The organism is Streptomyces sp. SP17BM10, from assembly GCF_036322405.1.
GTDB lineage: Bacteria > Actinomycetota > Actinomycetes > Streptomycetales > Streptomycetaceae > Kitasatospora.
This window is the reverse complement of the sequence record NZ_JAQYXB010000619.1, coordinates 1-57,398: the sequence shown is the minus strand read 5'-3', so window position 1 is coordinate 57,398 and position 57,398 is coordinate 1. Positions and strand designations below refer to the sequence as shown.

The 57,398-nt window shown below is 74.7% G+C and carries 42 protein-coding genes, 3 tRNA genes and 3 pseudogenes (1 of these 48 running past the window's edge); 21 read left to right on the top strand and 27 right to left on the bottom strand.

Features of this window, described 5'->3' with window-relative positions:
- Positions 1–418, bottom strand: a pseudogene (locus PUR71_RS23620) (LysR family transcriptional regulator); its annotated part reaches 458 nt to the left of the window's first position; the annotation flags it as partial.
- A gap of 206 nt (positions 419–624) precedes the next feature.
- On the opposite strand from PUR71_RS23620, the gene snpA (PUR71_RS23615) reads away from it, so the two are divergent.
- The 4 genes from snpA (PUR71_RS23615) to PUR71_RS23600 all read left to right on the top strand — a co-directional run bounded on the left by snpA (PUR71_RS23615) (position 625) and on the right by PUR71_RS23600 (position 5,296).
- Complete coding sequence (gene snpA / locus PUR71_RS23615) at positions 625–1,287, top strand: snapalysin (RefSeq protein ID WP_329929089.1); 663 nt, start codon at positions 625–627, stop codon at positions 1,285–1,287.
- Positions 1,288–1,586: 299 nt separating this feature from the next.
- Positions 1,587–2,222, top strand: coding sequence for a snapalysin (snpA, locus tag PUR71_RS23610; RefSeq protein ID WP_329929088.1), 636 nt, complete (start codon positions 1,587–1,589; stop codon positions 2,220–2,222).
- 120 nt (positions 2,223–2,342) lie between these two features.
- Complete coding sequence (locus PUR71_RS23605) at positions 2,343–3,020, top strand: pentapeptide repeat-containing protein (RefSeq protein WP_329929087.1); 678 nt, start codon at positions 2,343–2,345, stop codon at positions 3,018–3,020.
- Positions 3,021–3,229: 209 nt separating this feature from the next.
- Positions 3,230–5,296, top strand: a complete 2,067-nt coding sequence (locus tag PUR71_RS23600) for a phosphocholine-specific phospholipase C (RefSeq protein WP_329929086.1) — start codon at positions 3,230–3,232, stop codon at positions 5,294–5,296.
- Here the strand turns inward: PUR71_RS23600 and PUR71_RS23595 are convergent.
- Positions 5,286–6,077, bottom strand: coding sequence for a phosphoribosyl-dephospho-CoA transferase MdcG domain-containing protein (locus PUR71_RS23595; RefSeq protein ID WP_329929085.1), 792 nt, complete (start codon positions 6,075–6,077; stop codon positions 5,286–5,288). The genes PUR71_RS23600 and PUR71_RS23595 overlap by 11 nt on opposite strands.
- A 207-nt stretch (positions 6,078–6,284) precedes the next feature.
- Between PUR71_RS23595 and PUR71_RS23590 the strand changes: the two genes are divergently transcribed.
- Positions 6,285–6,509: a hypothetical protein gene (locus PUR71_RS23590; protein WP_329929084.1), complete on the top strand. Its 225-nt coding sequence runs from the start codon at positions 6,285–6,287 to the stop codon at positions 6,507–6,509.
- 25 nt (positions 6,510–6,534) lie between these two features.
- Here PUR71_RS23590 and PUR71_RS23585 read toward each other — a convergent pair whose 3' ends face one another.
- Positions 6,535–9,849, bottom strand: coding sequence for a S41 family peptidase (locus PUR71_RS23585; RefSeq protein WP_443077544.1), 3,315 nt, complete (start codon positions 9,847–9,849; stop codon positions 6,535–6,537).
- Between the two features lie 238 nt (positions 9,850–10,087).
- On the opposite strand from PUR71_RS23585, the gene PUR71_RS23580 reads away from it, so the two are divergent.
- Positions 10,088–11,659, top strand: a complete 1,572-nt coding sequence (locus tag PUR71_RS23580; RefSeq protein ID WP_329929215.1) for a chitinase — start codon at positions 10,088–10,090, stop codon at positions 11,657–11,659.
- A gap of 74 nt (positions 11,660–11,733) precedes the next feature.
- The gene (locus PUR71_RS23575; protein WP_443077537.1) at positions 11,734–12,933 is read left to right on the top strand and encodes an MFS transporter; all 1,200 of its coding nucleotides are present in this window, start codon (positions 11,734–11,736) and stop codon (positions 12,931–12,933) included.
- A 13-nt stretch (positions 12,934–12,946) separates the two neighbouring features.
- On the opposite strand, the gene PUR71_RS23570 is transcribed toward PUR71_RS23575, so the two are convergent.
- From PUR71_RS23570 to PUR71_RS23555, 4 genes are all read right to left on the bottom strand, one after another.
- Positions 12,947–13,582: a DJ-1/PfpI family protein gene (locus PUR71_RS23570; RefSeq protein WP_329929081.1), complete on the bottom strand. Its 636-nt coding sequence runs from the start codon at positions 13,580–13,582 to the stop codon at positions 12,947–12,949.
- The gene (locus PUR71_RS23565) at positions 13,582–14,559 is read right to left on the bottom strand and encodes a GlxA family transcriptional regulator (protein ID WP_329929080.1); all 978 of its coding nucleotides are present in this window, start codon (positions 14,557–14,559) and stop codon (positions 13,582–13,584) included. The genes PUR71_RS23570 and PUR71_RS23565 overlap by 1 nt, the downstream gene beginning before the upstream one ends.
- Positions 14,560–14,698: 139 nt before the next feature.
- Positions 14,699–14,772 (bottom strand) — tRNA-Lys (locus PUR71_RS23560).
- A 74-nt stretch (positions 14,773–14,846) separates the two neighbouring features.
- A complete protein-coding gene (locus tag PUR71_RS23555; RefSeq protein WP_329929079.1) occupies positions 14,847–15,755 on the bottom strand; it encodes an NADP-dependent oxidoreductase in 909 nt (302 codons plus the stop codon).
- 225 nt (positions 15,756–15,980) lie between these two features.
- Between PUR71_RS23555 and PUR71_RS23550 the strand changes: the two genes are divergently transcribed.
- Positions 15,981–17,564, top strand: a complete 1,584-nt coding sequence (locus PUR71_RS23550; protein WP_329929078.1) for a Na+/H+ antiporter — start codon at positions 15,981–15,983, stop codon at positions 17,562–17,564.
- A gap of 282 nt (positions 17,565–17,846) precedes the next feature.
- Positions 17,847–19,508, top strand: a complete 1,662-nt coding sequence (gene pgi, locus PUR71_RS23545; protein ID WP_329929077.1) for a glucose-6-phosphate isomerase — start codon at positions 17,847–17,849, stop codon at positions 19,506–19,508.
- 156 nt (positions 19,509–19,664) lie between these two features.
- Here pgi and PUR71_RS23540 read toward each other — a convergent pair.
- The 3 genes from PUR71_RS23540 to PUR71_RS23530 all read right to left on the bottom strand — a co-directional run bounded on the left by PUR71_RS23540 (position 19,665) and on the right by PUR71_RS23530 (position 20,899).
- Positions 19,665–19,738: transfer RNA gene (locus PUR71_RS23540), tRNA-Lys, on the bottom strand.
- 68 nt (positions 19,739–19,806) lie between these two features.
- Positions 19,807–20,364, bottom strand: coding sequence for a bifunctional DNA primase/polymerase (locus PUR71_RS23535; RefSeq protein WP_329929076.1), 558 nt, complete (start codon positions 20,362–20,364; stop codon positions 19,807–19,809).
- A 160-nt stretch (positions 20,365–20,524) separates the two neighbouring features.
- Entirely contained in the window at positions 20,525–20,899 is a 375-nt protein-coding gene (locus tag PUR71_RS23530; RefSeq protein ID WP_329929075.1) for a hypothetical protein, read from the bottom strand.
- A 243-nt stretch (positions 20,900–21,142) separates the two neighbouring features.
- Here PUR71_RS23530 and PUR71_RS23525 point away from each other — a divergent pair, with 243 nt between their 5' ends.
- On the top strand, positions 21,143–21,454 hold the full coding sequence (locus tag PUR71_RS23525) for a hypothetical protein (RefSeq protein WP_329929074.1): 312 nt from the start codon (positions 21,143–21,145) through the stop codon (positions 21,452–21,454).
- A 13-nt stretch (positions 21,455–21,467) separates the two neighbouring features.
- On the opposite strand, the gene PUR71_RS23520 is transcribed toward PUR71_RS23525, so the two are convergent.
- From PUR71_RS23520 to PUR71_RS23510, 3 genes are all read right to left on the bottom strand, one after another.
- Positions 21,468–22,832, bottom strand: a complete 1,365-nt coding sequence (locus PUR71_RS23520; protein WP_329929073.1) for an AAA family ATPase — start codon at positions 22,830–22,832, stop codon at positions 21,468–21,470.
- Between the two features lie 8 nt (positions 22,833–22,840).
- Positions 22,841–24,469 carry a hypothetical protein gene (locus tag PUR71_RS23515; RefSeq protein WP_329929072.1) on the bottom strand — a complete coding sequence of 543 codons (1,629 nt, stop codon included), beginning with the start codon at positions 24,467–24,469 and terminating at the stop codon, positions 22,841–22,843.
- Between the two features lie 111 nt (positions 24,470–24,580).
- The gene (locus PUR71_RS23510; RefSeq protein WP_329929071.1) at positions 24,581–25,759 is read right to left on the bottom strand and encodes a hypothetical protein; all 1,179 of its coding nucleotides are present in this window, start codon (positions 25,757–25,759) and stop codon (positions 24,581–24,583) included.
- A gap of 221 nt (positions 25,760–25,980) precedes the next feature.
- Between PUR71_RS23510 and PUR71_RS23505 the strand changes: the two genes are divergently transcribed.
- On the top strand, positions 25,981–26,637 hold the full coding sequence (locus PUR71_RS23505; protein WP_329929070.1) for a histidine phosphatase family protein: 657 nt from the start codon (positions 25,981–25,983) through the stop codon (positions 26,635–26,637).
- Between the two features lie 74 nt (positions 26,638–26,711).
- On the opposite strand, the gene PUR71_RS23500 is transcribed toward PUR71_RS23505, so the two are convergent.
- A complete protein-coding gene (locus PUR71_RS23500) occupies positions 26,712–28,247 on the bottom strand; it encodes a tetratricopeptide repeat protein (protein WP_329929069.1) in 1,536 nt (511 codons plus the stop codon).
- 348 nt (positions 28,248–28,595) lie between these two features.
- Between PUR71_RS23500 and PUR71_RS23495 the strand changes: the two genes are divergently transcribed.
- Positions 28,596–29,111 (top strand): hypothetical protein, encoded by a 516-nt coding sequence (locus tag PUR71_RS23495; RefSeq protein ID WP_329929068.1) that lies wholly within the window; start codon positions 28,596–28,598, stop codon positions 29,109–29,111.
- A 122-nt stretch (positions 29,112–29,233) separates the two neighbouring features.
- Entirely contained in the window at positions 29,234–30,163 is a 930-nt protein-coding gene (locus PUR71_RS23490) for a spermidine synthase (RefSeq protein WP_329929067.1), read from the top strand.
- A gap of 157 nt (positions 30,164–30,320) precedes the next feature.
- Here PUR71_RS23490 and PUR71_RS23485 read toward each other — a convergent pair whose 3' ends face one another.
- From PUR71_RS23485 to PUR71_RS23465, 5 genes and pseudogenes are all read right to left on the bottom strand, one after another.
- Positions 30,321–31,187: a hypothetical protein gene (locus PUR71_RS23485; RefSeq protein ID WP_329929066.1), complete on the bottom strand. Its 867-nt coding sequence runs from the start codon at positions 31,185–31,187 to the stop codon at positions 30,321–30,323.
- A gap of 109 nt (positions 31,188–31,296) precedes the next feature.
- Positions 31,297–31,743, bottom strand: coding sequence for a DUF4442 domain-containing protein (locus PUR71_RS23480; protein WP_329929065.1), 447 nt, complete (start codon positions 31,741–31,743; stop codon positions 31,297–31,299).
- 132 nt (positions 31,744–31,875) lie between these two features.
- Positions 31,876–31,951, bottom strand: a tRNA-His gene (locus PUR71_RS23475).
- A 164-nt stretch (positions 31,952–32,115) separates the two neighbouring features.
- Positions 32,116–32,718: an oligoribonuclease gene (gene orn / locus PUR71_RS23470; protein WP_329929064.1), complete on the bottom strand. Its 603-nt coding sequence runs from the start codon at positions 32,716–32,718 to the stop codon at positions 32,116–32,118.
- Positions 32,719–33,491: 773 nt separating this feature from the next.
- Positions 33,492–34,631, bottom strand: a pseudogene (locus tag PUR71_RS23465) (helix-turn-helix domain-containing protein); the annotation flags it as partial.
- A 1,011-nt stretch (positions 34,632–35,642) separates the two neighbouring features.
- Here PUR71_RS23465 and PUR71_RS23460 point away from each other — a divergent pair.
- Positions 35,643–36,455, top strand: a complete 813-nt coding sequence (locus tag PUR71_RS23460) for a GNAT family N-acetyltransferase (RefSeq protein ID WP_329929063.1) — start codon at positions 35,643–35,645, stop codon at positions 36,453–36,455.
- Between the two features lie 66 nt (positions 36,456–36,521).
- Here PUR71_RS23460 and PUR71_RS23455 read toward each other — a convergent pair whose 3' ends face one another.
- The gene (locus tag PUR71_RS23455) at positions 36,522–37,601 is read right to left on the bottom strand and encodes an HAD-IA family hydrolase (protein WP_329929062.1); all 1,080 of its coding nucleotides are present in this window, start codon (positions 37,599–37,601) and stop codon (positions 36,522–36,524) included.
- 969 nt (positions 37,602–38,570) lie between these two features.
- Between PUR71_RS23455 and PUR71_RS23450 the strand changes: the two genes are divergently transcribed.
- Entirely contained in the window at positions 38,571–39,026 is a 456-nt protein-coding gene (locus PUR71_RS23450; RefSeq protein ID WP_443077543.1) for a universal stress protein, read from the top strand.
- 157 nt (positions 39,027–39,183) lie between these two features.
- Here PUR71_RS23450 and PUR71_RS23445 read toward each other — a convergent pair whose 3' ends face one another.
- From PUR71_RS23445 to PUR71_RS23430, 4 genes are all read right to left on the bottom strand, one after another.
- On the bottom strand, positions 39,184–40,374 hold the full coding sequence (locus PUR71_RS23445; RefSeq protein WP_329929061.1) for an acyl-CoA dehydrogenase family protein: 1,191 nt from the start codon (positions 40,372–40,374) through the stop codon (positions 39,184–39,186).
- Positions 40,375–40,525: 151 nt separating this feature from the next.
- Entirely contained in the window at positions 40,526–41,518 is a 993-nt protein-coding gene (locus PUR71_RS23440; protein ID WP_329929060.1) for a hydroxymethylglutaryl-CoA lyase, read from the bottom strand.
- Positions 41,515–43,824, bottom strand: coding sequence for an acetyl/propionyl/methylcrotonyl-CoA carboxylase subunit alpha (locus PUR71_RS23435; RefSeq protein ID WP_329929059.1), 2,310 nt, complete (start codon positions 43,822–43,824; stop codon positions 41,515–41,517). The genes PUR71_RS23440 and PUR71_RS23435 overlap by 4 nt, the downstream gene beginning before the upstream one ends.
- 182 nt (positions 43,825–44,006) lie before the next feature.
- Positions 44,007–45,701 (bottom strand): carboxyl transferase domain-containing protein, encoded by a 1,695-nt coding sequence (locus tag PUR71_RS23430; RefSeq protein ID WP_329929058.1) that lies wholly within the window; start codon positions 45,699–45,701, stop codon positions 44,007–44,009.
- Positions 45,702–45,840: 139 nt separating this feature from the next.
- Here PUR71_RS23430 and PUR71_RS23425 point away from each other — a divergent pair, with 139 nt between their 5' ends.
- Positions 45,841–46,491, top strand: coding sequence for a TetR/AcrR family transcriptional regulator (locus PUR71_RS23425; RefSeq protein ID WP_329929057.1), 651 nt, complete (start codon positions 45,841–45,843; stop codon positions 46,489–46,491).
- 330 nt (positions 46,492–46,821) lie between these two features.
- A complete protein-coding gene (locus PUR71_RS23420; protein WP_329929056.1) occupies positions 46,822–50,997 on the top strand; it encodes an ABC transporter ATP-binding protein in 4,176 nt (1,391 codons plus the stop codon).
- Between the two features lie 84 nt (positions 50,998–51,081).
- On the opposite strand, the gene PUR71_RS23415 is transcribed toward PUR71_RS23420, so the two are convergent.
- Complete coding sequence (locus PUR71_RS23415; protein ID WP_329929055.1) at positions 51,082–52,026, bottom strand: ATP-grasp domain-containing protein; 945 nt, start codon at positions 52,024–52,026, stop codon at positions 51,082–51,084.
- 111 nt (positions 52,027–52,137) lie between these two features.
- Here PUR71_RS23415 and PUR71_RS23410 point away from each other — a divergent pair, with 111 nt between their 5' ends.
- Positions 52,138–52,710 (top strand): NUDIX hydrolase, encoded by a 573-nt coding sequence (locus PUR71_RS23410; protein ID WP_329929054.1) that lies wholly within the window; start codon positions 52,138–52,140, stop codon positions 52,708–52,710.
- Between the two features lie 32 nt (positions 52,711–52,742).
- Here the strand turns inward: PUR71_RS23410 and PUR71_RS23405 are convergent, their stop codons facing one another.
- Together PUR71_RS23405 and PUR71_RS23400 are read right to left on the bottom strand one after the other, a co-directional pair.
- The gene (locus tag PUR71_RS23405; protein ID WP_329929053.1) at positions 52,743–53,876 is read right to left on the bottom strand and encodes a hypothetical protein; all 1,134 of its coding nucleotides are present in this window, start codon (positions 53,874–53,876) and stop codon (positions 52,743–52,745) included.
- 140 nt (positions 53,877–54,016) lie between these two features.
- Positions 54,017–54,154: pseudogene (locus tag PUR71_RS23400) on the bottom strand (ABC transporter substrate-binding protein); the annotation flags it as partial.
- Positions 54,155–54,401: 247 nt separating this feature from the next.
- On the opposite strand from PUR71_RS23400, the gene trpS reads away from it, so the two are divergent.
- The 3 genes from trpS to PUR71_RS23385 all read left to right on the top strand — a co-directional run bounded on the left by trpS (position 54,402) and on the right by PUR71_RS23385 (position 57,251).
- Complete coding sequence (gene trpS / locus PUR71_RS23395; protein WP_329929052.1) at positions 54,402–55,445, top strand: tryptophan--tRNA ligase; 1,044 nt, start codon at positions 54,402–54,404, stop codon at positions 55,443–55,445.
- Between the two features lie 97 nt (positions 55,446–55,542).
- Positions 55,543–56,499, top strand: coding sequence for a S66 peptidase family protein (locus PUR71_RS23390; protein WP_329929051.1), 957 nt, complete (start codon positions 55,543–55,545; stop codon positions 56,497–56,499).
- Positions 56,500–56,576: 77 nt separating this feature from the next.
- A complete protein-coding gene (locus PUR71_RS23385; RefSeq protein WP_329929050.1) occupies positions 56,577–57,251 on the top strand; it encodes a nucleoside/nucleotide kinase family protein in 675 nt (224 codons plus the stop codon).
- Positions 57,252–57,398 lie beyond the last annotated feature (147 nt).

Here is a 57,398-nt window from a genome sequence, read left to right as displayed (position 1 = left end):
TGTCCGTGTCCGGCAGCCGCTCGTGGACGCGGCGCAGCCAGGCCGCCACCGCCCGGCTGCCGACGCTGCCGATGCGCAGCCGCCGCCGGCTGCCGGGACCGGCCGACTCCCGGGCCTCCTGGCGCGCGGCGGCGACCAGCGCCGCCATCTCGGTGATCACCGGCCGGGCCCGGGACAGCACGGAGTGGCCGAGCGCGGTGGGCCGGCTGCCGGTCTGCTCGCGGGTGAACAGGGTGCCGCCGATGGCCCGTTCGATCCGGTGCAGCTGGGTGGTGAGGGAGGGCTGGGTCATGCCGAGCCGGAGCGCCGCCTTGCGGAGGCTGCCGGTGTCGGCGATCGCGCACAGCACCCGCAGGTGTCTCACGTCGAGCTCCACGTCGGGAGCATAGACGCCCACGACCCATCTCGCCAAGGACATGACACGAATCAACACGGCGGGCGCCCACCGGTATTCACCGGCGTTATCGCCGGTTGACATCATCCGCGACGGCCGTGCCCGGGGGGAATCTGGGGCAGCGATTCCCGCCTCCGGCCGCACGCCGGGGGCGCCCCCACATTCCGCCCGCCGCCGCCGGCCCCCAACCGGCACCGGCGGTCGGGCGTTTCGCGATTCGGAGCCCCCACATGTCTCGATCCGTGCTGTCCGCAGCCCTCGGCGCCGTGCTCGCCGCGGGCCTCGCCGCCCTGCCCGGGACGGCCGTCGCCGCACCCGCCGCACCCGCCGCACCCGCCGCACCCGCCGCGAGCGTCGCGGGCTACCTGCCCACGGCCGGTTCGGCGTACGCCGGTTCGGCCGCCGAGGCCGCCGACAACCAGGCGTTCTTCCAGGCCGTCATGGCCTCCGCCAAGGCCAAGCACGCCGCCAACCCGTGGCTGCTGACCGTCACCGTCACCTACGACACGGGCAACGCACCGTCCTTCACCGGTCAGATATCCCAGGCCGCACAGATCTGGAACGGCTCGGTGCACAACGTCCAGCTCCAGGAGAGCAACGGCCAGGGCGACTTCTCCTACTACGAGGGCAACGACCCGCGCGGCTCGTACGCCAGCACCGACGGCCACGGCCACGGGTACGTCTTCCTCGACTACCAGCAGAACCAGCAGTACAGCTCCCTGCGCGTCACCGCGCACGAGACCGGGCACGTGCTCGGCCTGCCCGACCACTACTCGGGCCCGTGCAGCGAGCTGATGTCCGGCGGCGGGCCCGGCCCGTCCTGCACCAACCCCTACCCGGACGGCAGCGAGAGCGGCCAGGTCGACGCGCTGTGGGCCAACGGCGCGGAGTAGCACCCGAGCGGGGTGCGGCGGGCCGTCCGGCCGGAAACGGGCGGCCCGCCGCTCGGTTGCTTCCCTGGGCGGAGCCTAATCGCCGGGGGAGCGGAATGCCAGGGGACCGAAGAGGTCAAGTCGAGCCAAAGGTGATTCAAAAGCCGGGAAAACACGGGGTATTGGACGGAGCTATCGCGGGTTGACATCATCCGCCCCGCCGCCGTGCTGTCCGAAGCTCGGTGGACATCACCCGTTCACCAGGTGCCCCCCACGGCCGGCCCCCACCGGCCACGCACCGCAGGAATCGGAGCCCCCACATGTCTCGATCCGTGCTGTCCGCAGCCCTCGGCCTGGCGCTCGCCGCGGGCCTCGCCGCCCTGCCCGGGACGGCCGTCGCCGCGCCCGCCGCCCAGGCGGCCTCCGGCTACACCGCCTCCGCGTCCGCCGGCTCGGCGTACGCCGGTTCGGCCGCCGAAGCGGCCGACAACCAGGCGTTCTTCCAGGCCGTCATGGCCTCCGCCAAGGCCAAGCAGGCCGCCGACCCGAGCCTCGCGACCGTCGTCGTCACCTACGACGCCAGCAGCGCCCCGTCGTTCCGCACCCAGATATCCCAGGCCGCCCAGATCTGGAACGGCTCGGTGGGCAACGTCCAGCTGCGCGCCGGCTCGGCCGCCGACTTCCGCTACTACGAGGGCAACGACCCGCGCGGCTCGTACGCCAGCACCGACGGCCACGGGCGCGGGTACGTCTTCCTCGACTACCAGCAGAACCGGCAGTACAACTCGCTGCGGGTGACGGCCCACGAGACCGGGCACGTGCTCGGCCTGCCCGACCACTACTCGGGCCCGTGCAGCGAGCTGATGTCCGGCGGCGGGCCGGGCACGTCCTGCACCAACCCCTACCCGAACGGCGCCGAGCGCAGCCGGGTCAACTCCCTCTGGGCGCGCGGCTGACCGCCCCCCGGGAGTGCCCGGCCGCCGTGGGCTGCGGCCGGGCGCTCCCGGGTCCTGTCGGTGGCGCGTGCGAGCATGCGGACGAGACGCCGTCCGCCCGACCCGCGAGGTGCCACCCCCGTGCCGAACACCGCCCCCAACGTGCCCGACTTCCCCGACCGCCTCGCCGACCTGCGCTTCGCCGGCCTGCTCCGCCCGCACGCCGGGCCACTGCGTGCCGACGAGCGCTACGACACCGTGCACTTCGACGGCGGCGAGTACACCGACCAGTCGGCCGCCGGGGCGACGTTCCTGGAGTGCGCGCTCACCGGCGTGGCGTTCAGCGGCGTCAAGCTGCGCCAGGCCCGGTTCACCGACGTCTGGGCGCAGTCCGGCCGCTGGGTGGCCTGCGACCTGAGCGACGGCGAGTGGCAGGACAGCGCGTTCGTCGGCGGGGTGCTGGCCGGGATCGCCGCGCACGGCTCGGCGCTGCGCCGGGTGGTGTTCCGCGGCTGCAAGCTGGAGGCGGTCAACCTGCGGGCGGCCGTCCTGCGGGACGTCGTCTTCGAGGACTGCCTGCTGCGCGACGTGGACTTCGCCGACGCGAAGCTCACCCAGGTGTCCTTCCCCGGCTCGACGCTGGAGGAGGTCCGCCTGCGCGGGGCCGCGCTGACCGGGACGGACCTGCGCGGCGCCGCCCGCCTCGGCCTGCCCGACGGCCACCTGGGGTTGCGCGGCGCGATCATCAACTCGCACCAACTGCTGGAGCTGGCACCGCAGTTCGCCCACGCCCTGGGCATCACCGTCCAGGACCGCTGAGCCACCCCGATCCCTTCCCGGCCGGTCCTCCGGACGTTCAGCCCCGCGTCGCTCGGTGACGCCCTGCCGAACAGTCAGCCAAACCTGTCGCGCGCATCTGGTGGGCCGCTCCGAGCGCGGTGGAGACTGCTCCGCGATCGATGAGCCCCGACTTGTGCCCGGTCCGAACAGACAGGGCGACATCGCCAGTGAAGGGACGGGCCGGGCTGATGGCCGAGTTGAGTCGTAGGAAGTTCGTGACGCTGTCCGGAGCGGCCGCGGCCGGTCTCGCGGCGGCCGGTGCCGGAGCCGGTGCCGCGGGGGCCACCCCGGGCGCCGCCTCCACCACCACGCTCACCACCACGGGCACCATCACCGACGTCCGGCACGTGGTGATCCTGATGCAGGAGAACCGCAGCTTCGACCACTACTTCGGCACCCTCAAGGGCGTCCGCGGCTTCGGCGACAAGGCCGCCATCCAGATCTCCGGCGGCTACAGCGTCTTCAACCAGCCCAACGGCCTGTTCGCCCGGCAGTACCCGTGGGCCTTCAACCCCTCGGGCGCCACCGGCAACCCGGAGACCCTGGCCCAGTGCAACGGCGACCTGTCGCACGCCTGGTCCGACCAGCACAAGGCGTGGAACGGCGGCAAGATGGACGCCTGGGTGTCCGCCAAGGGCACCGTCCGCACCCTCGGGTACCTGCAGCGCGCCGACATCCCGTTCCACTACGCGCTCGCCGACAACTGGACCATCTGCGACGCCTACCACTGCTCGGTCCTGAGCGCGACCGGCCCCAACCGCACCTACCACTGGTCGGGCTGGATCGACCCGTCCGGCACCGCCGGCGGCCCGGCCTACGACGGCGGCTCCGAGTCCAACCTGCGCTGGCAGACCTACGCCGAGGCGCTGGAGAGCGCCGGCGTCAGCTGGAAGGTCTACCAGAACGCCAACGACAACTTCGGCGACAACGCCCTGGCCTACTTCAGCCAGTTCACCGGTGCCGCGGCCGGCAGCCCGCTCGCCGTCAAGGGCATGGGCTCGGTCCCCGCCGTCACCGGCAGGACCCCGGACGACATCGCGCTCGCCATCAAGAGCGACGTGCTGGCCGGCACCCTCCCCCAGGTCTCCTGGATCGTCGCCGACCAGCAGTCCTCCGAGCACCCCTATGCCACCCCCGAGGACGGCGCGCACTTCGTCCACATGGTGATGGACGCCCTGAACGCGGACCCCGACGTGTTCGACTCCACCGTCCTCCTGCTCAACTACGACGAGAACGACGGCTTCTTCGACCACGTCCCGCCGCCGGCCGCGCCCTCCGGCAGCACCGACGAGTTCTACAACTCCACCAACATCGGCCTCGGCTTCCGCGTCCCGCTGATCGCCATCTCCCCCTGGAGCCGCGGCGGCTGGGTCAACTCGGAGACCTTCGACCACACCTCGGTGCTGCGCTTCCTGGAGGTGTGGACCGCCGCCCTCGGCAAGGCCGCCAGATGCCCCAACATCAGCACGTGGCGCCGCACGATCTGTGGCGACCTCACCTCGGTCTTCGACTTCGCCAACCCCGTGTACGGCATGCCGACGCTGCCCGACACCTCGCAGACCATCGGCCTGGCGACCTGCGGCCCGCTGGCCAACCCCTCGCCCAGCGGCAACGCGCTGCCCGCGCAGGAGGCCGGCACCCGCCCGGCCCGCGCCCTGCCGTACCAGCCCAACGGCAACCTCGACCACATCGAGTACGGCTCGGGCGGCGTGATCAAGGTCTGGCTGAAGATGGACAACCAGGGCGCCCAGGCGGTCAAGTCCACCCACTTCGCCGCCTACGCCAATGCCTACCGCAGCGGCGGACCCTGGCAGTACGCCGTCGACCCGGCCGGCAGCGTCAGCGACTTCTTCAACTGCGGCACCAACTACGGCAACGGCAAGTACGACCTGACCGTCGTCGGCGCCAACCGCTTCCTGCGCCGTTTCACCGGCGACGCCACCGCGGCCGGCAAGAACGCCGCCGTCACCGCCTCGTACGCGGTCGAGCCGGGCACCGGCAAGCTCGCCGTCTACGTCAAGCTGGCCAACACCGGCAGCACCGCGCTCACCTTCACCATCGCGTCGAACAACTACCGCACGGACGGCCCCTGGACCTACCGGGTGCCGGCCGGCGCCAGCACCAGCGACTTCTTCAACGCGGTGGCCCACAACAACGGCTGGTACGACTTCACCGTCACGGTGGACGCCGACAGCAGCTGGTCGCAGCGGTTCACCGGCCACCTGGAGACCGGCGCCCCCAGCGTCAGCGGGTGATCGTCCTGCCCGAGGGGCCCCGGGGGAACCACGGATCGTGGACCTCCTGGGGCCCCTGCGGCGTCAGCAGGGTGAGCGTGAGCGGCGCAGCCGCGTACTCGGCCAGCAGCACCGCGCCGTGCCGGGTCTCCAGCTCGGCCTGCACGGGAACCCGCAGCCTGCTCAGCGCGCGCCGCAGCTGCAGCGCGTCCCGGCGGCTGACCGGCTGCGGGGCGCGCAGCACCAGCCGCAGCGGGCTGAGCGGCCCGGTCACCGGCACGCCGGAGCCCAGCTCGTAGCCGACGGCCCCGATCGGGCCCCACGTCAGCCGGTGGTCCGCCACCAGCTCGCCGACCGTCGGCAGCAGGGCGAGCGCCGGGACCTCCGCGACCCGGCCCGGCACCAGCAGGGCCCGCCGGGCCGGGAGCTGCTCGGGACGGAAGGTGCGGGCCACCGCCGCCCAGGGCGCGAGCGCGTGCAGGAGCTGGCCGCGGCGCGGGCCGCGCACCGTCACCGGGATCCAGTGCTCGGGCGACGCGACGTCCCTGGTGCAGCGCACCGGGTGCAGGGTGTCCACCGGGGAGCCGACCACAGTGGGCGCCCTGGCGACGGTCACCCACGGGTGCACGCGGAGCACCGCGCGTGCCCAGCCCGGGAGTTCGCCACCGCCGAGCGGGCGCAGCGAGCTGGGGCACTGCATGAGCAGCAGGTCGTGCGGGCCGGGCAGCCGCCCGTCCAGCGCGGCGAGCGGCCCGACCAGGCGGCGCGGGCCGCCGTGCTGTTCGTCGATGGCGTTCCTCACACGACCACCGTCCGCCCGTCCGGGCCCGGCCCGCTACGGCCCTTCGACGCCTTCTCCCGGGACCAAGGACTCAAGGCGCACCCGCCGTCGCTGCGCCCCTCCCGTCTCCCTCCCACTCCCTCCCGACCCGGCCGGAGGCCCGACGTGCGGCCGTCCGGCCGCGGTGTGAGAGTGGGGGCAGCCCGGTATCCGTCCGGAGGAGGAGTCATGGGCATCTTGGACAGGATCTTCCACAGGGGGCACGAGGCCGCCGGGGCGGACGTCGCCGAGCGGGCGGCGCTCGCCCACGACGAGGCCGCCGACGCGTACAGCGACGACATCGAGCGGACGCGCGGCATGCGGGAGTCGGAGCAGCAGCAGGCCCGGGCCCAGGACGAGGCCGACCGCCGGGCCGCCGAGAACATGACGGCCGAGGGCGACCCCTGGGACTGATCCCACCGTTTCGCGAGGGCCGTCCCTAGGCATCCCTCGGCGGCAGCGGCGGACGCCGCAGGTCCGGCCGGGGGATGTCGTCCGGTGGGGGCGCGGCGGCGGGGGCGTCCTCCAGCAGCTCCAGGGCGAGCTGGACGGCGGTGCGCAGGTCCGGGTGCCGTCCGGCGGCCCAGTCGCGGGGGCTGCGCAGCACGTGTACGTCGGGTTCGACGCCGTGGTTCTCCACGGACCAGCCGAGTCCGCCGGTGAACCAGGACGCGTTCTTCGGCACCGAGATCTGGGTGCCGTCGCCGAGGGTGTGCCGCCCGGTCATCCCGACCACCCCGCCCCATGTGCGGGTGCCCACGACCGGTCCGAGGCCGAGCAGTTCGATCGCCGCGATGATCACGTCGCCGTCCGAGCTGGTGGCCTCGTCGGCGAGGGCGACCACGGGTCCGCGCGGGGCGTTGCGCGGCCAGCGGACGGGCTGGCGGTCGCGGGTGAAGTCCCAGGCGAGGACGCGCCGGGTGAGCTTCTCCAGGACGAGTTCGGAGACGTTGCCGCCGGCGTTGCCGCGGACGTCGAGGACGAGCGCGGGCTTGTCGAGCTCGCGGCGCAGGTCGCGGTTGAACTGGGCCCAGCCGGAGCCGCCGAGGTCGGGGATGTGCAGGTAGCCGCACCGCCCGTCGCTGAACTCCCGTACCAGGGCGCGGCGTTTGACCACCCAGTCCTGGTAGCGCAGTGGCCGTTCGTCGGTCAGCGGGGTCACCGTGATCCGCCGCACCGGGGAGTCCGGGTCGCTGCGCAGGCCGATCTCGACGGTGTTGCCGCCGGTGCCGGCGAGCAGCGGGAGCGGGCCGCGGACCGGGTCGACCGGGCGGCCGCCGATCTCCAGCAGTTCGTCGCCGTCGTGCACGCCCTGGGCGGCGAGCGGGGCGCGGGCGCGCGGGTCGGAGGACTCGCCGGGCAGCACCCGGTCGACCAGCCAGCGGCCGTCGGGGGAGCGGTGGGCGTTGGCGCCGAGCAGGCCGAGCGGCTGCTGGGCGAGCGAGGGTCCCTCGCCGCGGCGGGACGGGGTGACGTAGGCGTGCGAGGTGCCGAGTTCGCCGAGGAGTTCGCGCAGCAGGTCGGCGAAGTCGTCGGGCCCGGCGATCCGGTCGAGCAGCGGCTCGTACTGGGCGACCAGGGCGGGCCAGTCGAGGCCGGACATGCGTTCGTCCCAGAACTGGTCCCGGACGATCCGGGCGGCCTCGTGGTAGGCCTGGCGCCACTCGGCGGCGGGGTGCACGGTGTGGTTGATCCGGCGCAGGTCCACCGAGGTGCCGGCGGAGGGGGCGCCGACCGGGACGATCCGCAGGGTGCCGGCCGAGTAGACCGCGATCGAGCCGCCGTCGCCGGACACCGCGTAGCCGTCGAGCTTGTCGACCAGGGTGGAGCGGGTGCCCCGGGCGAGGTCGAAGTGCTCCAGGGAGGGGCGGCCCGAGGTGTCGTCCGGGCTGGTGAAGGTCTGTCCGAGGGTGCCGGAGATCGGCCAGCGTAGCCAGACCAGGCCGCCGCGGACGGCGTCGGTGGCCGAGTACTTGGAGGCGATGACCGGGAACTGGAGCAGCCGGTCGCCGATGCCCTGCGGGTCGACCCGGACGGTGCCGTCGCCGCCGCCGTCGCCGCGCGGGCCGCTTTCCTCGGCGGGCGCGGCGAACGGGGACGGGGTGTCGGCGGTGAGCGGGACGAGGTAGGGGCGGCAGCCGAGCGGGAAGGAGAGGTCGCCGGTGTGGACGTCGTGGACGGGGTCGAAGCCGCGCCAGGACAGGAAGGCCAGGTAGCGGCCGTCCCGGGTGAACACCGGTTGCTCGTCCTCGAACCTCCCGTCGGTGACGTCGGTGATCGGCGCGGGCGCGTCGGCGCGGGTGAGCCGGATGCGGCGCAGCGAGCGGCCGGCGGCCGGCTGGGACCAGGCGATCCAGTGCGAGTCGGGGGAGAAGCGGGCGCTGGAGACGGGCCCGTAGGCGGAGGTGGCGACCTCGCGGACCTCGCCGTCCGCGGCGGTGACGAGCAGCAGCCGCCCGTCCGAGGTGGCGGCGGCGAGCAGGCTGCCGTCGGGGGAGGCGGTGAGTTCCAGGACGCGGCCGAGGAGCCCGGCGGCGAGCACCCGGTGGCGGTGCCGCTCCCCGCTGGTGTGTTCGAGGTGGCCGTCGTGTCCGGGCAGCGGCATCACCTCGACGGCGTCCGCGCCCTCGGCGTCGGTGATCCAGGCGGCCTCGCCGGTGTGTCCGAGCATGACCGGCAGCCGGGTGCGCACCCCGGGGGTGTCGGCGAGGGCGCGGGCCGGGCCGTCCTTGTGGGTGAGCCAGTACTGGCTGCCGCGCACGGTGATCACCCCGGTCCGGCCGTTCTGGTCGCAGGCGAGGTCCTTGACCTGGCTGGCGGCGCCGACCTGGTAGGGGCGGCGTCCGGCCCGCGCGCCGCCGAGCGGGACGTGCAGCCGGATCGGGGCGGGGGCGTCAAGGCCTTCCAGCAGCCAGAGGTCGCCGGCGTGCTGGTAGACGATCCGGGTGCCGTCGGTGGCGGCCTCGCGGGCGTAGTAGGAGGCGTGGTCGGTGTGGCGGCGCAGGTCGCTGCCGTCGGGGCGGCAGGAGTAGACGTTGCCGATGCCCTCGTGGTCGGAGAGGAAGGCGATGCGGTCGTCGGGGGGTTCGCCGACGGTCATCGGTGAGGCGATGTGGCCGCGGTGGCCGGGGAGCACCTGCTCGCCGTCCACCCAGAGCCGGCCGGTGGCGCCGCCGCGGTAGCGCTTCCACGCGGCGGGTTCGTGCGGGGCGGCGCCGGTGAGCAGGACGGTCCGGTGGCGGCCCATCTGGGCGTCGCCGACCGGGCCCCAGGGCATCCGGCGGCCGGGGGAGCCGTCCGGCGGCAGCGCGTGCGCCCACGTGTAGTGGCCGAAGGGCTCGTGGAAGGAGGTGACGGCGAGCACCTCGCCGTCCGGCAGCCAGCCGCGCACCCGGGTGTCCTGGCTGCCCCAGTAGCTGAGCCGCCGGGCCTCGCCGCCCGCGGTGGGGGCGGTCCAGACCTCGGGGATGAGGCTGAGCCAGCTGGTCCAGGCGAGGGTGGCGCCGTCGGGGGAGAAGCGGGGGTGACTGACCCGGGTGCGGTCGCAGGTGACGCGCCAGGCCCGGTCCGTGGTGTCGCCGCCGGTGAGCCGGGCGATCCAGACGTCGTCCTCCGCGGTGAAGGCGAGCAGGTCGCCGTGCAGGTGGGGGTGGCGGAGGTAGCCGGGCGAGGTCACCTCTCCATCCTTCGACGGGGTGTCACGCCCGGCAACCGGGGCGGGCCGCGGCGGCGGACCCCGGCCGGTCTGGACCATTGACACCGCCCGGCCGGATCCACTTCAGTGGTCTAGTCCAACTAGGGTGCCAGGCCGGGCCGTTCCCCCCCACTGGCGCGTGCTCCGGCGTGCCCTCGGACGTCCCCCACGACCACGCCCCCGCAGGAGCCCCGCATGCGCCCGGTCACACCCGTCGCAGCCCCACCGACCCCCCCGTCGACGCCCGTCCCGCGCCGCGCTCGCCGCCGGCACCGCCGCCGCCGTCGCCGCGGCAACCCTGGCCGGCCTCACCCTGGGCCTGGCCCCCGCCGCCTCGGCCGGCGAGTTCCTCGTCAACGGCGGCTTCGAGTCCGGCTCGCTCGGCCCCTGGAACTGCTCCGGCGCCACCGGCAGCGTCGTCGGCAGCCCGGTCCACGCCGGGGGCCACGCCCTGGCCGGGGCGGCCACCGCGAGCGACACCGCCCAGTGCGCGCAAACCGTCACCGTCGCCCCCGGCACCACGTACACGCTGAGCGCGTGGGTCAACGGCTCGTACGTCTACCTCGGCGTCGACGGCGGCGGCCCGAGCACCTGGACCCCCGGCACCGGCGGCGCCTACCAGAAGCTCAGCGTCAGCTTCACCACGGGCGCCACCCAGACCAGCGCCACCGTCTACACGCACGGCTGGTACGGCCAGGGCACCTACTACGCGGACGACGTCTCGCTGGACGGGCCGGGTGCGCCGACCCCGACCCCGACGCCCACGCCCACGGCGACTCCGACCCCGACACCGACGCCGACGCCGACCCCGACGGGCACGCCCACCGGCACGCCGACCGGCACGCCCCAGCCCGGCGCCCACGCCCTGGTCGGCTACCTGCACGCGAGCTTCGCCAACGGCGCCGGCTACACCCGCATGGCCGACGTCCCCGGCTCCTGGGACTTCATCGACCTCTCCTTCGGCGAGCCCACCTCGCCCACCTCCGGCGACATCCGCTTCAACCGCTGCTCCACCACCGACTGCCCCACCGCCGAGTCCGACGCCGACTTCAAGGCCGCCATCGCCGCCAAGCGCTCCCAGGGCAAGAAGGTGCTGATCTCGATCGGCGGCCAGAACGGCCAGGTCCAGCTGACCACCACGGCCGCCCGGGACGCCTTCGTCAGCTCGGTCTCGGCGATCATCGACAGGTGGGGCCTGGACGGCCTGGACATCGACTTCGAGGGCCACTCGCTCTCCCTCGACACCGGCGACACCGACGTCAAGCACCCGACCAGCGCGGTCATCGTCAACCTGATCTCGGCACTGAAGACCCTCAAGGCGACGTACGGACCGGGCTTCGTGCTGACCATGGCGCCGGAGACGTTCTTCGTCCAACTCGGTTACCAGTACTACGGTTCCGGCCCGTGGGGCGGTCAGGACCCGCGCGCCGGCGCCTACCTCCCGGTCATCCACGCGCTGCGCGACGACCTCACCCTGCTGCACGTCCAGGACTACAACTCCGGCTCCATCATGGGCCTGGACAACCAGTACCACTCGATGGGCGGCGCCGACTTCCACGTCGCGATGACCGACCTGCTGCTCACCGGCTTCCCGGTGGCGGGCAACACCGCCAACACGTTCCCGCCACTGCCCGCCTCGAAGATCGCCATCGGCATGCCGGCGACCACCGACGCGGGAAACGGCTACGTCGCCCCGAGCGAGGTGGACAAGGCCCTGGACTGCCTGACCAAGCTCACCGGCTGCGGGACGTACGTGCCGCGTTCGGGCGCCCAGCCGAACCTGCGCGGGCTGATGACCTGGTCGGTCAACTGGGACCGGTTCGGCGGACGGGAGTTCTCGAAGAACTTCGACGCGTACTACGGCCGCTGACCGGTCCGCCAGCACCCGCCGCCCGGAATCCGTGCTTGAACCTCACACCAGTGTGAGGTTCGAGCATGGTCCGCATGACGACCACACAGTCCGCACAGGCGGCAACCCATCGGACCCGTACGGCGCTTCCGTACCCCGCCCTGCTCGCGCTGGCCACCGCGGTGTTCGTCACCGCGCTGACCGAGACCCTGCCCGCCGGTGTCCTGCCCGGGATGAGCGAGTCCCTCGGCGTGGGCGAATCGGCGGCCGGGCAGACCGTCACCGTCTACGCCCTCGGCACCGCCGCCACCGCGATCCCGCTCACCGCGGCCACCGCCGGCTGGAGCCGCAAGCGGCTGCTGCTCGCCGCGATGGCCGGCTTCGCCGCCGCGAACACGGTGACCGCGCTGTCCTCGAACTACCCGCTGACGATGGCGGCCCGCTTCGTCGCGGGCGTGGCGGCCGGCCTCGCCTGGGCGCTGCTGGCCGGCTACGCGCGCCGACTGGTGCCCGCCGAGCTGCAGGGCCGGGCGATCGCGATCGCGATGGCCGGCATCCCGGTGGCGCTCTCCCTCGGCGTGCCGGCCGGCACCTTCGCCGGCCAGGCGCTCTCGTGGCGGGTGCCGTTCCTGGCGATGACGGTGCTGGCGCTCGGCGTGATCGGCTGGTCCGCCGCCGTCCTGCCGGACCAGCCCGGGCAGGCGGCGGGGGAGCGGGCACCGATGCGGCGGGCGCTCGCGGTGCCGGGGGTGCTCCCGGTGCTCGCGGTGACCCTGCTCTTCGTGCTCGCCCACACCATCCTGTTCACCTACATCGCGCCGTTCCTGGCCCGGGCCGGGCTCGGCGGTTCGACCGACGCGGTGCTGCTGGTCTTCGGTCTGGCCTCGCTGGTGGGCATCTGGTTCGTCGGCGCGCACATCCACCGCAGGCTGCGGTGGCTGACGATCGGCGGCGCGCTGCTGGTCGCGGTGACGGCGGGCGTCCTCGCGGTCGGGTCCGGCAGCACGCCGCTGGTCTACCTCGCGGCACTGCTCTGGGGCCTCGGCTGGGGCGGGGTGCCGACGCTCCTGCAGACCGCCGTCGGCGACGCGGGCGGGGAGCAGGCCGACGCGGCCCAGGCGATGCTGGTCACCCTGTGGAACGCCGCGATGGCGGGCGGTGGGGTCGTCGGCGGCCTCGTGCTCGGCCGCCTCGGCACCGGCGCACTGCCGTGGACGGTGCTCGCCCTGGTGCTCCCCGCCCTCGCGGCGGTCCTCGCCGCCCGCACCCACGGCTTCCCCGCCCGGCGCGGCTGACCGCGCCGCGGCACTAGCCGAGCAGCAGGTTGGTGCTCAGCAGCGACTCCGCGAGGCCCGCCGGGGCGGTCGCGACGGAGCCGGCCGAGTACGGGGGCCGCGGGTCGTACTCGATGACCAGCTGGATCGCCTCGGCGGTCGCGTCCCCGGCGAGGCGGCCGGTCAGCGTCAGGGCGAGGTCGATGCCGGCCGAGACCCCGGCGGCGGTGGCGTACGTGCCGTCGATGACGACCCGCTCGGTGCCGGTCGGCTCGGCGCCGAAGCCGGGCAGCGCGTCGAGGCAGCACCAGTGCGAGGTGGCCCGGCGGCCGGCGAGCAGTCCGGCGGCGCCGAGCAGCAGGGAGCCGGAGCAGACCGAGGCGGTCCAGGTGGTGGTCGCGTCCACCCGCCGCACCCAGTCGACCAGTTCCGCGTCGGCGAGGGCCGGCTCCGTCCCGGGGCCGCCGGGCACGAGCAGCACGTCGGCGGAGTCGACCTCCTCCAGGGCGGCGTCGGCGGTGAGCGCGAGGCTCCTCATGTCGGTGCGGACCGGCCCCCGCCGGGCCGCGGTGAACACCACCTCCGCGCCGGGTATGCGGGACAGCACCTCGTACGGGCCCACGGCGTCCAGGGCGGTGAAGTCGTCGTACAGCAGGACGGCGATGCGCATCAGTTTCCTCCAGGGGGATTCGGAGCGGGGCGGAAGCGGCGCCGGTATTCGGCGGGTGGTGCGGCCAGGGCCCGGACGAAGGCGCGCCGCATCGCCTCCGGGGTGCCGTAGCCGCAGGCGCGGGCGATCTCCTCGATCCCGTCCTCGGTGTCCTCCAGGCGGCGCCGGGCGGCCTCCAGCCGGACGCCGTCCACGTACCGGCCCGGGGTGACCCCGACCTCGGCGGCGAACGCGCGGGCGAAGTGCCGCGGGGAGAGCGCCGAGCGCCGGGCCAGCGCCTCGACCGAGAGGTCCTCCTCCGGGTGCTCGGCGATCCACCGCTGGACCTCGCGCAACGGGTGGCGCGCGGCCACCTGGGCGGCCAGCTGGGTGCTGAACTGGGCCTGGTTGCCCGGCCGGCGCAGGAACACCACCAGGTGACGGGCGATCAGCAGCGCGGCGTCGCGCCCGAGGTCCTCCTCGACCAGGGCGAGCGCGAGGTCGATGCCGGCCGTGACCCCGGCCGAGGTCGCGACGTGCCCGTCCCGGACGTGGATCGGGTCGGGGTCCACCTCGACGTCCGGGAACCTCCGGGCGAGGGCGTCGCAGTACGCCCAGTGGGTGGTCGCCCGGCGCCCGGCGAGCAGCCCGGCCTCGGCGAGCAGGAAGGCGCCGGTGCACACCGACACCACCCGCTCGGCCCGGCCGGCCAGCTCCCGGATCCGCGCCACCAGGGCCGGGTCCGGGGCGTCCGTGCCCTCCCCGCCGGGAACCAGCAGGGTGTGCACGGGCCCGACCTCGGCCAGGTCCGCGTCCGGCAGCACCCGCAGCCCGCTGCAACCGCGCACCGGCCCGCCGCCCAGCGCGGCGAGCGTCACCCGGTACGCACCGGGCTGCCCGGCGGCGGCGCCCGCTCCCGCGAACACCTCCAGGGGGCCGGTCACGTCCAGGCTCTGCACGCCGTCGTAGAGGACGACGACCACGCTGCGCGTTCTCATGCGGCCAGCCTGTCAGCGGGCCGGGATGGCAGCAATGACCTGTTCCCCACCTTTCCTGCCACTGGCGGCGGTCCTGCGCGGGGGTGCGTGAAAACGCCGGAAGGCCCCTTGCTTTCGCAAGGGGCCTTCCGGCTGTCTGTGCGCCGCCAGGGACTCGAACCCCGGACCCGCTGATTAAGAGTCAGCTGCTCTAACCAACTGAGCTAGCGGCGCCTGCTGACGTGGAGAACATTACCTGGTCAGCGGCGGAAACACACAATCGGCCCGGGCGGCCCCGCCGCCGGGCGTCACGGGGTGAGGACGACCTTCCCCCGGACGTGCCCGGTGGCGACCAGCCGGTGGGCGTCGGCGGCGCGCTCCAGCGGGAAGGTCTCGGCGACCTCCAGCCGCAGGCCGCCCGCCTCCCACAGCTCGACCAGTTCGGCCAGCCGGGTGGCCGTCCGCTCCGCGCGCAGCTGCCGCAGCCCGAGCCGCTCGGCGGTCGCGTAGTCGACGACGGTGCCGATCCGGTCCCGGTCGGTGACCAGTTCGACCGAGGCCTCCAGCGCGCCCCGCCCGGCGGCGTCGAACGCCGCGTCCACGCCGTCCGGCGCGACCGCCCGGACCCGCTCCACCAGCCCGTCGCCGTACGCGACCGGAATCGCGCCCAGCTCGCGCAGGTAGTCGTGGTTGCGCTCGCTCGCGGTGCCGATCACGGTCGCCCCGAGGGCCCGGGCGAGCTGGACGGCCACCGTGCCGACGCCGCCGGAGGCGCCGTGCACCAGCACGGTGTCGCCCCGGCCGACCTTGAGCAGCTCGAGCGCCATGTGCGCGGTCTGGCCGGAGGCGGAGAGCGATCCCGCCTGCTCCCAGGGCATCCCGGCCGGCTTGGCGACCAGGTGCGAGGTGTCCACGACGACGGACTCGGCCTGGCAGTCGAGGACCCGGAAGCCGATCACCTCGTCGCCGACCTCCCAGCCGTAGCTGCCCGGCCCGAGCCGGTCGACCACCCCGGCGAACTCGTTGCCGAGCACCAGGGGGCCCTCGGCGACGACGCCCGGCGGCCGGAAGCCCGCCCGGATGGCGAGGTCCACCGGCTGCACCCCGGCGGCGTACACCCGGACCCGCACCTGGCCGGGCCCCGCGGTGGGGGTGGTCACCTCGGCGACCCGCATGACCTCGGGGCCGCCGGGCTCGGGGACGGTGACTGCCTTCATCGGGGGTTCCTGCCTCTCGTCCGTCCTGCGGTGGCGATGCCCTCCGATGATCGGATCTCAAGTGCGCTTGAGGTCAACCCCCTCCCGGCGTGTCCTCCCAGATGGGTGCATTGTCAGATTTATCCTGGGCGGCGCTCAGCCGTCCGCCACCGGCCGTCGTCCGCCGCTGTCCGTCCGCCACCGGCCGTCGTCCGCCGGTCGTCCGCCGTCGAGAGGAAACCCCCCGTGGGCCAGCTGCCCCTGTTCTTCCTGGTGCTGCTCGCCTCGGTGGTGACCCTGCCGCTCGCGCGCCGCACCGGCGTCCCGCAGCCGGTCCTGATGACGCTGCTCGGCATCGTCATGGCGCTCGTGCCGCAGATCCCGGACATCTCCGTCGAGCCCGAGCTGATCCTGCCGCTGGTCCTGCCGCCGCTGATCTTCGCCGTCGCCCGGCGCTCCTCGGTGCGCTACTTCAAGGCCAACATCCGCTCGATCCTGCTGCTGGCCGTCGCCCTCGTCGTGGTCACCACGATCGCGGTGGCCGGCGCCGTCCACTGGCTGCTGCCCGCCCTGCCGCTCGCCGCGGCCGTCGCGGTCGGCGCCCTGGTCTCCCCGCCCGACCCGGTCGCGGCCGTCGCCGTGGCCGGCAGCGTCGGCCTCCCGCGCCGCCTGGTCGCCATCCTGGAGAGCGAGGGCCTGTTCAACGACGTCACCGCGATCGTCATCTACTCGCTCGCCATCGACGCCGTGGTCAGCGGCGACTTCTCGCCCGGCCACGCGGTGCTGCGCTTCGTCCTGTCCGCGGTGCTCGCCGTCGTCGTCGGCGTCGCGCTCGGCTGGGTCAACGCCAAGCTGGCCGGGCTCCTGGAGGATCCGACCCAGCAGGTCGCGCTCAACCTCCTGGTCCCGTTCGCCGCCTACACGATCGCCGAGGAGATCCACGGCTCCGGCGTGCTCGCCGTCGTGGTCTGCGCGCTCTACCTCGCCGACCGGGCCGCCGACGCGGACGCCGTCTCCTACCGGCTGGTCGGCAACGCCTTCTGGGAGGTCGTCGAGATCCTCATCACCGGCGTCGCCTTCGGCCTGATCGGCCTCGAACTCGCCACCGTGCTCAAGGCGGCCGGCCAGGGCTGGACCGGCTTCATCGGCGACGCGAGCACGGTGATCTCGGTCGTCGTCGTGGTCCGCCTGCTCTGGCTGCTCCCGGCCGGCTGGCTGTCCCGGCGCCTGCGCGCGGGGGACGACGAGGACACCCCGTTCAGCTGGAAGGAGAGCGTGGTCCTCTGGTGGTCCGGCATGCGCGGCGTCGCCACCGTCGCCCTCGCCCTGGCCATCCCGCTCACCGTCGACTCCGGCGCCGCCTTCCCCGAGCGCGGCCGGCTGGTCTTCATCGCCTTCGCCGTGGTGCTGTTCACCCTGCTCGTCCAGGGCCTGAGCCTGCCCTGGCTGGCCAAGCGCTTCCAGCTCGACCTCGACCAGGACCGGCACGAGCAGGCCGTCCGTCAGCTCTGGTGGCGCGCCGCGCGGGCCGGGCTCGACCGGCTCGGCGAACTGGAGGAGCAGGACCGGCTGCCCGCCGAGGTCGCCGACCGCCTGCGGGACCGTCAGCACGACCGGCTGGCCCGGCTCTGCCCCGAGAAGTACGCCGAGGAGGAGGCCTCCGAGGCGAAGCTGCGGCTCTCCCAGTGGCGGGCCGCCCGGGAGGTCGAGCAGGAGATGATCGCCGCCTCGCGCCGCGAGATGCTGGTGGCCCGCGGCGAGCTCGGCGCCGACCCGGAGCTCGTCGATCAGGTGCTGCGCGGGCTCGACCTGCGCTCGGACCGGAAGTGACGGCCCGGGGGCTGCGGCCGGGGCCGGGGTGACGCGGCATCCGGTCACCCGGCGTTCACCCGGGTGTCCGCCCCGCCGTTCACCTCGGCGTTCACCTCCGTGCGCACCCGGACCGGACGTGCCCGGACGGAATGTGCGCCGCGCCCGCCGACGTTGCATAGGCTGGCCCCGGGCAGGCCGTCAACGGAGTCGGCGCACCACCGGAGCCCGCACGACCTCGCGAAGAGACCCTCACCGCCTGGCCCTGCCGGTATCTGCACCCAGATGAATCGAGGAACACCGATGTCGGAGACCAGCGCCGACGCCCGCACGCCGCTCGACCGCACCCCGCAGTGGGCCGCCCTCGGCAAGCACCGCGCCGAGTTCGGCGACACCCACCTGCGCGAGCTGTTCGCCGCCGACCCCGAGCGCGGTCGCCGCTACACCCTCGAGGTCGGCGACCTGCACGTCGACTACGCCAAGCACCTGGTCACCGACGAGACCCTGGAGCTGCTGCGCGAGCTCGCCGCGGCCACCGGCGTCGCCGAGCTGCGGGACGCGATGTTCCGCGGTGAGAAGATCAACACCACCGAGCGGCGCGCCGTCCTGCACACCGCGCTGCGCGCCCCGCGCGGCGCCGTCGTCGAGGTCGACGGCGTGAACGTCGTGCCCGCCGTGCACGCCGTCCTCGACAAGATGGCCGTCTTCGCCGAGCGGGTCCGCGGCGGCGAGTGGACGGGCCACACCGGCAAGCCGATCCGCACCGTCGTCAACATCGGCATCGGCGGCTCCGACCTCGGCCCGGCCATGGCCTACGAGGTGCTGCGCTCCTTCACCAAGCGCGACCTCGACGTCCGCTTCGTGTCCAACGTGGACGGCGCCGACCTGCACGAGGCCGTCCGGGACCTGGACCCGGCCGAGACGCTGTTCATCGTCGCCTCGAAGACCTTCACCACCATCGAGACCATCACCAACGCGGTCTCGGCCCGCTCCTGGCTGCTCGACGGGCTGCAGGCCGGCACCGAGGCGGTGGCCAAGCACTTCGTCGCGCTGTCCACCAACGCCGAGGGCGTGCAGGACTTCGGCATCGACACGGCCAACATGTTCGAGTTCTGGGACTGGGTCGGCGGCCGCTACTCCTACGACTCCGCGATCGGCCTCTCGCTGATGCTCGCCATCGGCCCGGACGCCTTCCGCGAGATGCTGGACGGCTTCCACCTCGTCGACGAGCACTTCCGCACCGCCCCGCCGGAGGAGAACGTCCCGCTGCTGCTGGGCCTGCTCGGCGTCTGGTACGGCGCGTTCTTCGACGCGCAGGCGCACGCGGTGCTGCCCTACTCGCACTACCTGTCCAAGTTCACCGCCTACCTCCAGCAGCTCGACATGGAGTCCAACGGCAAGTCGGTGGACCGCGCGGGCAACCCGGTGAACTGGCAGACCGGCCCGGTCGTCTGGGGCACCCCGGGCACCAACGGCCAGCACGCCTACTACCAGCTGCTGCACCAGGGCACCAAGGTGATCCCGGCGGACTTCATCGGCTTCGCGCGGCCGGTCGCCGACCTGCTCCCGGGGCTGGTCCCGCAGCACGACCTGCTGCTGGCCAACTTCTTCGCCCAGACCCAGGCGCTCGCCTTCGGCAAGACCGCCGAGGAGGTCGCGGCCGAGGGCGTGCCGGCCGAGCTCGTCCCGCACAAGACGTTCAAGGGCAACCACCCGACCACCACCGTGCTGGCCGGTGAGTTGACCCCGTCGGTGCTCGGCCAGCTGGTCGCGCTCTACGAGCACAAGGTGTTCGTGCAGGGCGCGATCTGGAACATCGACTCCTTCGACCAGTGGGGCGTCGAGCTGGGCAAGGTGCTCGCCAAGCGGATCGAGCCGGTGCTGCTCTCCGGCGAGGGCGCCGACCGGCTGGACAGCTCCACCGCCGAGCTGGTCGCCCGCTACCGCGCGCTGCGCGGGCGCTGAGCCGTCGGGCCGCCCGTCCCCCGCGGGCGGGCGGCCCGGCGGACGCCGGACCCCGCGGACGCCTCGGGCGTCCCGGTGCCTCGGGTGTCCCGGTGTCGAAGGACGCGGAAACGCCGGAGGGCCCCTTGCTTTCGCAAGGGGCCCTCCGGCTGTCTGTGCGCCGCCAGGGACTCGAACCCCGGACCCGCTGATTAAGAGTCAGCTGCTCTAACCAACTGAGCTAGCGGCGCCTGCTGACAGAGAAGACTCTAGCAGCGGCCCCGGCCCGCGCCAAAATCGAATACGGGTCTCGCGCGATTCACCCCCCGGTCACCGCCGGCCCGGCGGCCCCCGCCGTGACGACCGGCTCGCGAGAGGCCCGGACGCACGCCCACAGCACCACCGAGGCGCCCGGCAGCCACGGCTCCCGGTCCTCCGGGGCGACGATCCACCGGCCGGCGCCCAGCCCGGGGGAGTCCGGGCCGTGCACCATCCGCTGCACCGGCGGCACCGTCACCGTGTCGCCCTTGCCGTGGCACAGCAGCGGCGGGACGTCCCGGGCCCACTCCTCCCAGGCCAGCAGTCGGCGCAGCCGGGGCGCGGCGCCCGGCTGGACGAAGAGCAGGGTCCGCCCTCGGTAGGCGGCGACCGGGCCGCAGCCGGGCCCGGAGGCCCACAGCTCGTCCAGCACCCGGCGGCCGAACAGGGACGGCATGCTGATCACGTCGAACGCCCGCCCGCACGGCAGCACCGACGGCGCCCACGGGCGGGACTCCCACAGCGCGCGCATGCTGCGCGGGTACTCGCTCGCCGAGGCCAGCCAAGCCTCCCCGGCCACGGTGACGTACTCCACCGACTGATAGGTCCAGATCTCCACGCACAGCAGCGTGCGCGCTGCGCGGGCGCGGGCGGACGGAAAGGGCCGTTCGCCGGACAGGCCGGCGCGCGGCGGCGTACTCTTCCGCCCCGCGCATATGCCAGGGGCGAGTTTCCGGAGCCTCGGGTGCCGGGAGGGCCGGATGGCGCCGGTCCGGGGGTCAGTCCTCGTGGCGACGCGGCTGGAGCAGGCCGCGGCCGTACTCGATCATCTTGGCGGCGTAGTCGGGGGTCCAGTCGGCCCGCTGCGCGACGTCGTCCGTCGACAGCGCGTCGAAGCGGCGCGGGTCCGCGAGCTGCGCGGCGGCGACCGCCTGGAAGTCCGTGGCCCGCTCGGCGGCGGCGCGGAACGCCAGGGCGAGCTCGGTGGAGCGGCGCAGCAGCTCCGCGGGGTCGTCGATCGACTCCAGGTCGAAGAAGCGTTCCGCCTCCGGCTCGGCCGCCTGCGGCTCGAACAGCAGCTGCGCCGGACGCAGCCGCCGGGCCGGCGCGGACGGACCACCGGATTCGGACGCCATCGCGTGGGAGTCGGGCATGGACGGACACCTCCGGGTGCTCGGTGTGGGGCGGACGGCGGTTGCTCCGGGGCCGCGCCGCCCGGTCGGGGCCGTCGTCCATTGTCGCGCGGAGGCGGCCGATGACGGAACGGTGCGCGTGCGGGCGCTATTCCCCCGTGCGCGCCCGGGGGAGTGCTTCGAGCGCCGGGTGTCCCGGTCGCCTGCGAACCGTTGGAAGGGCGTCACGTCATGCCGACCGATCGCAGAACCGGGAGCATCCCCATGTGTCGTCCGAAGATCCTCTCCGTCGGTGTCCTGCTGGCCGTCCCCGTCCTCGGCCTGGCCGCGGCGCCCTCGGCCTCCGCCGCCGAGTCGGCGAAGGTGGTGACCGGGCAGGTCAGTACCCCGGGCGGCCGTTCGGTGGCCACCTGCCCGGCCGGCACCCACCTGACCGGTGGCGGATACCGGTTCACCCCGGCCCGGAACGATGACGCCGTGGTCTTCAACGGCCCTTCGGACGATGCCAACGGCTGGGCAGCGCGGGCCGAGTACGGGACGGTCGTGGCCTTCGCCGTCTGCGAGACCGAGGACTGACCGCACCCGGGGCTCAGCGCAGCCCCACCCGGTGTCCGGACAGGTGGTGCAGCACCTGGTGGTTCGCCTCCCAGCCGTCCGGGAACCTGACCGAGACGCCCAGCTGCACCGGCTCCGTGGACGGGTGCTCGTCCAGCAGCTCGGCGATCCCGGCCCGGGCCACCACGATGCACGCGTGGCGGTGGCGGGAGGCGAGCACGCAGAGCCGGCCGGTCTCCAGGTGGAAGGCGGTGGCGTCGGGCCGCCCGGACAGCGGGTGGAGGACGACGGTGACGTCGTACTCGCGGCCCTGCAGCCGGTTCGCGGTGTCCACGGTGACCGCCGGGCCGGTCGTCCCGTCCACCGGCACGCCCACCTTGAGCAGGGCCGCGCGCACGGCCGCCGCCTGGTCCCGGTGGGCCGTGCCGACCGCGATCCGGTCCGCGGTGAGCGGGGCCTCGCCCTGCTCGGAGTGCGCGCTCAGCCCGCGCTCCAGGAGCCGGCGCACGGTCGCCGCGACGGCCGCCACCGCCTGCGGGTCGGTCCGCACGGTGTGCCGGGCGGGCAGCTCCAGCAGCGCCCAGCCGTGCTCGGCGGCCCGGTCGATCGCCGCGTCCAGCGCCGAGCCGTCCGGACGGACGGCGGCGGTGAGCCGGCGGTCGTCCGGGCCGGTGCCGGAGCGGAACGGGGTGTACGGGTAGAAGGCGTCCGAGATCAGCGGCGCCGCGCTGGCCGGCAGCCGCCACGAGACCGGCAGCCGGTGCGGCTCGATCTGCGGGTTGTGCGCCAGCATCGTGACCACCGCGCTGCTCGACGGGTCGTACGACAGGCCCGCCCACTGCTCGGTGCCGACCACGGTGAACGGGTCCAGCTGGCCCGGGTCACCGACGAACAGCGCCCGCTCGAACAGCCGGGCCACCGCGAGCAGCGCGTCCGAGCGCATCTGGTAGGCCTCGTCGACGATCGCGTGCCGCCACGGCGCCTCGGCCCGCACCCACTGCCACTTGGCGGAGGTGGAGATCACGACGTCGTGCTCGACCAGGTCCGCGACCTTGTCGGACGGGGTCACGTTGGCGTGCCGCAGCACCTCCGGGCCCGGCCTGGCGTCGGCGGCGTGCAGCCGGCCGATCGTCAGGTCCGGCGCCTTCTCGGCGAGTCGGCCGACCAGGTCGTCCACCTGGCCGTTGGTCTGGGCGACGATCATCAGCCGCTCGCCCGCCCCGACCAGCTCCCGGGCGGCGCGCACCACGAGCGTCGACTTCCCGGCACCGGGCGGCGAGTCCACCACCACGCCGCGCGGGGCACCGGTCGGCGGGTGGACGGTCGCGGCCAGGATCCGGGCCACGGCGGCGTCGGCGGCCGCGCCCGGGCTCCGGTCCGCTGAGCTCTGCTCGGTCACGCGCTTGCTCACTCCCAGTCGAAGTCGGCCGCGGGGCCCGGGGACTCGGGTGCGGCGCCGGGCGGGCCGCCGTGCGTCCACGGGGTGTCGTCCGGATCGGGCAGCGGCGCGGACTGGCGGACGGTCAGCTCGAAGAGGGTGAACGTGACCGTCTCGCCGGCCTCGGGCAGGCTGCCCGGCTCGGGCTCCTTCTTGCGGCCCATCCCGGACAGGATCCGCAGGGTGATCGTGCCCTGCGCCGGGTCGGCCGCGACGATCTCGGCCTTCTGCGCGGACGGGCCGCCCCCGGTCTCCGGCCGGGGGGACCCCCACACCCGGTGCGCCTCGCGGCCGAGGTCGGCGTGCGGGCGGTCGTCGGTGCGCAGGGTGACCAGCGGCCGCGGCTTGGGGGAGCGGCCGGAGGTGTCGTAGTCGGGCACGACGTCCGTCACCACGCCCGTGAACGCCTCGCCCGCCAGCCGGTGTTCGGCCATCGCCAGCGGATCGTCCAGCGCCTCCTGGACGTCCAGCCTGGCCTGCTCGCGCTCGCGCTGGGCGAGCTTGCGGGCGGCCGTCACCGCGTCGTCCTGCCGGGGCTGCGGCGGCTCGCCGGCCGCCAGGCGGTCCCGGTGGCCGGTGTAGGACCAGCGGTCGCCCGTCCAGCGCTCCGCCAGGTGTCCGGCCGGAGGCAGCGAGCGCAGCAGGTCGATGCCGCGCCACACGTCGTGCCAGGTGGGCAGCAGCACGGCGGACAGCGCGCCGCGCAGCTGCTCGACGGCCTCCCGGACGGCCTCGCGGGCGCGCGCGGCGGCCGCGTCGTCCCGCTGCTCGGTGCTGTGCTGCAGCGCCGACGCGGCGGCGTCGTACCGGGCGATCGCCGGGCCGAGCACGACGCTGTCGAAGGCCGGGTCGGTCGCCGGACCGGCCGGCGGGTGCAGCAGCTGCCCCCGCTCGTCCCGGGCGGACTCGGCCCGCTCGGCCGCCTCGGCCCCGCCGAGGCCCTCCGGCGGGAAGTGCCAGGCCAGCCGGGCCGCGAGGTGCTGGTCCTCCAGGTGGCTCTGGCCGGTCGCCCAGTGCCGGGCCAGCAGGCCGGTCATCGGGAGCAGCAGGCTGGAACCGGGCACCTGGGCCCGGTCGGTGAGGTGGGTCAGCCAGCGGCCGAGCAGCGGCACCCGCGCCGGCGCCGGGTACGGGCCCGGCTCGTCGTCCTCGACCGTGCGGCGGAAGCGGGTCGAGCGGCCGATCAGCGCGAGGTGGTGCACGCCCGCGCCGTTCGGAACGACCAGCTGCGGCGCGTCGGCGCACAGCTCGCGGAACACCTGGGTCTTCTCGCCGGTCTCCGGGTCCTTCTCGGAACCCTCGATCTGCTCGACCTCGGCCCCGAAGGACTCCAGGTAGGGCAGGAGATCGGCGGCCAGCTCGGCCAGGAAGTCGAAGCGCAGCGTGCGGTTGAGCGGCTGCGGCACCAGGTGCAGCCGGGGCGCGTCCCGGTCGGTGCCGAGCATGACGGCCAGCGGCGCGCCCGACTCGCCGGCGGCGGTCAGCGGGACGAGCACCATCGGCCGGTCGGACAGGTGCCGGTGGCGGACGGTGGCCAGCGGCTCGGCCCGCCCGCTGCGGACGGCCTCCAGCCGGGCCAGGGTGGTCAGCAGGCTCATGACCCCTCGAAGAATCGCTCGTTCACGCGTCCGCCTCGCCTCGCCCGGCAGGGGCGTTCGCCCATGCGCGGTCTCTGCCGACGAGCTCGTCGTGCTCGCTCATGTGACCGGTCACTTCCCCAGGGCCTCGGCGCGCAGCGCGGCCGCGTACGCGAGCCGCTCGGCAGCCTCGTCCGTGCCGCCGCCGGTGGCGGCCGCCAGCGCCTGCGTCACCGTCCGGATGCTGCCCAGCTCGCCGCGCACGCCGCGGCCCAGCTGCTCGACCCGGTCGCCGCAGCGGGCCTGGGCGCGGCAGTGGAAGCCGAGCTCGCAGGTGGACAGGCAGTCCGGGCTGTACGCGGCGGGCACGGCCGCGACCGAGTCGGCCAGCTCGTCGGCCGAACGGGCCGGGGCGCCCTCCTCGTCGACCGCGAGGTCGAAGGCGGTGCCCTCCGGCAGCGCCTCCAGCAGGCGGCCGATCCCGGTCATCCTACTCAACTGCCGCCGGGTGGTGGCGAGTTCGCGGCGGACGTCGACGGAGACGGCGGTCGGCCGGTTGCCGAAGTCCTTCGGGCAGACCAGCAGCACGCTCAGCCGGGGACTGCCCGGCAGCCGCTGCTCGGCGTACGGGTCGGGCGTGAGCGCCTCGCCGGCCCGGGCGGCGGCCGCGTGCTGCAGTGCCAGCACGTACACCGCGGCCTGGCGGGCGGCGGCGCCGACCTTGGCCGGATCGGCGGCGCCGTCCAGCACCGGGAAGGACTTGATCTCGACCACCGTGCACCGCCCGCCGTGCACCACGACGGCGTCCGGCTCCAGGTAGGCGGTGCTGCCGGCCACGTCGAGCCGCAGCAGCGGGTGGTCGAGCAGCGTCCAGGCCTCCGGGCTCGCGGCGGCCGCCGCCAGCGCCTCGGCCGTCCGGTCCGCGCGCACGGCGGGGCCCGAGCGCTGGAGGAGGTCCGGGACGACCAGTGGGGCGCCGCCGTCCGGCGGGAGGTCGAGGTGGCGGCGCAGCGGCTCCAGCAGTGCCGCGTAGCCGTCGGCCTTCAGCCGGGACTCGAAGATCACGCCGCGGGCGATCGCGAACGGGGACTGCCCGAACGGCGCCGGCCGGCCGAGCCGGGAGGCGAGCGCCGCCTTGTCCACCCCGGCCGCGTCCAGCACGGCCCTGCGGTGACAGCCCGGATTGGCGGCGAGCGCGGCGAGGGAGCGGGCGTTCAGACTGCGCTGCGGCGCGGGACCGCGCAGTTCGGCGAGCCGTCGGGCGAGCGGCTCAGAGTGCCCACGGGAGGGGGCGTTCGTCGAGACGTTCATGGTGCGGCCCAGTGTCGCATCCGGGTCCGACAATCCGGTGGGGATCACCCCGTTCCGGCCCGTTCGGTGCGCGGACCGCCTCCGGCGGGGGCCCGGCGGGCCCCCGCCCCCGGTGCTGCGCCCGGCCCGCGTCGTGTCCACCGTGCGGGTGAGGGATCATGGAGCCCGGTGCTCAAGGGTGAGACCGACCGTTGCCGCCGCCCCGTCGCGAGGAGCCCCCCATGCCCGCCCGTATCGTGCTGGTCCGCCACGGCGAGACCGAGTGGTCCGCCACCGGCCGTCACACCGGTCGCACCGACATCCCGCTCACCGAGGAGGGCCGCGCGATGGCCCGGGCGCTCGGTGCCCGACTGGCCAAGGCGCCCTGGAACGGGCTGCCGGACGCGCTCGTCTACACCAGCCCGCTCGGCCGGGCCCGGGAGACCTGCGAGCTGGCCGGCTTCGGCGACCGCGCCGTGGACCGCCCCGAGCTGCTCGAGTGGGACTACGGCCAGTACGAGGGCCGCACCGGCGCCGACATCCGGGCCGCCGACCACCCGGGCTGGCTGATCTGGCGCGACGGCGTGCCGGGCGGCGAGAAGCTCTCCGAGGTGGCGGCCCGGGTGGACGCCTTCCTCGCCGGCCTCAACGAGGAGCACGGCGTTCCGGACGCGGACACCACCGTCATGCACTGCGCCGACCGGGACGTGGTCCTCTTCGCCCACGGCCACCTGCTCCGGATCCTGACCGCCCGCTGGCTCGGCCTGCCGCCGGAGTTCGCCCAGCGCTTCAAGCTCGGCACGGCGGCCCTGTGCGTCCTGTCCTGGGAGTACGGTGCGCCCGCGGTCGAGGTCTGGAACGACCTCTCCCACCTGGAGGGCCTGGCCACCGGCCACTGACGGACCGCCGGCCACCGATGGACCGGAGGCCACCTGCGGACCGGAGGCCACCTGCGGACGGCCGGGAGGCCCGCTCAGGCCGCGGCCGCCACGTCGTACGCGGCCAGGAACCCGCCGACCTCCGGCACCGCACCGTGCGGCCGCAGCCGTTCGGCGGTGTGCGCGAGCATGCTCCGGATCCGGGCGGAGCGGACCTCGCCGAACAGCGCCACGGCGGCCGAGCCGTGGTGCGCGGCGCCCGCGAGGTCGCCCCGGCCGAGCCGGTCGTGGGCGAGCTCGGCGGTGTACAGCACCCGGTTGCGGACGAAGTGCGGCTCCTGGAGCGTTATGGCGAGCCCGGCCTGCTCGCTGGCCCGGTCCCAGTCGCCGAGGGCGGACCAGCACTGGGACTGGAGCCCGGCGATCTCGGCCTCGCCGAAGAAGGACATCCATTCCGGGTCGGCCTCGCAGGGCCCGAGGTCGAACAGCGTGTACGCGCGGGCGATCGCGCGCTCACAGGCGGAACGGTCCTGCAGGAGCGCCCAGCCGCCGGCCTCGCGCATGGCGAGCAGCGCGAGGAGCCGGTCGGAGTCGAGGTGGCGGGCGGCGGCCTGCCCGGCCTGGGCGGCGCGCAGCGCCTCGCGCGGGCGGCCGGCGTCCCGGGCGAGGAAGGCGCTGTTGCAGAAGACGTGCGCCTCCAGGGCCGAGTCGCCGGCCATCCGGGCGGTGGCGAGCGCCTCGGCGTAGAGCGAGCGGGCGTCCGCGAGCCGGTTGGAGTCGTGGGCCAGCCAGCCGACGGAGATGGCGAGTTCGCCCGCCCCGGCCTGAAGTCGGCGCTCGGTCTCGGCGCTGTACTCGCCCTCGTTGAGCAGTACGTAGGCCCTCCGCAGCGACTGCCCGGCCAGCTCGAACAGGGTGTCGCCGCCGTGCACGTCGTCGGCGAGCCGGATGTCCCGGACGGCCTGTTCGACGCCCAGCACCTCGGCGGCGCCGACCTTGCGCAGCGGCACCGGGGCGCTGCGGCCGGGCACCAGGGCGCCGCCCCCGGGCCCGGGTGCGGCCGCGGCGGGCCGGTCGAATCCGATCGCGGTGGCCAGGGCGGCCGCGCCGCCGGTCAGGAACGTACGGCGACGCACGTCGTCGTTCTCCTCGTCGAGAAGGTGCGGTCCGGCGGGCCCTCGGGGCACCGCCGCGCAGAGCGGCCACGGCGGGCCGTCCGGGGCGGGCGGATCCGCGTACGGCGAGGCAGCGTACGGGAGTTGGGTGGAGAGTGGCGAGCGCGGGGCGGGCAGGGTCGGGAACGGAGGGTGGAGCGGGGGTGGCGCGTCGCCCCGGGCGCTGTCCGCTGAGCGGCGGCGGACAGAGGTCCTGGGGGCGAAGCCGAGGTCGGTGAGCGAGCGGCCCGGCCACATGTGCCGGAACACGCGCTCGTAGGCGTAGTTGGGGCAGCGGATCTCGCCGGCCTCGACCCGTCCGACGTAGCGGGCGTCGCAGGAGACGTGCTCCCCGATCTCGCGGGCGGCGCGGCGCACGGCGGTGGCGAACTCGCCGGGTGAGCGGTCGCCGCGCAGCGCGCGCATCACGGTGTTGGGTGACGGGCGGGTCGGCTCGGCCGGTGGGGTGGCTGCCATGGTGCGCTCCGTGGAGGTGCGGGGGTGTGGCCGGGCGCTCCGAACGGATCACCCGGCCCGCCACCGACAGTACCGGGAGTCACCGGTCGGCCACGGCGTGTTCTCATCCGATGTATGGTCAATCCGGTACAAAACGGGCACAGTTGCCGAGATCTGCCATGAAATGCCATGCCTTGCTGTAAGGCGCCCCGTGGCCTGCGGCGAGGTTGCGGCGTTGTCCTGGTACGTGGAACCCAGGCCGCCGCCCCCGGCCCCGCCGCCCCCTCCGGCGCTCCCCACATCCCCGGACCGTCCGGGGCCTCCCGGCGGCCCGGCTTCCGATCCCACGAGGTGACAGGAGGGCCCGTGATGGCCACCGGACTGCCGCAGTACCGACCTGCCGTCGGAGGTGTGGTCTCCGGCGCCGTCCCCGCCCTGCTCCCCGATCCCGCCGACGACCGGATCCCCGGCCGAGGGCCGGCCGAGGGCGGCCGCGCCCACCGCGGAGGCCGGGGCCCCGGCCTCCGGCATACCGCCGGCGAGGGCACCGTCCTCCCCGGCTACGACACCGTGACCGTCGCCGTGCGGCACGGGCTGGAGGCGGTCGACATCCTGCGCCTGCGCCGCGCGTGTGGCGCCGTCCTGCAGAGCCGCAGCGGCAGCACCGTCTCCTTCTACGTCCCGGCCGGCACCTGTGACACGTGGCACCTGCCCGGCAGCGCGTGCACGCCCGGCGCCCTGCTGCTGCCCCCGGCGGACCCGCGCTGGGTGATGCCCCCGGCCGCCGCCGACGGCTCCACCCGCCCCACCGACGCGTGGGTGCTGCGCTCCGCGCTCTGCGAGGCCGCCTGCACGCTGACCGCCGGCGGCCTCGGCCCGTTCTAGCGGGCGTGCCGTGCGGATCCCGCCGGGCCTCCCGCCCGTTCTTCCGGCCGGATCCACCCAGCACGCCCACGGACGATCGCCAGTTCGAGTGGTCCCATCGACCTGCGCCGATAATGGCTGTCATGGGACGAAGCAGCAGGGCCGCGCGCGGCACCGACCGGGGCCGCGCGACGGCGCAGCCGCAGCCCGACACCACCGGGCCCGGCGGCCGCCGCCACGCCCAGGGGCCGCTGACCAGCCCCGTCGGTTCCGGTCTGGCCGAGCTCCGCCCGGACCGGGACCGCCCCGCCGCGTGGTCCCTGCTGATCGACGGCGCCCCGCAGTCGATGGTCGACCTCGCGGACCCGACCCACCTCGGCTTCGAGTACCAGCGCCGGCTCGGCCACCTGATAGACCTCGTCGCCCCGCCCGGCCGCCCGCTGACCGTCCTCCACCTCGGCGGCGGCGCCCTCACCCTCGCCCGCTACGTCGCGGCGACCCGCCCGCGCTCGCGGCAACAGGTCGCCGAGATCGACACGGCGCTCACCGAACTGGTCCGTGCCGAACTCCCGCTGGAGCGCGGCTGGCAGATCAAGGTCCGCGGAGCCGACGCCCGCGGGGTGCTGGAGCGGACCCCGGAGGGCAGCGTCGACCTGGTGATCACCGACGTCTTCTCCGGCGCCCGCACCCCCGCGCACTGCACCACCGTCGAGTTCGCGACGCTCGCCTCCCGCGCGCTCGCCCCCGGCGGCTGGTACGCGGCGAACATGGCCGACGGCTCCGCCCTCCCGTTCGCGCGCGCCCAGGTCGCCACGCTGGGCGCGGTCTTCCCCGAACTCTGCCTCGTCGCCGACCCGGCGGTCCTGCGCGGCAAGCGCTTCGGCAACCTGATCCTGGCCGCGGCCCACACCCCCCTCCCGGTCGCCGACCTCACGCGCCGCGTGGCCACCGACTCCGCCCTCGCCCGCGTCGAACACGGCCCGCCCCTGGCCGCGTTCACCGCCGGCGCCGCCCCCGTGACGGATGCCACGGCCGTGCCGTCCCCGGCCCCGCCGGCGGGCGTCTTCCGCTGACGGACGGTGCGCCGAGCCGGACTTTCGTCCGGCCTGGTCTTCCCGCCGCGCCCGCTCGGCCGAGCCCGCCGCCGCGCTCAAGTCGTGTCCGACCCGGGCGGTGAACTCCTCCTCCCGGCAAGGGGTCCCGCCCCGTCCCCGCCCTGCCTCCGCCCGGTCAGTGCCCCCGTGGCAGTCCGCGGTGCTTCCACATCGCCGCCCCCGTGAGCAGGAGCCCGGCGGCGATGGGCGTGAGGACGGCGGTGGCCGTGCCGGAGCCGTCCTTGCCGGCGGTCACGGTGGCCGTGTCGGCGAGCGCGACGGCCGAAGGCGTCCCGGGAACGGCGATCGCGGAGGCGCTGGACGTCTGCCCGGTGTGCCCGCTGCCGGGCGTGGCGCCGGGCGTCGGGGGCTCGGCGGTGGTGCCCGACGGCGCCGCGGGCGTGGGTTCGGCAGGGGCCGGTTCGGCCTTGCGCGCCGTCGACGCCGGGCCCGCGGGGTGCGCGGACCGCGTCCCGCCGTGCTCGCCGGGGGCGGCCGTGGCCCTGGCGGCTCCGCCCTCGCGGGCGCCGGGCGTTCCGGTGGGCCGGCCCTGGGGCGGCACCGTGCCGAGGAGACCGGAGGCGAGGGCGAAGGCGTCGGGCACGGCCGCCCGCTGGCCGGGGAGCGGCAGGCCGCCGGCCCGGATGCGTTCCTGTAGGCCGCCGTTGACGGTCCCGGTGGTGCCGGCCGGTCCGTCGACCAGCCCGGGGGAGGTCGGGGCGGACGTCCGGGCGGGAGCGCCGGGGCGTTCGGCCTGCTCCTTGTCGTGCTGCCCCGGCGTGCCGTGCAGGGCGCGCCGGACGGCGGTGTCGGCGGGGGCGGGCAGTGGATCGGCCGTGGCCGCGAACGCGCCGGTGGCGCCGACGCCCCAGAGCTGTGCGAGCAGCGCCCCGCCGACCGCGACGACGCGGGGGCGGCGGAGCCACCGGCCGGCCGCGCGCCGGGCGCCGGTGACGCCGAGGGGGTCGGGTTCCTGGTGCCGCGTGGCGTGATTGGCTCGCATGTGAGTTGAGAACGAGCGGACGACCCGTGAGGTCACGCCGGCCGTCACGGACAGTCATCGCGCGGACGGCCCCGGGAGCGCCGTCCCGGGGCCACGGACCGCGCGGCGGTCAGGAGTTGGGGCGCAGGGTCCAAGTGACCGTCATCACACCGGTGACGGCGCCGTCGGCGCGGGTGATCTCGACGGTGACGGGGAACTCCGGGCGCTCGCCCGCGTCCAGCTCGGCGACGATGTCGGCGGCAGGGCGGCCCAGCACGGCGGTCGCCGTGACCTCGCCCATCGCGAGCTTCTTGTACGCGATCTCGGCGTTGACGGCGAGCGGCACGGCGCGCGAGAGCTGGTCGCCGAAGGCGGCGAGCACGATGCAACCGCTCGCGGACTCGGCGAGGGTGAACATCGCGCCAGCGTGCGGCCCGCCGACGTGGTTGTGGTACTCGGGCTGGTCGGGCAGCCGGAGCACGGCGCGCTCCGGGGTGGTCTCCAGGTACTCGAGCTTGAGGGTGCGCGCCATCGGGACGGTGGCGTCGAGCATCTGGCCGATCGAAGGTGTCGTCATGCGGACGATGTTACTGCTCGGTAGCTTCCGGCGACAGGCCCGTGTCCGACGGGCGGCGCGGGAAGCCGATGTGAGGGAACGCGAAAACGCCCGAGGGGCCGACCTCTTGAAGAGATCGGCCCCTCGGGCTCGTGGGGTGAGTGACGGGACTCGAACCCGCGGCCACCTGGACCACAACCAGGTGCTCTACCAACTGAGCTACACCCACCATCTGTCCGGCTCGTTCCCGCTCTTCGCGTTCCCGTTCCGACAGGAAGAACTCTACAGGATCCGAGAGGGTGCTCGCGCCAGGGCTTCCCCGGGCGCCCCCGGACCCCTCCCACCCCTCCCGGCGAGTTCCGGGAGGGGTGGCACGCGGGCCTTCGCGGCGGGTCAGTCCGCGGCGGGCCGGTACTTCTCGGCGATCGCGCGCGCGGTGTCCGTGTCCGGGCCGGGCTGGGGGACGAACACCGCCTCGCGGTAGTACCGCAGTTCGTCGATGCTCTCGCGGATGTCCGCGAGCGCGCGGTGGTTGCCGCCCTTCTGCGGGCTGTTGTAGTACGCCTTCGGGTACCAGCGGCGGGACAGCTCCTTGATCGAGGAGACGTCCACGATCCGGTAGTGCAGGTGCCCCTCCAGGGCGGGCATGTCCCGCGCCAGGAAGCCGCGGTCGGTGGCGACCGAGTTCCCGCACAGCGGCGTCTTGCCGGCCTCCGGCACGTGCTGGCGCACGTACGCGAGCACCCGCTCCTCGGCCTCGGCGAGCGTCACCCCGTGCTCGAGCTCGTCGAGCAGCCCGGAGGAGGTGTGCATCGCGCGCACCACCTCGGGCATGTTCGCCAGCGCCTCCGCGGGCGGGCGGATGATGACGTCGACGCCCTCGCCGAGGATGTTCAGCTCGGAGTCCGTCACCAGCGCCGCGACCTCGACCAGGGCGTCCCGGTCGAGGTCGAGGCCGGTCATTTCACAGTCGATCCATACCAAACGGTCATTCACGCAACTCACCCTACGGCGCGATCACGCGCCGCGGGGACCGGTGGAGCCGAGCGGGGGGCCTGGGCGAGCGCCTCGGCGGAACGTTCGTCCTGTCCGAGGCCCTCCGCGTGCTCACCGCGGTCGCCATGCTCACCGAGGTCGCCGTGGTCCGCTGCACCGGTGTGGTCGGCCTCGGTGTGGTCGGCCTCCCGGCCCGGGCGGACGGGGTGGCCGTCCCGTCCGGTCCTGGCGTCCCGTGCCGCGCGGCCACCGTCGGCCGCCGCGGCGCGCCCGCCCTGCGGACGGACCTGCGGCGCCCTGGCCTGGCGCGACCGGACGTCGCCGCCGGACACCGGCTGCCCGCCGGGCGAGCCGTGACCGCGCGCCGCCCCGGCGCCACCCGGTTCGTCCGCCGGTCGCTCGACCGCGCTCCGGTGGCCCTGGCCCTGGCCGCGCGCGCCCGGCTGCGGGAGCCCGTCCTCGGCCGCCGCGTGCTCGGCCGTGCGCGGCGGACGGCCCGCGCCCGGACCGGCTTGCGGCGGCACGAGCGGCGGCCGCACCGGACCGCGCGCCGCACCTTGCTGCCCGGGGTACGGCTGCTGCGCTGCCTGTTGGTACGGGTACGGCTGACCGGGGCGCGCGTGGTGCGGCTGCGGGGCCTGCCCGCCGGCCGGACCGGGACCGAACGGACCCGGCTGCCCGTGCGCACCGGCCTGACCGTGGCCGCCCGGCTGACCGTGGCCGCCCGGCTGACCGTGCGCCGCCGCCTGCCCGTGCTGCGGGTGCTGACCGTGCTGCGCGGGCAGCACCGGTCCGCCGGCTGCCGCCGGGAACGCGTGCGCAGGTGGCTGGCCGTGCACCCCGCCGAACGCGCCGCCCCCCGCCGCCGTCGCGACGACCGCGCCGTGCGGACCGGCCTGTCCCGTGGGCTGCACGCCGGGCCGGCGGGCCCGGTAGCCGGTCCGGTAGGCGGCCGGAGAGACCCCGAGCTGACGGCGGAAGTGCCCGCGCAGCGCCACCGGTGAACGGAACCCGCACCGCCGCGCGACGTCGTCCACCGACAGTTCCGACGTCTCCAGCAACCGCTGCGCCTGGAGCACCCGCTGGGTGATCAGCCACTGCAGCGGCGCACTGCCGGTGAGCGTGCGGAACCGCCGGTCGAAGGTGCGCCGGCTCATGTAGGCGCGAGCCGCCAGCACCTCGACGTCGAACTGCTGGTTGAGGTTCTCCAGCGCCCACGTGACCACCTCGGCCAGCGGGTCGTTGCCGATCTCCTCCGGTAAAGACTGATCGATGTACTGGGCCTGTCCTCCGCCGCTGCGGCGGCTCGGCACCACCAGCCGGCGGGCGAGCGCGTTGGCGGCCTCGGCGCCGTGGTCGCTGCGCACCACGTGCAGGCAGAGGTCGATGCCGGCGGCGGTGCCGGCCGAGGTCAGCACGTCGCCGTCGTCGACGAAGAGCTCGCGCGGGTCGACGTGGACCCGCGGGTAGCGCTTGGCGAGGGTCGGGGCGTACATCCAGTGGGTGGTCGCCGGGCGTCCGTCGAGCAGGCCGGCCGCGGCGAGCACGAACGCGCCGGTGCACAGGCCGATGATCCGCGCGCCCTCGTGGTGCGCCTTGCGCAGGGCGGTGATCGCCTCGACCGGCGGCGGCTGCGAGATCGACCGCCAGGCCGGTACGACGATCGTGCCGGCCCGGGCCAGGGCCTCCAGGCCGTAGGGGGCGGAGAGGGTGAGGCCGCCTGTGGTGGCGAGCGGGCCCTCCTCCCCGGCGCACACCAGCAGGCGGTAGCGCGGCACTCCGGCGTCCTGACGGTCCACTCCGAACACCGAGAGCGGGATCGAGCTCTCGAAGATCGGGGCGCCGCCGAAGATCAGCACCGCGACGGTCTCGCGGCGGCGGCGGCCGGACAGCTTGCGCGGCGCGGCGGTCATCACCGGGGTCGCGGAACCGTTCGCGCCGGACCGCTCGCCGAGCGGGCCGCCGTGGGCACCACCGTGGGCCGGGCCGTGCGGGCCGCCGTGTCCGAACGGGCCGTGCCCGCCCGCGACGCCCGGGCCGGCGCCGAGGCCGGGGCCGCCGAGCGTGCCGGTGGACCCGACGGGCAGACCGGGGGCGACGGGCGCCCCCGGGTGGACGGGGTGGTCCGCGCCGTACCCCGGGCCCGCGCTGCCGGATCCGTACCCCGGGCCGGCGGTTCCCGCGCCGTATCCCCCGCCGTATCCCGCGCCCGCACCGCCGGAGCCGTACGCCTGGCCGGGGTTGACGGGGCCTCGGCCCGCAGCCGGTCCGCCGTGCTCCGGGGGAGCCCCGTAGGAAGGGGAGCCGGGCGCGCCGGAGGGGGCGGCCGGCGCGGTCGGTCCCGCCGGGTGGGAGGGGTGCGAAGCGGCGCCGGAGGTGCCGGAGTTGCGGGTGGTGGCGGCGATCGCGGAGGTGCCAGCGCTTCTCGCGGGGCGACCCGCGATGCCGGCCACCGTCTGGCCGCTGTCAGGACCCGCGTCGCTCCTGCTCACCCTGCTCAAGGCGCTCAAGCCCCCTCGGTGGTGTGGTGTGGGTGGTGCGGCACTGCTAGCCAAGATCGAAATCTATCGGGTGGACCGTTGCCGTTGTGACAAGTTCACCATCCGACGCTATGTCGACATGGCAATTTGGCGTGATGCATTCGATCACGAAGCGTGGCACCCGTCGACCCTTCTGGGAAGAGGGCCGGTGCAACGGTGGCTGGTTGTCGCGGGGCCGCTCCTGGGGCGTCCGGCTCCGGGCCGCCCGGCCGGCGGGTCTGGGCTGCGGATTTGCCCAAGCGGGAGGGACCGGCCAGAAATTGACCGAAAATCGGCGGTGCACGAGAGGGCGCACGGGTCGGCGGAAGTGCGCCTCCCTGGCTTCATTCGGCCAGGGTCCGGGCGGGCCGCGGGCCGCCCGGCGGCCCGGGTTACCGTCCTGCCGTGAACGATCCGCGCCGGCTCGAACAGGCCAACGACAACGCCGCCGCCTTCTGGCTCGGCCAGGCTCGGGCGCACGGCTGGCAGACCCACGTCGGGGACGCCCTCACCGCCGTCCGCTGCGCCCGCACGCCGGACGACCAGCACCGCGTCCTGATCACCCGCTCGTATGCCGAACCGCGCCTGGTGGAAGCCGAGTTGGCCGACCTGATGACAGTGTGGTCCACCGGCTGCTTCACCCTGGAGGACCCGTACGGCAGCCTCGATCTGACCGGCCTCGGCGCCGTCCGCATGCCGGTCATGCCGGTGATGGTCCGTGAGCCGGGCTCGCTCGGACGCGACGGGCGGGCGCTGCCGTACGTCTGGGATGCCCCGGGCGGAGGGTCCCTGACGGTCGATGAGGTGGTGGACGGCGACGCCCTCGCCGACGCGGAACACGTTGTCGTCGACGGTTTTCCGCAGCCCGCGCGGCAGCCCTGGAAGCGTGGAGAGGCGGTTCCGCCGCGGCTGTTGCACGACCGCGGCTGCCGCGTGTGGCTGGGCCGCCTCGACGGCACCCCGGCGGGCGCCTGCCTCACCTACGACGACGGCCGTGCCACCGGCGTGTACTGGCTGGCCACGCTGCCCTCCGCCCGTGGCCGGGGCGTGGCGCGAGCCGTGATGGAGACCGCCCTGACGGCGGTCCGTCCCGACCGCCCGGCGACCCTGGTCGCCACCGCCGCCGGTGAACCGCTCTACCGCAGGCTCGGGTTCACCGACCAGGGGCGCACGTGCTGGTGGACCCGGACCGCACCGGCGGACCGGGCGCAGCCGTAGCCCCGGTACGACTGCCTCGCCGTCTCCTCCGTGCTGACCTCCCACTGCCGATGGTGTGCTGCCGGCCTACTGCGCCGCTGCCGTCGGCAGTGCCCCCAGCGGGACGGCGAACCTGGTCCGCACGGGCCCGTCCGCCCTGGGGAGCAGAGCCGTCGGACGCTCGACGGACGTGTCCGCACCGCTCGCGCCCGCCTCGTGGTGCCCCGCGACGATCACGGCAAGCTCACCTGAGCGATTTCGGACAGCGACCCCCGCTTCCGACCCTCCGACGGCGGCCGCCCCGGCGTTCACGGGAACAGGCGCACGTGAGCCCTCCAGGGCGGATGCCGCCGGTCGTACGCCGGACCGCGCGCCGACGAGCGCCGTCACGGCCGCCTGCGCGCTCGTGGGGGTGCCCGCCGAGGCGGACACCGGGCGCGTCTGCGCGGCCGGCCGCCGTCGGGCCGGGACGCCCGTCCGCCCGGCCGGCCGGGCGGACGGCGCGTTGCGCGCGGCCAGCACCTGGCCGACGGCCTCCGGCAGACCGGCCGCCTTCAGCGTCGGCCGGTAGCCGATCTCGGCCCAGGGGCGGCCGTGGTGCAGCCAGACACTGCGCAGGCCGGTCAGCTCCGCTCCCGCGATGTCGGCCGGCGCGTAGTCCCCGATCATCCAGGTGTGCGCCGCCCAGTCGCCGGTGGGGGAGACGCCGCATCGCCGGGCGGCGATCTCGAAGATCAGGGGGTCGGGCTTGACGCAGTCCGCCTCCTCGGAGATCACCCAGCCGTCGACCAGCGGGCCGAGCCCGGTCCGCAGGATCTTCTCCGACTGGGGGCCCGTGCCGCCGTTGCTGACGATGCCGAGGGTCCAGCCGGCGGCCCGGGCCGTCCGCAGCGCTTCGACGTGTCGGGGCGGGCAGTGGATGTGCGAGTTGATGCCGTGTCGGTAGTGGTCGAGCAGGTCGTCGGAAGAGGCGTCCAACCCGTAGCGGCGCCGGACGGCGGACAGTACGGTGCTGCGCGGCACGTAGCCGCCGCCGTCCAGGGTGACGAACCAGTCGACGTCGCCCGGCGGCAGGTCGCGTTCGGACAGGAAGTCCTGCGCCCAGGCCCGGAAAGCGGCGTCCCTGGGGAGCAGCGTGTTGTCGAGGTCGAACAGGAGCAAGGGCATGCCGAGCATGGTGCCAGTGCCCGCGCCTATGCACCTGGCAAATGCCAGAGCGCGTCGCGAACCCGTACGAAGTGGCTGGAACGGGTACTGCGGACCGGTGCGCCGCCGGGGCGGCGCGGGCCTGGTGGGACGGGCCGGGTGGGCCTGGTGGGACGGGTGGGACGTCACGGGTCGCGACGGTCCGCGACGGATCGTCGCCGATCCATGACAGTCCGGTCACGGTGTCCCATGGGCCTGTTGCGCCGTCCGGTTCGCTCAGTCAAGCTCCAGGGAACCTCCTTTCCGGAGGGGGCGCGAAAGGCTTGCGAGGAGGGCGCGCGGTCTCGACGGGCGCATCCCCCTTTCGCGGGAACGAGGGCACCCCGGGGCTTTGCCGCTGGGCTGGGCCTCACGCCCGACGTACTCTGAAAGGAACAGGTCACAAACGGTGCTGGGCGGCGCAGACCGATGTCATCCCGTGGGCGGGCCTGCTCCCCGGGCAGCGTTGTCCTCTCCTGTCGGCCCCTCTCCCGCGAAGAGCCGTGAGCCATGGCTGGTTTTGAGTTCTCCCGACCGGTTGAACCGGACGCGCCCCGTGGCACGGGCCCAGCGACCGGAGACGACTCCGCTCCACGCGACGCCGCCGGCCGTGCGAATTCCGGCCAGACGGATTCGAGCTCTGCGGACTCCGGTCGTGCGGATCCGGGGCGTACGGACCTCGGTCGTGCGGATACCGGCCGTCCCGACGCGGGCGTGCACGGCGGCGCGCACCGCGCAGAGCACGACGAGCCCGCGCACGGTGGCGTACAGGGCTTCGCGCGCTCACTGCGCAACGTCGTCCGCCGCGACCACCCCGGTGACCGTTTCGGTGACCGCCGTCGACGCGGCGAGCCCGCGGCCGACCGCACGGAGCCCGCGGTGACCGGCCGCCTGGGCCCGGGCGCCGACCACCCGGAGACGTCCGGCCGGCCCGGCGCGCACACCGAGCCGATCGTCCAGGACGAGCCCGGCCACGCCTGCGACCCGGCCTTCCAGCACGGCGTGGTCGTCGGCTTCGACGGCTCGCTGTCCAGCGAGCGCGCCCTCGCCTACGCGGTGGGCATGGCCCGCCGTTCGCAGTGCGGCCTGGTGATCGTGCACGTCGCCAACCGCCTGCCCGCCACGGTCTGGGCGGGCTGCGAGCCTCCCGTCTTCGTGGACCTCCCGGACCACCGCACCGAGGTGTTGGGCCTGGAGCTCGCCTGCGCCGACTTCCTCGCCGGCGTGCCCTGGATCCTGGTCGAGCGCGGCGGCGACATCTGCCACGAGATCGAGGAGGTCGGCCGCGAGTACGCCGCCGACGCGATCGTCGTCGGCACGACGCACGGCCTGCTCGGCAAGATCTTCGGTTCGGTCTCCGGCCGGCTGGCGCGCCGCGCCAACCGCCCGGTGATCGTCATCCCCTGACGCCGCACCAGCCCGGCGTCCGTCCCCTCACCGTCTCGTCGCCGTCCGCTTCGGCCTCCCACTCCGGCGCGCGTCCACGGCGCTCGCCGCGGCCGGCACCGGGCCGCTAGCCCCAACCGTCCCTGCGGGGGCGGGCGTTACCCCCGCAGGGTGCGGTTCAGGACGTGACGCCGAGCTCCCGTGCGATGAGCATGCGCTGGACCTCCGAGGTGCCCTCGCCGATCTCCAGGATCTTGCAGTCGCGCCAGAAGCGGGCGACCGGGAATTCGTTCATGAAGCCGTACCCGCCGTGGATCTGCGTCGCCTCGCGCGCGTTGTCGACGGCGGCCTCGGACGAGTACAGCTTCGCGATGGCGGCCTCCTTCTTGAACGGTTCTCCGTGCAGCAGCCGGGAAGCGGCGTCCCGCCAGGCCAGGCGGGAGGTGTGGGCGCGCAGCTCCATGTCGGCGAGCTTGAACTGGATGGCCTGGTTGGCACCGATCGGCCGGCCGAAAGCCCGTCGCGTGCCGGCGTACTTGACGGACTCGTCGACGCAGCCCTGGGCCAGGCCGGTGGCCAGGGCCGCGATCGCGATGCGGCCCTCGTCGAGGATCCGCAGGAACTGGGCGTAGCCTCGGCCACGCTCGCCCAGCAGGTTGGCCGCGGGAACGCGGCAGTCGGTGAAGGACAGTTCGCGGGTGTCGGATGCGTTCCACCCGACCTTCGAGTACTTCTTCGAGACCTGGAACCCGGGGGTCCCGGTGGGCACGATGATGGAAGAGATCTCGCGCGTTGGCGAGCGGAATTCGCCCTCTTCACTCGAACGAGCGATCGGTTCCGTGAGGGCGGTGACGGTGACCAGTCCGGTGATGTCCGTCCCGGAGTTGGTGATGAAGCACTTCGTGCCGTTGATGACCCACTCGTCGGTGGCCTCGTCGTAGCGGGCCGTCGTGCGGGTCGCGCCGGCGTCCGAGCCGCCCTCGGGCTCGGTCAGGCCGAACGCGCCGAGCAGCTCGCCGGAGGTGAGCCGGGGTAGCCACTCGCGCTTCTGCTCCTCGGTGCCGAAGCGGTAGACCGGCATGGCGCCGAGGGAGACGGCCGCCTCCAGGGTGATCGCCACCGAGGAGTCGACCCGGGCGAGTTCCTCCAGCGCGAGGCCGAGCGCGAAGTAGTCACCGCCCATGCCGCCGTACTCCTCGGGGAAGGGCAGGCCGAACAGGCCCATCCGCCCCATCTCGCGGACGATCTCGTACGGGAACTCCTCCCGCTCGTAGAACTCGCCGATCTTCGGCGCCACCACGTCCTGGGCGAACTCGGCGACGGTGCGCCGAAGGTCCTCGTACTCGCTGTTCAGCCGGTGATCGAACACGGTGTTCCTCCTGGGGCCGCCCGGCCGGGGTGGCCGCGGGCGTGAGCGGGGTGACCGGCGTCCGTCCGATGGTGTGACGGTCGCGTGGTGTGGTCGTCGGGAAAGAAGGTCGTCCGAGTGGACGGGGACGCCGGACGGCGCTCCGGGACGGTCAGCCCCGGGCGGCACCGCGCAGCGCCTGGACGGTGCGGGACGGGCTCGGGCGGCCGAGGCGCTCGGCCATCCAGCCGCTGGTGGCGACCAGCGCGCGCAGGTCCACGCCGGTCCGGACGCCGAGGCCGTGCAGCATCCACACGAGGTCCTCGGTGGCGAGGTTGCCGGTCGCGCTCTTGGCGTACGGGCAGCCGCCCAGGCCGCCGGCCGAGGCGTCGACGGTGGTGACGCCCTCGCGGAGCGCCGCCAGCGTGTTGCTGAGCGCCTGGCCGTAGGTGTCGTGGAAGTGCACCGCGAGCCGCTCGGCCGGCACCCCCGCCGCGGCGAACGCGGCGAGCAGGGCCGTGACCTGGCCAGGGGTGGCGACGCCGATGGTGTCGCCGAGGCTCAGCTCGGCACAGCCCATCTCCAGCAGCGCGACGCCGTGGCGGACCACCTGGGTGACCGGGACGGGGCCCTCCCACGGGTCGCCGAAGCACATCGAGAGGTAGCCGCGGACCGCTACCCCGGCGGCCGCGGCGCGCTCCACGACCGGGCGGAACATCGCCATCGCCTCGTCCGCCGAGCGGTTGAGGTTGCGGCGGGCGAAGGTCTCGGTGGCGCTGGCGAACACCGCGATGTCGGCGGCGTGGTGGGCGAGCGCGCGGTCGAGGCCGCGCTCGTTGGGCACCAGGACGGGCAGCCGCAGCCCGGGGTGGCGCCCGGGCAGGTCGGCCAGCCGGGGTACCAGGTCCTCGGCGTCGGCCAGCTGCGGCACCCACTTGGGGTGGACGAAGCTGGTGGCCTCGACGGTCCGCAACCCGGCGGCGGCGAGCCGGGCGATGAACTCGGCCTTGACCTCGACGGGCACCAGGGCGCTCTCGTTCTGCAGCCCGTCGCGCGGTCCCACCTCGTGGATCCGGACCTCTTCGGGCAGGCCGGGGGCGCGGACGGGGTCGGGCAGGCCGAGGTCGAGCGCGTCGGGCTCGTGGGTGGCGGAGCCGGTGGTCACGACCGCACCTCCGCCGGGCTCATGGCGGTCGCCTCCACGCCCCCGGGGGCGCCCGCGGGAACGTCCGCGCCCTCCTCCGCGGGGGTGACCACGACCAGCAGCTCCTCCATCGCGACGGTGGCCCCGGCGGTGGCGCGGAGTTCGCTCACGACGCCGTCGTGCGGGGCGGAGATCACGTGTTCCATCTTCATGGCCTCCAGGACGAGCAGGGCCTGGCCCTTGCGGACCGCCTCGCCCGCCGCGGTCTTGACGACGGTGACGGTGCCGGGCATCGGTGCGGTGAGGGCGCCGTGGTGGGCGGCGGCCGCGGCGGCGCCCTCGCCGACCGCGTCGTGGCTGTGCAGCGGCCAGGCGTCGCCCTCGACGCCGAGCCAGGTCACCGGGGCGCCGGCGAGCCCGGGGGTGTCGTCGACGGTCAGGGCGAAGGAGGTCAGCAGGCCGTCGACCGTCAGGTGCAGCCGGTCGGCGGTGCGGACCGCCCGGGCCCGGTGGGCCGGGCCGGAGCCGAGTCCGATTTCCACCTCAAGGGTGACATCGCCGGGAATGTCAGTGCTCCCGGCTACGTTGCCCGCAGTGATCGAACGGATGCGCACCGGGACGGGATCCTGGCCGGGGGCCCGGAGCCGGTGGGTGGTCCAGGCGGGTGCGCCGCCCAGGCGCCAGCCGGAGGGGAGGGAGAAGGGGTTGGTCCAGCCGTCGGGGTCGGCGGCCGGGGTGAGGTCCGCGTGTCGTGCGAGGGCGGCCGCGTAGTAGAGGAGGTGGGCAGGTGAGGGAGTCGCGTCAGCCGGGGGCGGGTCGGCCGGGGCCGCGTCCTGGGTCCGGGCCGCCGGGTCGGTGGCCGTCGCGGGCGAGTGCGGCGAGGCCAGCAGGGTGGGCTGCTGCTGGACGGTCTGCTCCACCAGGCCGGTGTCCAGTCGGCCGGCGACGACGTCGGGGTGGGCGAGCAGCCGCCGCAGGAAGCCGGTGTTGGTGGTGACGCCCAGGATGCGGGTGTCGGCCAGCGCCGCGCGCAGGCGGCGGAGCGCGGTCGGGCGGTCGGGCCCGTACGCGATGACCTTGGCGAGCATCGGGTCGTAGGCACTGGTGATGACGCTTCCGGGGGCGACCCCGGAGTCGACCCGGACGCCTTCGCCCTGCGGCTCGTCGAGCACCAGGATGCGTCCGCCGGTGGGCAGGAAGTCCCGTTCCGGGTCCTCGGCGCAGATGCGGGCCTCGATGGCGTGGCCCAGGAAGGAGATGTCGGACTGACCGAAGGTGAGGCGCTCGCCCGCGGCGACGCGCAGCTGCCACTCGACCAGGTCCAGGCGGCGGGGCGGGCCGCCGGCCGGGTCGGCGACGGCGACGGCGAGCTCGGTCACGGGGTGTTCCACCTGGAGACGGGTGTTCATCTCCATGAAGAAGAACTCCCGGACGCCCTCGGGGGCTTCGGGGGCGGGAGAGTCCGGGTCGATGCCGGGGACGATGAACTCCACGGTGCCGGCCCCGGTGTAGCCGCAGGACTCCGCGGCGCGGACGGCCGCGGCGCCCATCGCGGCCCTGGTCTCGGCGTTGAGCAGGACGGAGGGTGCCTCTTCGATCAGTTTCTGGTGGCGGCGCTGGAGGCTGCACTCGCGTTCGCCGAGGTGGACGGTGGTGCCGTGGGCGTCGGCGAGCACCTGCACCTCGATGTGGCGGGGGCGGTCCACCCAGCGCTCCAGGAGCAGGGTGTCGTCACCGAAGGCCGTCCGGGCGACCCGGCGCGCGGCGGCGATCTCGGTCGGCAGTTCGGCCGGGTCCCGCACGAGCCGCATGCCTTTGCCGCCGCCGCCGGCGGACGGCTTGAGGAGGACGGGGTACCCGATCTCGTCCGCGGCGGCGACGAGTTCGTCGTCGGTGGGCGCGGTGGCCCGACTGCCGGGGACCACCGGGACCCCTGCGGTCCGGACGGCCTCCTTGGCGTTGATCTTGTCACCCATCAGCTCGACCGCACCGGGAGGAGGACCGATGAAGACGAGGCCCGCGTCCGCACAGGCGCGGGCGAAGGAGGCGTTCTCGGCGAGGAAGCCGTAGCCGGGGTGGACGGCCTGGGCGCCGGTGCGCCGGGCGGCGGCGAGGATCTGGTCGGTCCGCAGGTAGGTCTCGGCGGCCGAACTGTCGCTGCGGTCGGCCGGGCCGAGCCGGACGGCGACGTCGGCCTCGCGGACGTGCGGGGCGTCGGCGTCGGCGTCGCTGAACACGGCGACCGAGCGCACGCCGAGCCGCCGCAGGGTGCGGATCACCCGGAGGGCGATCTCGCCGCGGTTGGCGACCAGAACTGTGTCGAACATGGGAGGCGTTCCTCCGGGTCGAGGGGGCCGTACGAAGGAGGTGGCGGTGGACGGTCCGGGCGCCGGCCCGGGCGGTGGGCCCGGCGGCCGGCGTCGGAGGGGTCACATCGCGAGCGGGTGCGCCCCGGGAGGGGAAGCGAGCGGAGAAGGGAGGTGCCGGACCCCGCCCGGGGAGTGCGGGGTCACATCCGGAAGACGCCGTACGGACCGGGCGGCGGCAGCGGGGAGTTGGCGCAGGCGGTGAGGGCGAGTCCGACCACGGTGCGGGTGTCCATCGGGTCGATCACGCCGTCGTCCCAGAGCCGGGCCGTGGCGTAGTAGGCGTTGCCCTGGCGCTCGTACTGCTCGCGGACGGGGCGCTTGAACTCCTCCTCCGCCTCGGCCGGCCACTCCTCGCCGTGCCCCTCCAACTGGTCGCGGCGGACGGTGGCGAGGACGGAGGCCGCCTGCTCGCCGCCCATCACGGAGATCTTCGCGCCCGGCCACATCCACAGGAAGCGGGGCGAGTAGGCCCGGCCGCACATCGAGTAGTTGCCGGCTCCGTACGAGCCGCCGATCACCACCGTGAGCTTCGGGACGCGGGTGCAGGCGACGGCGTTGACCATCTTGGCGCCGTGCTTGGCGATGCCGCCCGCCTCGTACTGCCGGCCGACCATGAAGCCGGTGATGTTCTGCAGGAAGAGGAGGGGGATGCCGCGCTGGTCGCACAACTCGATGAAGTGGGCGCCCTTGACGGCCGATTCGGAGAACAGCACGCCGTTGTTGGCGACGATGCCGACGGGGTGGCCGTGGATCCGGGCGAAGCCGGTGACCAGGGTCGCGCCGTACTCGGCCTTGAACTCGGCGAACCGGCTGCCGTCGACCAGCCGGGCGATCACCTCGCGCACGTCGTAGGGCGTGCGGGGGTCGACCGGGACGGCCCCGTACAGGCCGGCCGGGTCGACGGCCGGCGGCTCGACCGCGGCCAGCGGCCACGGCCGCTCCGGGCGCGGGCCCAGCCCGGCCACGATCGTGCGGACGATGGAGAGGGCGTGGGCGTCGTCCTCGGCCAGGTGGTCCGTCACGCCGGAGGTCCGGGAGTGCAGCTCGCCGCCGCCCAGTTCCTCGGCGGTGACCACCTCGCCGGTGGCGGCCTTCACCAGCGGCGGCCCGCCCAGGAAGATCGTGCCCTGGTTGCGGACGATGACGGCCTGGTCGCTCATCGCCGGGACGTACGCGCCGCCCGCCGTGCACGAACCGAGCACGGCGGCGATCTGCGGGATGCCCGCGGCCGAGAGCCGGGCCTGGTTGTAGAAGATCCGGCCGAAGTGGTCCCGGTCGGGGAACACCTCGTCCTGCATGGGGAGGAAAGCGCCGCCGGAGTCCACCAGGTAGATGCAGGGGAGACGGTTCTCCAGCGCGACCTCCTGGGCGCGCAGGTGCTTCTTCACCGTCATCGGGTAGTACGTGCCGCCCTTGACGGTGGCGTCGTTGGCGACGACCACCACCTCACGTCCGGCGACCCGGCCGATCCCGGCGATGACGCCGGCCGCGGGCGCGGCGCCGTCGTACATCCCGTCGGCGGCCAGCGGGGCCAGCTCCAGGAAGGGCGAGGCCGGGTCGAGCAGGGTGTCCACGCGGTCGCGGGGGAGCAGCTTGCCGCGCGCGGTGTGCCGGGCGCGGGCCTTGGCGCCGCCGCCGAGGGCGGCCGTGTCGAGCTTCTCGCGCAGTTCGGCGACCAGCGCCCGGTGCGCCTCGGTGTTGGACCGGTAGGCCTCGGATGCCGGGTCGACGGCCGTGCCGAGCCGGGGCGCGGGGGCGGCTGCCCCCGGCGTCGCGGTGCCGCCCGCTGCGCTGCCGTTGACGCCGGTGAGTACGCCGGCGGTTGAGATGACCATTCCCAAGAGCTCCCTTGCCCTCGGCACCGGGTGGCGGGGTGGCCCGGGTTCCGGTGCGCCCGCTCTCCCTGAAGTTAATTAACGTTAACTTACGCGCCCAGGTTAACGGGCGATAACCCGACTGTCTACGATGGACGGCATGCCGAACGTCCCCGGAACCACCGCGCTCCCACGCCGCGACCAGATCCGCCGGGAGGCCGCCCGGCTCTTCGCCGCCCGGGGCTTCCTCGGTGTGGGCGTGGACGAGATCGGCAAGGCCGTCGGCATCAGCGGCCCCGGCCTCTACCGGCACTTCGCCGGGAAGGACGCGATGCTCGCCGACCTGTTGATCGGCATCAGCGAGCGCCTGCTGGAGGAGGGGCGGCGGCGCGCGGGCGGCGGCGACGGCCCGGCCGCCGCGCTGGACGCCCTGATCGGCGGCCACGTCGAGTTCGCCCTCGACGACCGCGACCTGATCACCCTGCACGACCGCGAGCTGCTGAACCTCAAGGAGGAGGACCGCCGCACCGTCCGCCGGCTCCAGCGCGGCTACGTCGAGCTGTGGGTCGACGTGGTCCGGCAGGCCTACCCGGCGCTGGCCGACCCCGCCGCCGAGCCGGTGGCCCGGGCCGCGGTGCACGCCGTCTTCGGGCTGATCAACTCGACCCCGCACAGCCTCGGCCCCAACCCGGCGGCCCAGGCCGACCGCCCCGGCCCCGGCCTCCAGCGCGACGGCATGGCGGCGCTGCTGCGCAGCCTCGCCCACGGTGCGTTCTCGGCCGCGGCCGAATCGGTGTCCGCCCACGCCTGAGCCGCGACCGCGACCGCGACCGTGGCTGCGGCTGCGGCCGTACCCGGCTCCCGTACCGGCTCCGGGCCCAGGCCTAGGTCCAAAGGACGGTGCCTGGCCGCCCTCCGGCCGGTGGGCGCCCGGGGCGGGTGTGGACGACGCTGGTGGCAGTGGGGCCGGTTGGTCCGTCCGGGTGCCCGGGCGGGAATCACCGCAGGCCGTGGGCTGTTGGTCACTCAGCCGGAGCCTGTCGCGAGCGTGCGCCCGGGTGTGCGCCCGACCCGCCCCGCGCCCCGGCCCGGCCGGAAACGGCATGGCGGCGTCCCGACGGAATGGTTAGCATCCCTAAATATGCCTGAGACTCACGGATCTACGGTGGAGCAATCCCCGAGCGGCCCACCTGCCCCCGACGCGAAGCCGGGGCCGACCCCCGCGGCCGGCCCCGAGAGCCTGGTGCCCCCGGCGACCCCGGCCGGCCCGGCGGTCGCGGCGACTCAGCCTGCCCCCACGACCTCTCCCGCTACTCCCGCTACTCCCGCTACTCCCGCGCCGGACGCGACCGCGACAACCGCCGCAACCGCCGCAACCACCGCAACCGCCGTAACCACCGCGCCGACCGCGACCGCCACGCCCCCCGAGACCGGGGGCTGGCTGCGCCGCCTGATCGGCTACTGCCTGCGGTCCCGGCGCAGCCTGCTGCTCGCGTTCGGTGCCTCGCTCGTCGGCATGGCCGTCACGTCCCTGGTGCCGCTGGTCACCAAGCTGATCATCGACGACGTCATCACGACGCACACCCGCCCGCTCGGCCCGTGGGCGGTCGTGCTGCTGCTCGCCGCCGTCGTGGTCTTCGGCTGCACGCAGGTCCGCCGCTACTACGGCGGTCAGCTCGCGCTCGACGTCCAGCACGACATGCGCAGCGACCTCTTCCGCTCCCTCGGCCGGCTCGACGGCCACCGCCAGGACCGGCTGGACACCGGCCAGGTGGTCGGCCGCGCCACGTCCGACCTCCAACTGGTCAACGGGCTGCTCTCGATGCTGCCGATGATGACCGGCTACCTGCTGATGTTCGTCATGTCGGCGGCCGTGATGGTCTGGCTCTCCCCGCCGCTCACCCTGATCGCCCTGGTGATGGCCCCCGCCCTCTGGTGGGTCACCGTGCTCAGCCGCAAGCGCCTGTTCCCGTCGACCTGGGCGGCCCAGCAGGAGGCCGCGGCCGTCGCCGGCGTCGTGGACGAGGCGATCGGCGGCGTCCGCGTGGTCAAGGGGTTCGGCCAGGAGGCGCAGGAGCTGGACAAGCTGGAGGCCGCCTCCCGCAACCTCTTCGCCGCCCGCCTGCGCTCGATCCGGCTCAACGCCCGCTACAACCCCGCGATGCAGGCGATCCCGGCGCTCGCCCAGGTCGCGGTGCTGGCCTTCGGCGGCTGGCTGGCCGTGGACGGACGGGTCTCGCTCGGCACCTTCGTCGCCTTCTCCACGTACGTCGCCCAGATGACCGGCCCGGTGCGGATGCTCACCATGGTCATCACGGTCGGCCAGCAGGCCCGGGCGGGCGTCGAGCGCGTCCTGCAGCTGATCGACGAGCGCCCGCTGGTCCAGGAGCGCCCGGACGCGGTGGCCCTCGACCTCACCGGTGCGGCCTCCGAGGACGTTCCCGACGACGAGCGGCAGGGGGGCGCCGGCGGTACCGCGACCGTCGGCCCGCGCACCCCCGGCGTGGCCCTGCAGTTCGACCGGGTCGAGTTCCGCTACGACCCCGAGCACCCGGTGCCCGTCCTGCACGGCCTGGACCTGACGCTCGCCCCGGGCGAGACCCTTGCCCTCGTCGGCGCCTCCGGCTCCGGCAAGTCGACGGTGGCCCAACTGGTTCCCCGGTTCTACGACCCGGCGGCCGGAGCCATCCGCCTGTACGGCCACGACCTGCGCGACCTCACCCTCGACTCGGTCCGCTCGGCCGTCGGCATCGTCCCCGAGGAGAGCTTCCTCTTCTCCGAGACGGTCCGCACCAACATCGCGTACGGCCGGCCCGACGCCACCGACGAACAGGTCGTCGCCGCCGCGCGCGCCGCGCAGGCCGACGAGTTCATCCGCGCCCTGCCGGACGGCTACGACACCAAGGTCGGCGAGCAGGGCCTCACCCTCTCCGGCGGACAGCGCCAGCGGATCGCCCTGGCCCGCGCGATCCTCACCGACCCGCGGATCCTGCTGCTGGACGACGCGACGTCCGCGGTCGACCCGCAGATCGAGGCGGAGATCCACGACGCGCTGCGCTCGGTGATGACCGGCCGCACCACGCTGCTGATCGCCCACCGCCGCTCGACCCTCCAGCTCGCCGACCGGATCGCCGTGCTGGACCGGGGCCGGCTGCTGGACATCGGCACCCACGAGGAACTCGAGGCCCGATGTCCCCAGTACCGGGCCCTGATCACCGACCCGGAGGCCGACCGCATACCCGGGCGGCCCGCACCCGAGGCCGCGGCCGAGGCGATGTCCGACGCCGCTCCCGGGGTCACACGCGAGACCGAGCCCGGGGCCGCTCCCGCCCCCGCTCCCGCTCCCGCTCCCGAGCCCGAGACAGAGCCCGACGCCGCGACAAGTGCCGCGCTCGGGGCAAAGGCCCCCGCCCTACTCACCCCCGCCCTGACCAAGGCGGCCCGCACCGCCGAGCCCGACCTGCTGGCCCAGGTCGCCGCCCTCCCGCCCGCCACCGACACCCCGGCGATACCGCGCGCCGAGGCCGAGGCAGGCGACCCGGACTTCTCCCTCCGCCGCATGCTGCGCCCCTTCCGGGCCCCGCTCGCCCTCGCCCTGGTGCTGGTCGCCCTGGACGCGGGCGCCGCGCTGGTGCTGCCGATCCTGATCCGGCACGGCATCGACCAGGGCGTGAGCAAGTCCCTGATGTCCGGGGTCGCGGTGGCCTCGGTGGCCGCCCTGGTGGTGGTCCTGCTGGACTGGCTGGTGCAAAGCGCCGAGAACCGGGTCAGCGGACGTACGGGCGAGCGCGTGCTCTACACCCTCCGCCTCAAGATCTTCGCCCACCTCAACCGGCTCGGCCTGGACTACTACGAGCGCGAGCTGTCCGGCCGGATCATGACCCGGATGACCACCGACCTCGACTCGCTGACGTCCTTCCTGCAGACCGGGGTCGTCACCGCCGTGGTCAGCCTGCTGACCTTCGCGGGCATCTTCGCCGCCCTGCTGATCATCGACGCGGGCCTGGCCCTGGTGGTCCTCGCGGTGCTGCCGCTGCTGGTGATCGCCACGCTGGTGTTCCGCCGGAAGTCCCGGGACCAGTACGAGATCTCCCGGGACCTCATCAGCACCGTCAACGCCGACCTCCAGGAGAACGTGGCCGGCATGCGGATCGTCCAGGCGTTCCGCCGCCTGGACGCCAACACGGACCGCTTCGTCGCCCGGGGCGTCGCCTACCGGAAGGCGCGGGTCCGGGCGCAGCTCTACATCTCGCTCTACTTCCCGTTCGTCCAGTTCCTGTCCAGCGTGGCCGCCGCGCTGGTGCTGATCGTGGGCGCGGCCCGGGTCGACGCGGGCACCCTGACGGTCGGCGCATTGGTCGCCTACCTCCTCTACATCGACCTGTTCTTCGCGCCGGTCAACCAGCTCTCCCAGGTGTTCGACGGCTACCAGCAGGCGTCGGTCGGCCTCGGCCGGATCCGGGAGCTGCTGCGCACGCCGACGACCACCGCCGTGGCGGCCGAGCCGGTGCCGGTCGAGAAGGGGCTGCGCGGCGAGATCTCCTTCGAGGGCGTCGGCTTCGCCTACAACGGCGGCGCGGACGGTTCGCCGGACGTGCTCACCGGGGTGGACCTGCACATACCGGCCGGTCAGACGGTGGCGCTGGTCGGCGAGACGGGGGCCGGCAAGTCGACGCTGGTGAAGCTGGTCGCCCGGTTCTACGACGCGACCGAGGGCACCGTCCGGGTCGACGGGGTCGACCTCACCCGGTACGACCTCGCGCAGTACCGCCATCGGCTCGGGGTCGTGCCGCAGGAGGCGTACCTGTTCGCGGGCACGGTGCGCGAGGCGATCGCGTACGGCCGGCCCGGGGCCACGGCGGCCGAGGTGGAGGCGGCGGCGCGGGCGGTCGGCGCGCACGAGATGATCGTCGGGTTGTCGGGCGGCTACGACCACGAGGTCACGGGCCGGGGACGAAACCTTTCGGCAGGTCAGCGCCAGCTGATCGCGCTGGCCCGGGCCGAACTGGTCGACCCGGACATCCTGCTGCTCGACGAGGCCACCGCCGCGCTCGACCTGGCCACCGAGGCCGCCGTGAACAGCGCCGCCGACCGGCTCAGCGGCGGACGCACCACCCTGGTGATCGCCCACCGCCTCACCACCGCGGAACGCGCCGACCGGGTCGTCGTGCTCGATCACGGCCGGGTCGTGGAGGACGGCACGCACGCCGGACTCCTCGCCCTCGACGGGGCGTACGCGCGGCTCTGGCGCGCGTTCGTCGCGGACGGGCACCACGGCACAGAGGCCGCCGTCGGGGAGGCCGTCGCCGCCGGATGACCAAGGGCCGGGCCCGGTTCGGGCCCGGCCCGCCCCTCGATCGGGCCTCGATCAGACCGCGCTCAGTCCGTGCTCAGTCCGCGATCAGGCCGCGATCAGCGAGGTCAGCAGCCCGGTCGCGTCGATCCCGTGCGGCAGGTCGCTCACCTGCCCGTCGCCGACCTCGACCACCCGCCAGCCGGAGCCGTCCGCGCGGCTGGCGAGATCGGTGGTGACGAACCGGCAGCCGAGCGTCCGCACCAGCGAGCGGACGCCGGTCAGGTCGGGGTCGACCTCGGCGTGCGGGGCGTCCGGGTGCGGCCCGACGAGCACCGGTTCGCCGTCCAGCCACCACACCCTCGCCTCCACCGGCCGGGAACCCCCGGCGCCGGCCACGGCCCCCGCACGGCCGGGAGCGGATGCCCGCTGGAACTCCTCGTACCGCCGCAGCACCACCCCGCCCGCGAGGAACTCGCCCTGCAGCTCGACGAACCGGGCCACCACCCGGCCGACGGCGTCCAGGTCGGCCAGTTCCGGCACGTAGCAGGCCTCGTGCCACTCGTGCTTGCGGGACTTCACGTAATCCTTGACGATCGCCGGGCCGCGCCCGCCCAACCGGGCGACGGCATCGGCCAGTTCCTCCCGTCCGGGCCCCGCTGCCGTGGCCGAATCCGCCGCCCCGCCCGTCGAGGGGATCCACACGCTCGGCGGCGTCGATCCCTCGAACACGCCGTACCAGCCGGGCAGTTCGTGTGCGGCCGCGTAGCCGGCGGCGCTCGTGAGCAGGTTCCCGCCTCGCGCGGAGAGGGCGGCGGCGAAGGCGGCGTAGTCCCGGGAGGGCATCATCCAGCCCCGGTACCAGAGCGGGCCGCCGTCCTTCGGCACCCGCCGGACGGCCTCCACCGCCCGTCCGGCCAGCAGCGCGTCGTGATCGACGAGGTGGTGCTCGCCGCCCGACTCCCGGACCAGCCTGGCCTCCCACGCGAAGTGCGGGTCGGGCCGGCCCGGGTTGAGCGGGTCGGCGGGAAAGATGATCGCGGGTACGGGCATGGGCGTCAGCGTACGGCCGTACGGTCACCCCGCGCGCCGTCGCGCCGTCCCGTCACCGCCTGTCCCGGAATTTCGGAGACCTGCGCCGGCGGATCCTGCGAGAGTGATCCGATGAAACGACAGCAGCGCTCCCGCAACCCGCTGGAACTCGTCGGACTACGACGCCCCCGCGAGCGTGTGCCCCGGCAGGCGGCGCGGACGGCGGTCCTGGCCGAGGACGGCTCGGTCTTCCTGCTCCGCTCCGACAACTCCGAGGTCGGCGTGCACTGGACGATGCCGGGCGGCGGACTGGACCCCGGCGAGACCCCGCGTGAAGCCGCCGTCCGCGAACTCCGCGAGGAGACCGGCTGGACGGACCTCGAACCCGGCCCGCTGCTCTGCACGTGGGAGCACGACTTCACCTGGCACGGCACGCCGGTCCGCCAGCACGAGCACGTCTACGTCACCCGGGGCCCGCGCCGCGGCCCGGTCGGCGACGTCAGCGCGGTGCACGCCGTGGACCGCATCCTCGACTGGCGCTGGTGGACGCCGTCGGACCTCGCCGCCCCGGACGCCGACGCGCTGTGGCCTCCCAGGCTCCCCGAGCTGCTGACGATGGTCCGGGCGGGCGACTGGAACGTCGACGGGCGCGACGCGGTCGCCGTCCACCTCGGCTACATCCCGAACTCTCCGCCGGAGCGCTGACGTCCGGTCACCGTGCCCGGCGGCAGGACCGCTCAAGCCCGTCCGCCGCGCCGCCCGCGCACGGCCTGCCAACCGTGCAGGTCGAGCTCCCGGTCGTGCAGCGCACCGGGGTTCATCATCACCGTCAGCTGCACGCCGGCCAGTTGCTCGAACGCGAGCCCGGTGGCGGACAGCACGTGCTCGGTCGGCACCGAGACGGCGATGGCGGGCCGCCAGGAGGGCAGCACGACGAGGCTGGTGCCGCGCCCGATGCGGACCGGCTGGGCGGTCACCCGGACCGGCGTGCGCTCCTCCGGCCGGCCGACGGCCTCGGGCTGGTGGGGGCCGGCGCCGATCAGGATCCCGAGCGGCGTCTCGGCCTGGGCCGCCTCGGCCCCGTCCCCGTCCCCCGCGCCGCCGGTCGACGTGCCGGCCGCCGTGGTGCCAGCGACCCCGTTGGCCCCCGTCGCCGTCCTGCCCGCCGCCCGTGCGGACCTGCGCGGTAGTGGCCCCTCAGGTGCGGCCGTCTCCCGTTCGGCCGCCTCCCGCCCGGTCGGGGCGGCGTCGGGGTGCATGCGGCGCAGCCGGCGCGAGGGCGAGGGCCGCCGCGCCGGAAGGGCCCGCGGTTCCTCGCGGGCCGCCCGCAGCACCGGCACCGACCGCTCGGCCGCTGGTGCGGCGGGCTGCCGGACTTCCTGCGCGTGAGCGTCCTCGCGTCCGACCCGACCGTCCTGATCGTCCTGAACCCGCCAGGTGGGCGGAGCCTCCACCGGTACGGGTTCGCCGAGGAGCGCTGCGACCTCGGCGGCCGGCCGCCGGCACGCGGCGGCCAACTCGGCGAGCGTGCGGCCTTGCTGGCGCGCGGCCCGCAGCCGTTCGGTGAGCGCGGCCTGGACGCGGGCGGCCGTCCGCTCGTCCGGCGCACCGGTGAGAGGTGCGGCGGCCAGAGGCACGCCGGCGAAGGGCGGACCGGCAAGAGGGGCGCCGCCGTCGGCGTCGCCGGGGCCGCTGCGCGGCCGCGGCACCGAGTCGTCCCGGGCGCCGCCGCCCGGTGCGCCGGGGAGCTGTCCCGCGTCGGCGGCCTGCGCGATCGAACAGCGCGCGGCGGCCCGGGGCGTGGCTCCGGTGCGGTCCGCGGCCGGGTCGGGGCGGGCTGGGTCGGTGGGGGTGGGGTGGAGCGAGGTCATCGGCACGGGCCCTTCGGGGGACGGTCCGGACGATCCTCCCGCACCGAGTGACCAGGTCCAAGCGCCGGTTCCCCGTTCGGACGCCCACGCCTCCTTCGGTGGCGGGCTGCGGGCACCCCACCCCTACCCGGCGTGTCGACTCAACTGCCGGGCGCGACGAAGCCCTTGAGGTCGGCGAGCACCGCGTAGGCCGCCGTCACGCCGAGCCCGAGGAACCAGGTCTCGTCCGAAACCGGCCGCGCCTGACCGGACTTGACCGCTCCGAGGGTCTTCCAGAGCGCACCGCCGAGCACGCGTCCTGATTGGCGTCCCGCCGCCTACCGGTGACCGCGGCGGGAGACAGGCGCTATGGTCGACGACATGAAGCGCTTCACGTGCCTGTGCTGGTGGCCGTCCTAGGACGGCCACCACTGCATGCCTGACCAGGGCCGTCCGGGATGGACGGCCCTGTCGCTTTTTCCCCAGCGGGACGGGCCCGCGCCCCGGACGGCCACCATCGCCGCCGTACCGAGGAGAGAACCCGTCATGACCGCCACTGCCACCGCCACCGCCACCGCGCCGTCCCTCGGAGGGAGCCCGGCCGCCCGCCGCGTCCTGACCGGCGACCGTCCCACCGGCCCGCTCCACATCGGCCACTACTTCGGCACCCTGCAGAACCGGGTCCGCCTCCAGGGCCAGGGCGTCGAGATGTTCATCGTCGTCGGCGACTACCAGGTCATCACCGACCGTGACATCGCCGACCGGCTCGCCGAACACACCGAGAACCTCGTCCTCGACAACCTCGCCGCCGGCCTCGACCCTGACCGCGCCACGATCTTCGCGCACAGCCGCGTCCCCGCCCTCAACCAGCTGCTCCTGCCCTTCCTCAGCCTGGTCAGCGTCGCCGAGCTGGGCCGCAACCCCACAGTCAAGGACGAGATCGCCCACTCCAGCCAGGCCTCCGTCAGCGGACTGATGTTCACCTACCCCGTCCACCAGGCCGCCGACATCCTCTTCTGCAAGGCCGGCCTCGTCCCCGTCGGCCAGGACCAGCTGCCCCACCTCGAAGTGGCGCGCACCATCGCCCGCCGCTTCCACGAGCGCTACCCGCACCCCGACGGCACCGCGGTCTTCCCCCGCCCCGAGGCCGTGCTCTCCGACGCGCCGCTACTCCTCGGCACCGACGGCGGCAAGATGAGCAAGAGCCGGGGCAACGCCGTCTTCCTCGGCGCCTCCGAGGACGAGACCGCCCGGCTGATCCGCGGTGCGAAGACCGACACCGACCGGCACATCACCTACGACCCGGTGAACCGGCCCGAGGTCGCCAACCTCGTCCTGCTGGCCGCCCTCTGCCAGGACCGGGCCCCCGAGGACGTCGCCGCCGAGCTCGGCGACGGCGGCGCGGCCGCGCTCAAGCGCACCGTCACGGAGTCCGTCAACGAGTTCTTCCGCCCGGTCCGCGCCCGCCGCGCCGCGCTGGCCGCCGACCGGGGCCACCTCCGCCAGGTGCTGCGCGACGGAGCCGAACGCGCCAACGCCATCGCGGACGCCACCCTCGCCGAGGTCAGGGACGTCATGGGGTCGGTCTGAGGGCCACGGGGCATACCACTTCCGGCGGGCCCCGCCGGATCTGACCGCACCTCACCCCCTCGCGCTCCGACGCCCGCACCCTGGAAGGATCCCGGCCATGGACCAGCACCCGACCACGCCCGCCCGAGGGCTGACCCGTCCGCCGCAGCTCCGCCCGGGGGACCACGTCGTCGTGGTCGCCCCCAGTGGCCCGATCGACCCCGAGCGGCTCGCCGCCGGGACCGCGATCCTGCGCTCCTGGGGGCTGCGGGTCACCGCCGCCCCGCACGTCCTCGACACCCACCCCACCCTCGGCTACCTGGCCGGTACCGACGCCGACCGCGCCGCCGACCTCCGGGACGCCTGGCTCGACCCCACCGTCCACGCCGTCGTCTGCGCCCGCGGCGGCTACGGCGTGCACCGCGTCGTCGACCTGCTCGACTGGCCCGCGCTGCGCCGCGTCCCGCCCAAGGTCCTCATCGGCTTCAGCGACGTCTCCTCCCTGCACGAGGCCTTCGCCCAGCGGCTCGGCCTCGCCACCCTCTACGGGCCGATGTGCGCGGCGGCCTCCTTCATCGAGGACGGGCCCACGGCCGAACACCTGCGCCGCACCCTCTTCGACCCCGCCGCGACCACCGTCCTCACCGGCCCGGCCGCCGCACCCCTCGTCCCTGGCCGGGCCCGCGGCGTCACGGCCGGCGGCTGCGTCCACGTCCTCGCGGCCGAGCGCGGCACGCCCGCCGCCCGGCCCTCCTTCGCGGGCAGCATCCTGATCCTCGAAGACGTGAACGAGCACCCGTACCAGCTCGACCGCCTCCTCACCCAGTTCCTGCGCTCCGGCGCCCTCGACGGCGTGGCCGGCATAGCCCTCGGCTCCTGGGAGGGCTGCGGGCGGCCCGACCGGGTCCGCGAGGTGATGCTCGACCGCCTCGGCCCGCTCGGGGTGCCCGTGCTCTGGGAACTGGGCTTCGGCCACTGTCCGTCCACCCTCACCGTCCCGCTCGGTGTCCCGGCCGTGCTCGACGCGGACGCGGGAACGCTGACGCTGGAGATGCCGGCCCTCGCCGCCCGGTGAGGAGGTCCGGGGCGGGGAGCGGCGGGAACCGGTCGAGGCGGGCGGGCACGGACGAGACGGATGAGTAGGGTGCGGCCATGAACGAGGACCGCCTCATCGCCCTCGCCCTCGGACTCCTCCGGGGGCCGGGCAGCAACGCCCGCACGATCCTCGGACTCACCGGCCCGCCCGGGGCCGGCAAGTCCACTCTCGCGCGGCACCTGGTCGCCGAGGTCGAGCGCGTCGAGGGCCCGGGCAGCGCCGCCTACGTCCCACTGGACGGCTTCCACCTCTCCGGCGCCCAGCTCGACCGCCTCGGCCTCACCCACCGCAAGGGCGCGCCCGCCACCTTCGACGCCCACGGCTACGTCGCGCTGCTGCGCCGCATCGCGGCCGACCGGTTCCAGGACATCTACGTCCCCGACTTCGACCGGACGCTCGACGAACCGGTCGCCGCCCGCCACGTCGTCCGCCCGCAGGCCCGCCTCGTCGTCACCGAGGGCAACTACCTCGCCTCCACCGACGCCCCCTGGCCGGACGCACGCCGACTGCTCCGCGAGGTCTGGTACGTCGAGACCGACGACGCCCTCCGCGAGGAACGCCTCCTGCGCCGCCACCGCGACGGAGGCCGCGACGAGCCCACCGCCCGCCGCTGGGTCACCGGCAACGACCACCCGAACGGCGAACACGTGAAGGCCGGCCGCCCGCTCTGTTCTCGGATCGTCCCCGGCGCGAGTTTGCCCGGGGCGCTGGTCAGGGGTAGTGTTCACTAGTCGCTCGGCAGGGAGCACCGGACACGCATCGGCGCGGACGGTCCCGGGGCGGCCAATCCTCTGAAACACCACTTCCCAGCTCGGGCCGGGTCGCGTCTTGTCTTGTCGCGGCCTGGTGCGTATTCGGCGTGTGCGTTTTATTGGGTT

What these genes read in the sequence shown, in the direction of transcription:
- snpA (WP_329929089.1), top strand. Translation starts at nt 625, where the DNA reads ATGTCTCGATCCGTGCTGTCCGCAGCCCTCGGCGCCGTGCTCGCCGCG.
- snpA (WP_329929088.1), top strand. Translation starts at nt 1,587, where the DNA reads ATGTCTCGATCCGTGCTGTCCGCAGCCCTCGGCCTGGCGCTCGCCGCG.
- PUR71_RS23600 (WP_329929086.1), top strand. Translation starts at nt 3,230, where the DNA reads ATGGCCGAGTTGAGTCGTAGGAAGTTCGTGACGCTGTCCGGAGCGGCC.
- PUR71_RS23590 (WP_329929084.1), top strand. Translation starts at nt 6,285, where the DNA reads ATGGGCATCTTGGACAGGATCTTCCACAGGGGGCACGAGGCCGCCGGG.
- PUR71_RS23585 (WP_443077544.1), bottom strand. Translation starts at nt 9,849, where the DNA reads ATGGTCCAGACCGGCCGGGGTCCGCCGCCGCGGCCCGCCCCGGTTGCC.
- PUR71_RS23575 (WP_443077537.1), top strand. Translation starts at nt 11,734, where the DNA reads ATGACGACCACACAGTCCGCACAGGCGGCAACCCATCGGACCCGTACG.
- PUR71_RS23570 (WP_329929081.1), bottom strand. Translation starts at nt 13,582, where the DNA reads ATGCGCATCGCCGTCCTGCTGTACGACGACTTCACCGCCCTGGACGCC.
- PUR71_RS23565 (WP_329929080.1), bottom strand. Translation starts at nt 14,559, where the DNA reads ATGAGAACGCGCAGCGTGGTCGTCGTCCTCTACGACGGCGTGCAGAGC.
- PUR71_RS23555 (WP_329929079.1), bottom strand. Translation starts at nt 15,755, where the DNA reads ATGAAGGCAGTCACCGTCCCCGAGCCCGGCGGCCCCGAGGTCATGCGG.
- pgi (WP_329929077.1), top strand. Translation starts at nt 17,847, where the DNA reads ATGTCGGAGACCAGCGCCGACGCCCGCACGCCGCTCGACCGCACCCCG.
- PUR71_RS23530 (WP_329929075.1), bottom strand. Translation starts at nt 20,899, where the DNA reads ATGCCCGACTCCCACGCGATGGCGTCCGAATCCGGTGGTCCGTCCGCG.
- PUR71_RS23525 (WP_329929074.1), top strand. Translation starts at nt 21,143, where the DNA reads ATGTGTCGTCCGAAGATCCTCTCCGTCGGTGTCCTGCTGGCCGTCCCC.
- PUR71_RS23515 (WP_329929072.1), bottom strand. Translation starts at nt 24,469, where the DNA reads ATGAGCCTGCTGACCACCCTGGCCCGGCTGGAGGCCGTCCGCAGCGGG.
- PUR71_RS23510 (WP_329929071.1), bottom strand. Translation starts at nt 25,759, where the DNA reads ATGAACGTCTCGACGAACGCCCCCTCCCGTGGGCACTCTGAGCCGCTC.
- PUR71_RS23505 (WP_329929070.1), top strand. Translation starts at nt 25,981, where the DNA reads ATGCCCGCCCGTATCGTGCTGGTCCGCCACGGCGAGACCGAGTGGTCC.
- PUR71_RS23500 (WP_329929069.1), bottom strand. Translation starts at nt 28,247, where the DNA reads ATGGCAGCCACCCCACCGGCCGAGCCGACCCGCCCGTCACCCAACACC.
- PUR71_RS23495 (WP_329929068.1), top strand. Translation starts at nt 28,596, where the DNA reads ATGGCCACCGGACTGCCGCAGTACCGACCTGCCGTCGGAGGTGTGGTC.
- PUR71_RS23490 (WP_329929067.1), top strand. Translation starts at nt 29,234, where the DNA reads ATGGGACGAAGCAGCAGGGCCGCGCGCGGCACCGACCGGGGCCGCGCG.
- PUR71_RS23485 (WP_329929066.1), bottom strand. Translation starts at nt 31,187, where the DNA reads ATGCGAGCCAATCACGCCACGCGGCACCAGGAACCCGACCCCCTCGGC.
- PUR71_RS23480 (WP_329929065.1), bottom strand. Translation starts at nt 31,743, where the DNA reads ATGACGACACCTTCGATCGGCCAGATGCTCGACGCCACCGTCCCGATG.
- PUR71_RS23455 (WP_329929062.1), bottom strand. Translation starts at nt 37,601, where the DNA reads ATGCCCTTGCTCCTGTTCGACCTCGACAACACGCTGCTCCCCAGGGAC.
- PUR71_RS23435 (WP_329929059.1), bottom strand. Translation starts at nt 43,824, where the DNA reads ATGTTCGACACAGTTCTGGTCGCCAACCGCGGCGAGATCGCCCTCCGG.
- PUR71_RS23430 (WP_329929058.1), bottom strand. Translation starts at nt 45,701, where the DNA reads ATGGTCATCTCAACCGCCGGCGTACTCACCGGCGTCAACGGCAGCGCA.
- PUR71_RS23425 (WP_329929057.1), top strand. Translation starts at nt 45,841, where the DNA reads ATGCCGAACGTCCCCGGAACCACCGCGCTCCCACGCCGCGACCAGATC.
- PUR71_RS23420 (WP_329929056.1), top strand. Translation starts at nt 46,822, where the DNA reads ATGCCTGAGACTCACGGATCTACGGTGGAGCAATCCCCGAGCGGCCCA.
- PUR71_RS23415 (WP_329929055.1), bottom strand. Translation starts at nt 52,026, where the DNA reads ATGCCCGTACCCGCGATCATCTTTCCCGCCGACCCGCTCAACCCGGGC.
- PUR71_RS23410 (WP_329929054.1), top strand. Translation starts at nt 52,138, where the DNA reads ATGAAACGACAGCAGCGCTCCCGCAACCCGCTGGAACTCGTCGGACTA.
- PUR71_RS23405 (WP_329929053.1), bottom strand. Translation starts at nt 53,876, where the DNA reads ATGACCTCGCTCCACCCCACCCCCACCGACCCAGCCCGCCCCGACCCG.
- trpS (WP_329929052.1), top strand. Translation starts at nt 54,402, where the DNA reads ATGACCGCCACTGCCACCGCCACCGCCACCGCGCCGTCCCTCGGAGGG.
- PUR71_RS23390 (WP_329929051.1), top strand. Translation starts at nt 55,543, where the DNA reads ATGGACCAGCACCCGACCACGCCCGCCCGAGGGCTGACCCGTCCGCCG.
- PUR71_RS23385 (WP_329929050.1), top strand. Translation starts at nt 56,577, where the DNA reads ATGAACGAGGACCGCCTCATCGCCCTCGCCCTCGGACTCCTCCGGGGG.